The following is a 55,594-nucleotide window of genomic DNA, read 5'->3' as shown; positions in this document are numbered from 1 at the left end:
GCTGGTCCCAAGGGTACGGCTGTTCGCCGTTTAAAGAGGTACGTGAGCTGGGTTTAGAACGTCGTGAGACAGTTCGGTCCCTATCTGCCGTGGGTGTAGGAGACTTGAGAGGAGTTGCCCCTAGTACGAGAGGACCGGGGTGAACGATCCACTGGTGGACCTGTTGTCGTGCCAACGGCAGTGCAGGGTAGCTATGATCGGACAGGATAACCGCTGAAGGCATCTAAGCGGGAAGCCCCCCTCAAAACAAGGTCTCCCTGAGGGCCGTGGAAGACCACCACGTCAATAGGCCGGAGATGTAAGCGCAGCAATGCGTTCAGTTGACCGGTACTAATCGCCCGATAGGCTTGATTTGATCCAGTAACAGAAAGACAAATCAAACCAAAAGCATACACCGACCTTGACAATGGATAGCGTCGCAGCACCAAGCCGCGATATTGATTGATTATACAACCGAGTGGCAACACGCCTTTTGCAAGCAAAAGACGCTGTCTGCCACCCGTCGCTTTCTTGCTCGCAAGAAAGTCGACCTGGGGATTTTCCTCGGTTTGGTGGTCATAGCGCAAGCAAAACACCCGGTCCCATCCCGAACCCGGAAGTTAAGTGCTGCAGCGCCAATGGTACTTGGGCTCAAGCCCCGGGAGAGTAGGTCACCGCCAAACCTAGAAAAATCCCCAAACTCTCTAAACGATCAAAAAATCAAAAAACGGCCTCAAAAAATCTCTGCAGGCCAAACGCCAAAAAAATGGCGCGGGGTGGAGCAGCCAGGTAGCTCGTCAGGCTCATAACCTGAAGGTCAGAGGTTCAAATCCTCTCCCCGCAACCAAATTCCTTACGAAATATCAAATGCTTAACCCCGCATCACGCAGGGCTTTCGGCGTTCCGCAAACTCCCGTGGAAGCACTGTGGAAGCAGCAGGAGCGGTAAATGGGTGTGTGGCAATTCTGTGACATGGAGCCCGTAGGGACTTTCTTGGGGCTCTCCTGAACAAAACGTGGTTTCAGCAAGAAAAGCGCCGAATAGTTTTCGTTGATCAGGTCAAGTCGTTGGCAAGAGCCTTACGTGGACATGGACTGCCACGCTTTGATTCGGAAAATTCTTTGACATATATCATTTTGATATTTCTGCCAACGTGCAGAATTCTTTGCGTTTGCGCAAAACGGGGGAAGATTAGTGAATTTTTTTAGAAAAATGGTTTTGGCAAGTTTGGCTGTTCCGATATCGCAAACAGCATGGGCTCAATCCGAGTGTAGCGTGGATACGCTGCCACCACTTCCCGATGTGAAATATCTAACGGTGCAGCAACTGCCGGAACCGGTCGCTCATTGCAAGGTTGCAGGGGTGATCGGGACCGAGACCAATTTCGAGCTTTTGTTGCCGGACATGTGGAATGGAAAATTTGTCATGGGAGGTGGTGGTGGTTTCGTCGGTTCGGTCGTCAACGTGGCTTTGGCCTATGGTGCGTTGCAGAAAGGTTATGCCACGGTGGGTACCGACACTGGCCATCAAGGTCACCCAATCGACGCAAGCTGGGCCCTGAACAACCTTGAGCGAGTCGTAAGCTTTGGCCACCAAGCCGTGCATCGAACGGCAGTCACGGCCAAAGCGCTGACAGCGGAATATTACGGTAAGCCCAGTGCCCGCGACCTTTTCATTGGATGTTCGCGCGGCGGCGGGCAGGGAATGATGGAGTCACAGCGCTATCCGGACGATTTCGACGGTATCGTTGCAGGCGCGCCGGCCTATAACTGGACCCACGCGCTGGGTGCCGGTGCGGTGCAGATCAGCCAAGCCATGTTTCCTGACCCCAACGATCTCGGGCGCGCCGTGATTGGGCCTGAGGATCAGCAACTGATTGGGGAGGCCGTTCTGACCCAATGCGATGCGTTGGATGGCATTGAGGATGGCATCCTCATGGACCCGCGCCAATGCGACTTCGATGCATCCACATTGGCTTGTGCCGAGGGTCAGAACAGCGGTTGTCTGTCTGAAGAGCAGATCGGCGCTGCCAATGCCATTTACGATGGTCCGAAAGACCCGCAAGGTCAGCTCTTTCCGGGGTTCCCTGTGGGCGGTGAGCTTAGCCCGTCAGGCTGGGGGAACTGGATGACTGGCGGTCTGGACGTGGGCATGGACCTGAGCCATTTCCAGGAGGGTGTAGAAACGGCGGGCGGATTTGAATTGCCGCCAATGCCAAACGCTTTGTTCGGGTTCGGCAATGGGGTTTTGCAATACCTTGTCTATCACGACCCTGACTGGAGTTATGCCGAACAGGACTGGGATACTTTCCGCGAAGATGTGAAGACGGCCGCGCAGACGTTGAATGCAACTGACCCCGACCTTGCGGCATTTCGAGACCAAGGCGGCAAGTTGTTGCTTTTCAACTCGTGGAACGACATGGCAGCAACTGCCTATGGCACGATCCAGTATTATGAAGAGGTATTGGCAAATGACCCCAGTGCCTTGGATGACGTGCGGTTGTTCATCATGCCGGGTGTGGATCACTGTTCCGGCGGTATAGGCCCGGATTGGGTCGATTATCTCGACGTGATCGATGAGTGGGTGGAAACCGGAGTTGCGCCCAACAGCGTGTTGGCGGTCTGGCGCGAGACATTGGGTCACGGTACCGGCGCGCGTCCCGTATGTGCCTATCCAAAAGTGGCGCAGTATGACGGTGCGGGCGATCCTCGCGATCCGGCAAGCTTTACCTGCGCAGAGCCTTGAACCCGGTGATTTTGGTGAGAACGCGAACATGAAGAAAGGTCCTATCGTTCGTATTTGGGTCTTCGTGTTGCTGGCTGTGCTATCGATTTGGCCGGATTGCGCGGCGGCACAAGACTTACATGTTCTGGCCTCTCTGCTGGCTGAGAACCGCTTCCAAGGTGTCGTTGAGGCCCACGACGAACTAACAATCAAACCAGACCACCACGAAGTGGGCACGCCAGAAAACCCGTTTTTGTCGGAAAAACGGACTTTGGATGTCGAACGTCAGGAGAATTAGTTGAGTGGCGCCCACGGGAGGACTCGAACCCCCAACAGCCCGATTAGAAGTCGGATATTCTATCCAGTTGAATTACGTGGGCGCAGGTGAGCTTTTATTGACAATGTCAGTAGACAAGTCAACTTGGTAATTTTCTGGTGATGTTACCAGTTTTTAGCCATTTAATATCAATCAGGTACGTGAATTGGGCGCTATTGCAGCTCTATCCAGTTGAGCTAAGGAGCCGGTGAGTCTTTCAGGGCCAGGTTTCAAGGGGCAATCGCAGGAAGAATGAGCCGGACCCCGTAAGCGCAGCGGACCATCCCGCATTAGGTGTAAGAGCCTTGCTTTCAGCGACGCATTTCCAGCAAAAAATGCCGACTGTCAGAGTTCGGAGTAGCGTAGATCTCGAAAGACAGGCATACCTGCGCGCGTACATCATCACCAAGATTGGTCAACGCATTTGCAGTGAGAAACTAAAATTATGCAAGTGGAGCGTGTGGTGATCGACCGCGCGTCGGTCCGTCGACGAAAGCGGGCATGCTCCACTTCGCTGTCATATCCTGCTGGATGAAGCACACCCATTGATATGCGCGGTCCGTGTGAAGACCGGTTTTGCAGAGTGCTGGAGCTGGAAACAGCCCAAACTCCGGCGGGCCAAGATTTTCGTCGGCGAAAGATTCCGCGCCCTTTGAATATCCTTCGGGGTGCCCCTGTCATTGACCGGCACGTCGCTTCAGGCACTTGGCTTTCCTGTTCAGACGAACCGTTTTGCTCAAGGGCCCGCCCATCGGCTCGCGGCCAACCTTGATGCTTCGTGGAAGCGGGATATGCTGCTATAACGCCCAAAAATAAAACCAACAGGGACAGAACCACATGAACAACCGTTTGAGCAAAATCACCATCGTTGGTGGCGGCACGGCAGGCTGGATGACCGCGCTTATCCTTGAGATGGTGTTCTCACGCACATCGGCGCCAAAGGACCGGCCGCGTATCTGCTTGATCGAAAGCCCCAATATCGCAACCGTAGGCGTTGGCGAGGCTACCGTGCCGCGGATGCCGGTCACGCTGCGTCAGGCCGGCATTTCCGAGCGGGATTTCTTCCGCGAGACCAATGCGTCCTTCAAGCTGGGCGTCAAGTTCTGCAACTGGAACAAGGATGCCAAGGGCGATCGCATCGACTATGTGAACCCCTTTGCCCACGGCCAGATGATCGAGGGGCTGGACGCCGCCGAATATTTCCTGCGTTTCGGGAATGGTGATCGGGATTTTACCCAGTCGATCGCACCGCATGATGATCTGGGTCGCCTGTGCAAGGGCGCGCGGCCGCTGGGGCAGCCGGAGTTCGAGCAGCGGTTCGGGTATGCCTATCACCTGGATGCCGTCAAATTTGCCGGGATGCTGACCAAGGTCTGCACCAAGCGCGGCGTCGAGCACATCCAGGACGAGGTGCAGTCGGTCGAACTGGACGAGCAGGGAAATGTCAGCCACCTGATGCTCGAACGCAAGGGCCGTCATGACATCGAAATGGTCATCGACTGTACCGGGTTCCGCGGCCTGATCATCAACCAGGCGCTTGGCGAACCTTTCATGGACTATTCGGATTACCTGCCCAACGACCGCGCGATGGCGTTGCAGATCGAACACCCCGACCCGGACAAGATCGAAAGCCTGACGCGCGCCACTGCCCTTGGTGCCGGGTGGACATGGCGGGTGCCGCTGTTCAACCGCGTGGGCACCGGCTATGTGTTTTCCTCGGCGCATCGGACCGACGATCAGGCGGCGGATGAATACCTGGAATGGTTGGGGGACAGCGGCAAAGGCGCGACTCCGCGCGTGATCCCGATGCGGATCGGGCGCGTGCGCAACGCCTGGGTCAAGAACTGCGTGGCGATCGGTCTGGCGGGCGGGTTCATCGAACCGCTCGAGAGCACCGCGATCCACATGATCGATCACGCGGTGCGCTGGTTTGCCGAACATCTGCCGACCAAGGCCATCGAGCCCTCTTTGAGGACACGGTACAACCGGCAGATGAACAAGCTCTATGACGAGGTTCTGGAGTTCATCTGCCTGCATTATCGTCTGGGCAATCGCACGGATGACCAGTACTGGATCGACGCGCGCACTCAGTTGAAAGTGCCGGATCGGTTGGCCGAAAATCTCGACCTGTGGCAGAATCGTCTGCCCCTAGAGCGCGACATCGAATTCGCCACCCTGTTCGACTATCGCGTGTATCAGACGGTTCTGCTGGGCAAGCAGGTCTATGACACCGGATACGGCCCCGGCATTCGCGAACGTCTGCGGCCGCTGAAGAAGCCGATCTGGTTCCAATGGTGGAAAGGGGCCAAGATGGATCTTGCAAAGATCCTCAAGACGATGCCCGACCACAAGACCTTGCTGCTGGATATCCGTGGAGAGCTGGATCGCCCGGCCTTCGGCAAGGCAGTCACGGCGAAACCGACCGTGGCGATGCCTGGAACAGTTCCGGCGCCGGTGGTCGTTCAGAACATGCCGAACCTCGCCGAGATCCGCAGCGGAGCAAAGGATCTTCAGCTGTTCTAGGGCGCAAGGGTACGTGCCTGGCTGACGGGCGGCGGCTGGCAAGTCGCCGTCGGTCGCGTTCTCAGGCCGCTTGGCGTAGGCCACACCACACCGGTTCCGAACGCGCCGGTCACGTCAGAACGGGCGTCGACCTTGGTAACCGCGTCCAAAAGCCCAAATGGGCTCATCGACGGTCGGATAGCGGGTTTTGCGGAAAAATTTGGTGGAGCCTAGGGCCACCATACCCTCTTTGAAATCACTACGCTTTCTGCCAGTCGGGACATCTCGCCCCCACATAGAACCCCACATAGTGCTGACTTCGAGTGATATCAACTGCTGTCTTAGGTAGGTCTGATAGCATGAATAGGTATCACGTTTTACTTTGTAGGCTACGACCCAGCCACTCCCGCACACCGAACCTTTCAAGGTTCCGTTGACGGGCAGAATGTCCGCACGGCTATGGAGCAAACTGCTCGATTTAACTTTTGGACACCCGGATGAGCTGACGTGTCCCGTGAGCAGACCCCCTTGAAGGTGCCAATTGTCCAAAAATCTGGCCCCTCGGAAGGAAGCGCTCCGAATAAAAGGGAGCCTATATGGAACGCCCGCTGCCACAGGGCGTTCTCACTGAGTTACGCAAATCCTTCACCTTTGAGGAAAGGCCAATCTGAAAATCTCCGGCCCCTTGAGGGAAAGGTATTGAGGCCCTGCAATGCGCGGGCCTTCCGCATTTTGAAACAACCAAACCAAGGAGAAGGAGAAATGACCAATTTCGAAACACCATTCGAATACGCACAGGCAGCAGTCCTGTGGGATGATCGCCGCTACGAGATCGTGCCTGTACTAGTTGATCGTTACGGCCTGACCGAGGCGCAAGCAGACGAAACCGTGACCGCCGCGCAGCAGGGATACCTGATGCAAGTGGAGGCGGCGAACCCGGAGGCATGGAAGCAGCTGAACCTTTCACCTCTTCTTTGACAGCGTGTCAGCGCCTCACACAACTCCGGTAAACAGCGGTCACCCAACAGAGCAAACCAAGCTGGCGCTGAAAGTGGATGTTGCGCTCGCCGGTCCCCTTTCGAAGTTGCAACACGGCATGACCATTCCAATCGAAGGAGAAGAAAATGAACACTATCATTGCCGCCCTAATGGCGGCATTTGCTTTTTCGGTGATATTGCGATGAGTTGGAGTTAGCGAAAACCTTGGCCGCTCGACAGAGACCCGAGAGCAATCCCCGACGGCATCCGCCCCGGCATGATTGTTCAGTCGAATTTGATATCACGCCCTCACATGGCCAACTGGATCGAAGACTATGGCACGGCCCGACCCAAATGGACTGATAGAGTTCGATGGAATGATTTTTGTCGCTTCACCGCTCTCAAAGCGCGAGCAGACAAACGGCAATCCTTCAAAAGCTCACCTGCACAAACACCGCCGTGAAAGAGCCTCGGCTATTCAATTGAGATTAGACCTCGACGGCAGGCGTTGTGTGGTCTGCGGCGAACCAATACCGGCAGATCGTCAAGCCAACGCAATGTTCTGTTCCCGCAGAGGTTCTTGTGCCCGAAAGATCGACAACAACCGTCGAAGGGCCATTGAGAGGGTGAGCCGTCCAACACTAGAAATCAACCAACTTTACGAGCGACTTTCCAATGGAGAGCTGCGTGGTATTGCCAAGATAAACGCCATACAGACCGTTTCGCTGTGGCTCCAAGTCAACGGTCCTAACGTTAGAGCAGTTTCCCGATAGTGTGACGATCTCTCACTACGGTGAAAAACGAACGAACCAATTCGGTTAGCAACAAGTCGGCCATTGTTGCGTCGATGAACTGTATTTCTAGGTCGTCGAGTTGACCGTCTGTGCGAGCGATCTTGTGAGGAAACGCCGTCGTAGCGCCGCCGCCTGCCTGCTGCTCATTCCATTTGTTGTCGCCATAGAAACAGCGCTTCAGGACATAGCGACCACATTGTACCGAATTCACTGCTCGTTGGCGGGTTGGAAGGTGGGCTCGAAATCTTGAAATGGTGCGTTGGTATGGTGCTGGCATTAGGCGCTACGACACTTTTCCCACCACTTATGTTTGGCGTAGCACTTGTACTCTGTTTCGCTCCGCCAAAGCATCAGTGATGCGCCAGAGCGCGCCTGGTAAGGCGATACCCAGTGGTTCCAAACATCCCAGATCAGGATAACGCGGGTAACATTTAATCCAAGCTGCGGTTCGTGCCGTATTATTTATTCTCCCTGTTGGTCCCCGTGTTCGCGCCTCCCAGCGCAAATGCAATTTTTTTTAGAAAAAAAATCCCGGCTTCGCGATACCCCCTCCCCAAGGCACCGCGAAGCTGGGGCCTCTCCGGAACTGAGATGTCCGCCGGAGATGGCAGCACGAAATGGGAGGCGTGCGTTTTCTCAGAAAACACGAAGCGAATAAAGCAGCTAGCTACCGATTTTCATTAAAGATTATCCAAAAGGTTTATTACTATTTATGCCCCGGTTCGGCCCAGCCATAAAAATGTTGGAGCGAGGAATGTCAGAACGTCGTAGAGTGGTAAGCCCCACCGGCTTTGCTGGCTAGCTGCCGGGGAACAGCAACATAGCTGAAACTCCGGTGGGGCAAAGTGCTGGTCGTGCAGCACCTGCTAGTTAGTTAGGTCCAACTAGTGAGAAGGCAAAAACCACTGCTGGCCATGCTGTTGCTTCTGGCGTTGGGCGACGCGCCAGCGGCCTGGGCTCTGGACCCGTAAAACGGCCAAAAGCAGCCGTTCGATGCCAGGTGCTTCAACGACCGGCTTGCGGACTTAGCAGCCTGATGCAGATGCGGCGAACTTCGCGATCGAACTCGCATCCCGTCTCGGAGAACACCTCGACGCCGTCGCCGGGGAGCTCAACGAGCGGCCGAGAATAACCTTGAATTACTTCTCGCTAGTGGAGAAGTTCGAGGAGTGTGTTGCGGCCATCGGTTGAACCGGCAGCGCAAACCGGACATTCACGACCAAGCATTGCAAACTCCGAAATATACAACAAAACTGCCAGTTGCAGAGATTGCATCGATGTTGGCAACCCACCAATTAATGCCGTCGGCTAATTTATTAACGTCGCACTACAACTTCTCCAAACTGATCCAACGAGTACCTCATCTTCCAAGCTTTCTTTTGGCTCAAGGGAGCAGAGAACGGGTCACTGAATTTGCCGATATTCGGTCGGTGTGACACCAGTCCATCTCTTGAACGCTCTGGAAAAACTTGTTGCACCGGAGAAACCAAGCAACTCGGCGATCTCCTCGTTCGGTGCGGATCTATCGCTGTCGAGGATTTCTAGGGCCCTTTCTCTACGCACCTTGTCGCGGATCTCCTGGAACGAGGTGCCCAATCCAGCGATCGTGCGCTGTAGGCTCTTTGGGTGGACGCCAAGGTGACGCGCGAGTTCCTGGAGGCCGAAGGTTCGCTCGCCAATCCTTTGGAGGCAGACTTTTTCGACCCATGTCAGGATTGCATCGCGCGGGGAAGTATCACGGAACTCTCCACGCGAGGTGGGTGGGATTTTCCAGTTCAGGGCTAGTGGCCGTTGCAGCCACTCAGAGGGAAACCCGATCTGAACACCGTTGCACTTTCGTTTCAAGAAAGAAGACTTCGGAAGCAGATCCGGCGGAATACCCGCGTTTTCCTGCGCCGTAACTGTTATACGAGACGGATTGAAATCGTCTTCGGTCACTAACCGCAGGAGGGTCAACCACAGGCTCGCAGTGGCGGCATCTGCCTGAACGACGGGTGCTGCCGGTAAGAAAGTCCTCTCAGCTCGGATCACGGTGACATTTGCATTGATTTGGAGGGAGTATCGAACGTTGTTGATCTGCCGGTCGAGTTCGAGAATAGCCAGCGGTAGGAACTCTGCGAGGGTGTGGGATATCGCATAGCTCTCCCGGACAAAGACGGGGCCCGCCTCGACGAACGCCTCAGCTGCGCGCGCCGAGAAATACGGATCGTCGAGTGCATCGGCCATTTCCTCGACGGCCTTGTAGAGTGCATTGCCGGTGATCAGCGTAGCCGGGTCGGTGAGATCGATCTGGTCGAGGCCGGCCGCTGCTAGCACAGGGCCAATCTGGCCGCCGCGCTTCTCGAACAGATCGAGGAAGGGCAGAAGCTGTAGCGCGCGGTTGAACACGATCCCCTCAGAGACCATTCGGCAATCCCCGGTTTGAGTTCTGCGCATAGCTGTACACGCCATACTGCACCAATACTCGCAGGATGCGCTTTCTAGGACAAGATTCGACACCTCCTGTCCTGTGGGGGTAAGCCGTCTGGCTCTGATGTGCGTCTAGTATCTCTCTGAAAAGGTCACGATTCCAGAAGGTGGCCGAAGGTAAAGGGAGATCGCCTGTGCAACCAGAAAGAAACTTGCGCGCAATCGGCAGCCTGATGGTCTTGCTCGCAACCGCGACGACGGCGCTTGCCAACGACATAGTGATCCTGAACGGGCGGGTAATCGACCCGGAGACGGGCCTCGACGCGATCCGCAACGTCGGTGTGGAAGACGGCCGCATCTCCGCGATCAGCGAGTTCCCGCTTGAAGGCGACACGGTGATCGATGCCACGGGCCACGTCGTCTCTCCGGGGTTCATCGATTTGCATGCGCACGGTCAGAGCATCGGCGACTACCGGATGCAAGCGATGCAGGGGGTGACGACCGCACTTGAGCTCGAGTCCGGCGTCCTTCCCATCGGCGACTGGTACGAGGGTCAGGCAGCGAAGAACCTGCCGATCAACTACGGGGCGGCCGCGGGCTGGACGTATGGCCGGATCGCCACCTTCGACAACACCGATCCTTTGGCGACGGTCGAGTATTTCCAGGAGGCCCAGGCCGAGAACGACTGGAAGATGGAGATCGCCGATGCGGACGAAGCCGCACGCATCCTCGCCCTTGTGGAACAGGGGCTCAAGGAAGGCGGCCTCGGTATCGGCATCAATGCGGGCTATGCGCCGGGATACGGTCAGAAGGAGTATTTCGCGCTGGCGGAGCTCGCCAACGAATACGGCGTGGCCACCTATACCCATGTCCGATACGCCAGCGTGATCGAGCCGCAAAGCTCCTTCGAGGCGCTCAAGGAACTGATCGCGAATGCGGCGATCACCGGCGCACACATGCACATCTGCCATATCAACAGCACCTCGATGGCGGATATCGAGGCTACGCTCGCCCTCGTCGAAGAGGCGATGGCGAAGGGCATCAACATCACTGTTGAGGCCTATCCCTACGGCGCCGCGAGCACGGTCGTCGGTGCTGCGATGTTCACCGGACCGGACTGGCGGGAGCGGATGCAATCGACCTCGGAGAACTTCCAGCTCGGCGCCGACCGCATGACCGAGGACGAGCTGGCGGACTATCAGGCGAACAAGCCGGGCACGTTCATCACCTGGCACTTTCTCGATGAGAGCCAGCCGGACGACCTCGCGTTGCTGGACATGTCTGTCACGCATCCCGCGACGTTGATCGCGTCGGATGCGACGTTCTGGTCGTATTTCGACGAGGACGGCAGCATTCAGACCTACACGGGCGACGAATGGCCTCTTCCGGACAACGTGTTCGCCCATCCTCGATCGGCCGGAACCTACGCAAAGATCCTGCGCTCCTATGTCCGGGAACGCGGCGTCCTTTCGATGAGCGAGGCTATCCGGAAGATGTCGCTGATGCCGGCGCAGACGCTGGAAGGCTTCGTGCCGCAGATGCGCCGCAAGGGCCGGCTGCAGGTCGGTATGGACGCCGATATCGTCGTGTTCGACCTCGAGACGATCGCCGACCGGGCCACCTACGACAATGCCAACCAGCCCGCCGTCGGGGTGCAGACCGTCCTCGTCAACGGTGGATTCGTCGTTCGGGACGGTGCCCTTGTTTTGGACGCCCCTCACGGCCAGCCGATCCGACGGGAGCAAATGCAATGAGCAACAGAACACTCAGACCTTTCGCGCTTGCCGCATGCGTCGTCATAGCGTCCATGACAGCCCCTACGGTTCAGGCGCAAGACGCCGATCCGAAGGTGATTTTGTTCACGAACGTCAACGTGTTCGACGGCGTCAACGAGGCATTGATCGAAAACGCGAATGTGGTCGTGACCGATAACCTGATCACCGCCGTCTCGACAGAGCCGTTGATGGTGGCCGGCGGCCGGGTCATTGATGGTGGCGGGCGCACGATGATTCCCGGGCTCATCGACGCGCACTGGCATTCCACCTATTGCTGCGTTCCGCAGAGCGTGTTGTTCACGGGTGATATGTCCGAAGTGGCTATCAGGGGCGCGCTTGGAGCCGAAGCGACATTGCTGCGTGGCTTCACCACCGTGCGTGACATGGGCGGTAACCCGTTCTCGATCAAGAAGATGATCGATGCCGATGAACTCATGGGTCCGCGTATCGTGCCGTCAGGCGCACCGATGAGCCAGACATCGGGGCATTTCGACTACCGTGCGCTCCAGGCTGTCCCGTCGAATCCGGCCGATCCGCTTGATTATTGGAACCGGAACGGGCTGCTCATGCTGTCCGACGGAGTTCCGGACGTGACGAAGCGCACGCGCGAAATCCTTCGCATGGGCGCCTCGCAGATCAAGATTGCGGGCGGCGGGGGCGTGTCCTCCGTCTTCGACCCGCTGGACGTGCAGGAGTACACGTTCGAGGAGATGAAGGCGGTCGTCGATATTGCCGACACATGGAACACCTATGTGGCGGCGCACATATTCACCGATAGAGCGACCAGAACGGCACTCGAGGCGGGTGTGAAGTCGATAGAGCACGGCAACCTTTTGAGCCGGGAAACGATCGAACTGATGGCCGAGAAAGGTGCCTGGCTGTCGGTGCAACCGCTGATCAACGACGAGGACGCCTTCACCTTCAATGATCCAGTTAGCGCCGCGAAATGGATCGAGGCGACCGACGGAACAGACAGAGTCATCCCGTTGGCCAAGGAGATCGGCGTAAAGATGGCATTTGGGACCGACATGCTTTTCGACCCGGCGACCGCCGCCAAACAGGGTAAGTTCCTCGCCAAGATGACACGCTGGTTCACCCCTTATGAGGCTCTGAAGATGGCGACGTCCGACAATGCGGAACTGCTGATGCTGGCAGGCCCGCGCCACCCGTACCAGGAAGGTGCATTGGGCGTGATCGCGGAAGGGGCCTATGCCGACCTGATCCTGGTCGATGGCAACCCCTTGGAAGATCTAGGTCTTGTCGCCGACCCGAACGCGAATTTCGACGTCATCATGAAGAATGGCGTAATTTACAAGAATACTCTGGATTGAGCTGATGCCAAAACGTCTACCCAGTCGAAACTGAAATGGATAACTTGTCATGCACCGACAGGCTACGTTTGCAACATTGCTCGTCACGGCGACGGTTTTTCTCGCTTCTGGCGCCAGTGCCCAAGACTATGATCTTGTGATCTCCAACGGTCGAGTGATGGATCCGGAAACGCTTTACGATGCTGTTGCCAACGTGGGCATCACCGATGGCCGCATCGTCGTTATTTCAAGCGCGAAGCAGAAGGACATCTGATGAATATCACCCGAACGGCAACGCTTGCAGCCTGCGTCGTCACGATGGCTGCGGCCGCTTTCGCGCAGGATGGGTCCACCTCCGGAACGTCAACCTCGGAAAAAAAATCCAACTCGGCAGATGATCTGGCCAAGGAGTTGTCCAATCCGAATACTCCCCTGTCGAGCCTCGTGTTCAAGCAGACCTATACATCTTTCGATGGCACTCTGCCGGGCGCCGGCGATCAATCCAGCGTCTCGACACTGTTCCAGCCGGTTTTTCCCTTTCCGCTTCAGGAAGGCGGCACCACCAACCTGTTCGTGCGCCCTGCCATCGCATATGTAACCCGGCAACCTGTGTTCAACACGGTCACCGGCCAGTTCGAGAACAAGAGCGGTTGGGCAGATATCGGTTTTGACGTCGCCATCGGCAAGACATACGAGTCCGGATTGGTCACCATCGCAGGTATCCAAGGCACCATTCCGACCAACAGCGATGTTTCCGGGGGACAATGGCGCCTCGGTCCAGAAGCTTTGATCGCGCGTATCTACAAGAAGGGATATTGGGCGATCTTTCCATCACACCAATGGGATGTTGGCGGTCGCAACTACGACTACTCGACCACGCAGCTGGAAATTTTCGGGGGGTTCTATCTGCCCAATGCCTGGACAATATATACCGACTCCAAGTTGAGCTATGACTGGGTCAACGATCAGGCCACCATTCCGATCAATCTTTCGGTCAGCAAGGTCACCAAGATCGGCAACCTGCCTGTCAAGTTTAGCGCGGGCGTCGATTATTATGCCAAGTCGAATGACGCCTTTGGCCAGGACTGGTCCATCAACTTTTCGATGTCACCGGTTGTGAAGAATTTCATCTACGACTGGATCAAGGGGTAATCTCGTTGGCCAAGGAAGTCGGCGTCAAGGTGACGCCAGCAACTCTGCACAATCGAACCTTGAAAGGACAACCTGTTATGCAACGACATACGACGTTTGCAACATTGGTGGTCACGGCGACGTTTTTTCTCGCCTCTGGCGCCATTGCCCAAGACTATGATCTGGTCATTTCAAACGGTCGCGTGATGGACCCCGAAACGCTGTATGACAGCGTCGCCAATGTTGGCATCAAGGACGGTCGCATTGTCGAGATTTCCAAGGACGCGTTGACCGGGGCCGAGGAAATCGACGCCACGGGTCACATCGTAGCACCAGGATTCATCGACACGCATTTCCACTGGCAACAACCGATGGGCTATGCGCTTGGCCTGCGTGACGGACTGACGTCGAGCATGGACCTCGAGGAGGGCTGCGCAGGAACATTCATCGCGCGGTGGTACGAAGAACGCGAAGGCAAGAACCAGGCGAATTTCGGGTGCGCTTCCAGCCACGAACAAGCCCGCGCCATCGTGCTCGACGGTTTCGACGATGAGGAAACCCTTCTGCTGGGGCCGGCGGCGGCGCTGACCTCCCGCAAGGGATCGGGTTGGAGCCTGGACAAGGCGGATTACGACACCGGCAACAAGATTCTGCAAATCATCGATGAAGGCCTTCAGGCTGGCGCGCTGGGTGTGGGCTCTACGCTGGGCTACATGCGTGATGGCGTTACTACGCGCGAGTTGTTCGAGGTGCAGAAGGTTGGAGCGCGTTATGGCCGTCAGACCGCCGTACACACCCGGTTCACCCCGGACGGTGACACCCTCGAGAACGTCGGCGCCCAAGAGGCCATCGCCAATGCGCTTGCCCTCGACGCTCCTGTGCTGATCCAGCATTTCAACAATCCCGGCTGGCGTCTCACGCACGAACTGATCTCACGGCTTCAGGAACTGGGCCACAACATCTGGGGCGAGGTCTATCCCTATTCCGCTGGATCGACCACGGTGAATGCGGTTTTCCTCCAGCCGGACAACTGGGTCGAGAGACAGGGTCATCGCTACGAAGACACGATGCAGGACCCGATTACGGGTGATTTCTATACTCAGGAAAAATACGATCAGGTGATCAAGGACAACCCGACCCAGGAAATCCTTCTTTATAAGACGCCGCCGGAGGATTCCGTGAAATGGTTGACGCTCAAGGGCGTGACGATGGCCAGCGACGCGATGTTTGCCGAGCCTCTGACGGCACCCTGGAATACCCCGTTCGAGGAGCTGGGCAATACCCATCCGCGCCTCGCCGGTGCCCGCGCACTAACGCTCCGGCTGGGACGCGAGAACGACATTCCGATGATGCAACTCCTGTCGATCCTCAGCTACAACGCAGCCCATCATCTCGGACGCATGGGGCTGAAGGCCATGCAAGAGCGTGGCCGGATGCAGGAAGGCATGATCGCCGACATTGTCGTTTTCGATCCCGAGACCGTCACTGACAACGCGACCTACAATCAGGGCGCAGTCCCTTCAACCGGCTTCAAAGCGGTCATCGTGCATGGCGAGGTCACGGTGCGCGACGACGAACTGCTCGAAGTCTTCGCAGGCCGGCCGATCCGCTTCGAACCCGAGGATCGGCCGCTTTTCGAGGCAGTGTCGGAAGAAGCGTGGAACCGGGAGTTCTCGACCGGCATGCCGGATGTGGCGCCTGGCATTCCTCCGCAGGGAGGGAATTGAGCCATGACGACATGGGCAGCCAAGCTACGGACACGAATGGGTGTTGGACTCGTCGCGGTACTGCTTGCCGCCGCGACTGTGCAGGCGGAACCAACCCGGATCGGTTTCCCCGACTTGCCAGACCCTGCCGCGCAGGATTTCGACGACCCTTTTCGCGATATGGGTTTCGAGATGCTCGGGGAGTTGCGAACATTCGTCCGTCTCGAGCAGCGGCTTGCGAGCGGGGAGGTTCCGGAAGACGCACGATCACGGCTCGAGGCGCGGCTCGAGGCGGCGCGCGACGCGCTGACGCTTGCCGGCCATGACATCGAAGAGTTGCTGGCCCAGCGGTGGATCGTGGCCGAAGCGCGGAAGCGTGCACTCCTTTCAACCAATCCGGAGCTCCACCGGACCACGGTCACCATTACCGGTTTCCTCATTCCCGCGGGCATCGACGAAGACGGTCTCACCGTCGGATATCTTGTGCCGGAAGTGGGTATGTGTAGCCATACGCCCCCGCCGCCACCCAACCAGCTGATCCGCGTGACGGTCGATGCGGGGTCTCCGGCTCGGTCGCTCTACACCCCGGTGACAGTGACGGGGCTGCTTGCGCCTCAGGAGAGCAACGAAACCATCTTCGTCCTCGACGGTGAAGCGCGGATGGCGAGTATGTGGAACCTCGAAGCAACCCAAGTCACGCTGGCGGTGAATACGCCTCGAACCCCTTTGCGCACCGCGTCGCAAATCAGGAACGTCTCCCACTCCACACCCACCGGGGAAGATCAACAAACCGGCAATAATTGAGGCTTCGAATTGATGATTTGGCTCTCAACCCCAATCAGGATGCTTGGTCATTACAAGTGCGCGCAGGACGCATCACATAGCCTCAAAGAAACAGACGAGCGCACGCCACATCGGTTTGTACTTAGCATTTGTTTCGTGGTGTCAATTTTCCTCCTGGCTGCTGCTGGTTCGACCCATGCGCAAGATCGACCGACCACAGTCATCACATGGAACGACCTGGGTATGAGCCTCGAGGCCCAGAAAGACGATAAAGCGGATGATGGAACGTATGCGGGTCAGTCATCCTTGAGCGGCCCGCAAACGGTTCTGCCGCCGGACGACCTCTTCGATCCGCTTTCGTCTGACGGCATCGCGGTCCAAGACTGGGACGAAACGGCGTTTGAGGTCGCATCGGGCTTGCTGGAATCTCAGTTATCCATTGACGGGTATGTCTTGCCGCTGCGCCGGGAAAACGGGCGCGTCGTTGAGTTTCTTCTGGTGCCGTGGATAGGAGCATGCATACACGCCCCTGCGCCTCCACCGAACCAGATCATTCATGTCGATTATCCCGAGGGGGTCGATTCCATTGGTATGTTCACGCCGGTACGGCTTGCGGGGCGCCTGACGCATTGGCCGGCAAGTCACACTCTGTTCCTTGTAGACGGTTCGCGCAGCATTCCGACGTCGTACGCGATGGAGCAGGCTGTAATCGGCGGGACGCCCGGCGAGATCGTTGCCGCTACCTCCGCAGGCGAGGATTTTTCCTGGTTGGTACGCGCGCAGGCCAGGATCACCGACATCTTCACCACAGCGATGACGGACATGGAGCAAGGCCGGTCTGCCGGCGGAGTCGGGCTCGCGCTGCTGATCGCGTTCGCCTACGGTACGCTGCACACGCTTGGCCCGGGACACGGCAAGGCCGTCGTCGTCTCCTACTTCATCGGAACCGGTGGCAGTCTCAGACGTGGCGTCGTCATGGGCGGCCGGATCGCCGTTATGCACGTGCTGTCGGCGGTAGTCGTCGTCTTCCTGCTCGACTTCGCCGTACGACAAGCGACGGGAGCGGCGCCCTCGGATTACAGGTTGATCCGGCTCGGAAGCTACGCGCTGATCATGGCAATAGGTGCGGTGATGTTATGGCATGCCATCGCGAACATACGAGCAGCTCATGACGATCACCACGGCGGCCACGCCCACGCCGGATGTGCGGCCTGCTCCGCTGCAAACACCGAATCGCAAGGCGGCGGCTGGATCGCAGCCGCGGTAGGTGTGGTGCCTTGCACCGGCGCGCTTATCGTCATGCTGTTTGGCCTCGCGAACGACCTTGTGGTTCCCGCGGTCATGATGGTGATCGCGATTTCGGCGGGTATGGCGCTCGCCATGTCGGCCCTCGGCATAGCGGCGATCCTGGGTCGCAACTGGGCCGAGGCGCGCCTCGGGAGCACCCCCCAGAGACGCCTGAGATTTGAAGCCCGTTCACGGCTCGCAGGCGCGGCCTGCGTGCTTGCTATCGGGAGCACTTTATTCGCCATGACCTTGGCTCAGCCGCCAGGCGCGGATCGACCGCAGCAAACATCGGTCCTCGGGACGAGCTAAGCGAGCTCATAACATATAGTTGGCCTGCGAGGCGTTTGTCCCCTCAATTACCTGCAATTGGAGTTGATAAACTATGTCACAGGCACCTAATGAGCAGAGCATGCAAGGCGCATTTGACCCTCATTGCGTCTGTGTCGCGATGCGGCGTTATGTTTGGTGCCGATGGTTGCGATATACCCTGACGGTCGTCTGCGCGCTACTCGCCACCATATTTCCCGCGGAAGTCCGACCTGAAGGCCTAAGCCGTGATGGGTTTTCATCTCCAAAAAGCGTTCTCGGAACGCTGGCAGCCACGTCCGATCAGCAGGATCTGGGGGGGGTGCAGGCGTACCGGGACTGGAAAAATGGGTTTGAGAACCGCGTGGGGCTGACATTCGGTCTCGAGGAGATGGCCCAGTATCTCGGTACCGACTCAGACCTGACGCCGTCCGATGCGGCAAGCAACGTGTTTCGGTTCTTCGGCACTTGGACAGCGTCCGGACGCGGCACTCCCTACGCTGGCGCTTTGGTCTTCAAGATCGAGAATCGGAGCGCCTTCGGAAGCCATCTCTCGCCCCAGGCGCTCGGGCCATCCCTTGGATATGCAGGGCTTTTTTCGTCGACCTTTAGCGATGCGGGGTGGTTGTTGACCAACCTCTACTGGCGTCAAGCGTTTGCCGATGGTCGGGGCAGCTTCGTCATCGGTCAGGTTGATGTCACCGACTACATTGACATCAACAGCCTCGCCAACCCATGGACCGCCTTCACAAACCTCGCCTTTGAGCAACTACCAACTGTTCCAGCGCCCTCTCAGGGATTGGGAGCCGCGCTGCAGTGGAGACTAAGCGACAGTTGGGCGATCCTCGCTGGCTTTGCAGATGCCAACGCAGACCCGGCAGACCCGGTCGGTAGCGCCAGAACGCTTTTCGACACCGGCGAGACCTTCAAACACTTCGGCATAGGTTGGGCGCCTGATTGGGACAATCGATACGACCAGTCAGTTCAGCTGACTTTCTGGCAGATTGATCAGAGAATGCAGGCTGGTGTGCCCGGCGGTTACGGCGTTTCTTTTCTGGCGAGCGGTCGCCAGGACGCGTGGAGGCCGTTCTTCCGTGCAGGCTATGCCAAAGATGGCGGAACGCTTCTCGACCGATCGATCAGCGTTGGAACGGGGTACGACGCCCGCGACGGCAAGGATCTTGCTGGAGTCGGGGTGAACTGGGGACGGGCACCTGGTAACTCACGGAACCAGTTCACAATGGAGGCATTCTACCGGTGGGACGTGACGGATTTCTTCCAGATCACACCAAGTGTGCAGCTTGTTACCAACCCTGCGAACGACCCCACGACCGAAAACATGGTGGTTCTCGGGTTGCGCGTGCGTGCCCACTTCTGATTCGCAAAACGAGACAGGGATGCCGCGCCCAAAACGGAAGGAGCCGGATATATGGCTGTATCGATGACACTTGATGCAGCCGCAGAAGCGATGCGGGACGTGACCCGCAAGACGGTGAGGCGCAGTTCGAGGCTGTTCTTAGTACAGGGCATTTTGCTCGTTCTCGCCTGCGTTCTCGTTCTCATTTACCCTCTGACGACCAATGTCGCTCTTGCGGTGTTTCTCGGGTGGATGCTGCTCTTCAGCGGCATCGTTCAAGCCGTTACACTGATAGGCTGAAGCATGACTCCGGATTTCCGGCTGCAACTGATTTCGGCCGCGATGTCGGCGATCGTGGGCTTTGTCCTCCTGTGCAATCCTGCTTGCCGCGATTGTCGGAAACGCAATGTCAGGACAACGCTGGAAGCCTCCTCCAATCATAGGGCCATAACTGAAGTTTGGTCCAAATTCGGGTGATGTGAGCACAAGGACGAATGGCAGTTTCGTCCGCGATCTATTGGTTCGAGTGACAAATTTCGTCGCGCTCTGATCGAATGGCTGGTTTTCTTGCCGCGTTGCGACAACCAAAGCTCAGCAACCGCAGAATAATCCGCGCTGCGTGCGCACGCAGCAGGATTTGGACACTTCTCCTATGGGCTCGGCACCGACCAACGCCGCATAAGGGACAAACACCCGGTTTGAAATGGCGAACGGCACGACCGTTCGCCAAGTTCGCTCAGATATCAATGCGCTCAGCGATGCTCAGGGCATCTTCAAGTTCGACGCCAAGGTAGCGCACTGTACTGTCGACCTTTGTGTGACCAAGCAGCAGTTGGACCGCGCGGAGGTTGCCTGTCTTGCGGTAAATCTCCGCAGCCTTTGTACGGCGAAGCGAATGAGTGCCGTAGCCACTTGGTTCAAGGCCGATTGCCGTCACCCAATCGCGGACAAGCCGACCATACTGGCGCGTGGAGATGTGCGGCCGATCATGGAACCGACTCGGAAACATAAACCGGCAGGCAAACATCTCGGGCGATTTGACCCACGCCAGAACGGCATCGCGTGTGTTTTCAGTCAATTCAAACTGCACCGGCCGCTTGGTCTTGCTCTGGATCACGGAAACGCGCTCTCGGACGCGATCATCTTTTACAGGGTCAGATACGGCCAGTCTGACAAGATCACAGCCGCGCAACTTGCTATCGATAGCGACGTTGAACAAAGCAAGATCACGCAGATAACCCGCCAGTTCGAGCCTTGCCCGGATCGCCCAGACTTGTTTGGGCAGTAGAGGCCGTTTTTGACCGATGATCCGCCCTTTGTTCCAGGCTCTGCGTTTTGGGGTGGTTGCGGGAAGTTGGACTCTTGGCATAATTTGCCCTCCGATCCTCCCTCCAAGCCCAGTCACCAGCACCGTGCTGGTGGCAGGTTTATAACATCCTCGCCAACTGCAGCTTTCAGAAGCCAACGGATAGAGCCGTTGCTGCAAGTGCAATCGGCTGCTTCGAGCCCATTCTGTAAATTCGATTTCGCTGCTGCGCGCGCACGCAGCACGAAAATCGCTGCGCTTGCTCAGTTGATAGTGTTGCGCGCTGTCGAAAAAGTCGGTCATTCATACGCTTCACAGTGACGACTGCGGTGCCAATTTACTTGTCACAAGAGAACCTGTGGCGCGACCTGCTTCAATGATGGTCTGCTGCATTGAAATTTGCAGGCGCAGGTCGGGCGTTGGACCCTGATAGAACACTTTTTCCGCTGCCATTTTGTTGAAGCTGACAGAGCGTTCGTAACGACGACAAAACGCGGACGTTGCCTCAAACGAGCGTGGTAAGCCAGACTCCGAAGCGCCTCAGGCCTACGGTGCGCCCCGCTCAACATTTGGGGATATGCCCCAGTGTTTGCGGTAAAGTTTTGAAAAGTGGCTGGCCGATGTGAACCCGCAAGCCATCGCGACATCAATGACGCGCAGATTTGTTTGCTGCAGCAGGTGCCGCGCGCGCTCGAGCCGCAAAGTCGTGATGTAGACCTTGGGGCTTGAGCCCACATAGCGCAGGAACAGCCGTTCCAATTGTCTGGTTGACAGTCCGACGATTGCCGCAACCTGCGAGGGGGACAGATCGGACCCAAAGTTCTCCTCCATGTGAAGGATCGCCTTTCCGAGGCGTTCGTGCCGTGTCCCCAAGCGACACAGATCGCTTCTTGTCTGGCGGTCGGTGCCGGATCTTACCGTGCTGCACAAAAGCTGGTCGGCGACCCGGGCCGCGGTCTGTGTTCCAAGCCTTTCTGCGATCAGGGCGAGAAACAAATCCAATGTCGCCGCACCTCCTGCCGATGTCGTGGCATTGCCACCCTGCTCAAACACAGAGCACCGGACATCCAGATCAAGAAAGGCTTCCGCCACGGCACTCTGAATGCTCCAATGCGCACTCACCGGATGACCTGAAGTCAGTTTTGCCTGCGCCAAGATAATTGCGCCGCCGCCCACGCCGCAAAGCTCCGCGCCGAACCGCTTGGCCTCGCGAAGCCAAGCGATCAATCGTTTTGAGGGCGGCTCTGTTGTGGTTGTAGGCCCGAAGATCACCACGCAGTCTCCTTTGCGCGTTGGCGGTAGCGTTCGCTCAACGGCAACGGTTAAACCCGATGACGCTCGAACCTGATCACCGGCTTCGCTGGCGATCTCCCATTCAAACACCGTTTTCGACAACACATCGTTAGCCGCTTCGAGAGAGTCGAGACCAGCCCCCAGGTCCAGCGAAGAGAATCCGGGGCAAAGCACGAAGACAAAGCGTTGGACTTCTTCGGTGCCTGTAGGTGCGGCGCAGATGTTGATCTCTGGGTATCCCATAGATCAGCACCGCATGTTTGCGCCGTTCGGATCATAGATTGGCCCGCCGAGCACCTCAGCCTCATACATTTCGCCCAGGATTTCGACCTGCAACGTCGTTCCGGGCGCTGCGTGTTCGGCTGCGACATAGCCCATGGCCATCGACAGCGCGGCGCGGTGGCCATAACCGCCCGAAGAGACATAGCCGACCGCTTTGCCATCCTTCAGGATCGCCTCGTCATTGCTGACGTCAATCCCGTCCACATCAATGGTCATGGTCACAAGCTTCTGCTTGGGGCCTGCATCACGGATGGCTTGCGTGGCTGCCTTGCCCACGAAGTCCTTCTTCCAGTTGATGAAGGCATCCATGCCGCTTTCGACCGCGTCGAAATCGGGGCGGAATTCCAGCGTCCAGACGCCCCAGCCCTTTTCCAGCCGCATCGACATCAGCGCGCGCGCCCCATACCAGCGATAGCCGAGATCGGCGCCTGCCGCCTCGATCGCCTCGGCCAGACGCAGCAGGTATTGCGGCTTGCAGTATATCTCATAGCCCAGCTCGCCCGAGAAGCTGATCCGGTTGAGGATCACCGGCACGCCGCCCACGAAGGTTTGCCGCAAGTCGCGGAACTTGAAGTCTTCGGCGCTCACATCATCGCGGGTGATCCGCGCCAGCAATTCGCGCGATTTCGGACCCGACAGGGCGATGCCGTGCCAGTCATCAGACACATTGGTATAGCTGACATCGGCAGGCAGATCCTTTTCGAACCATCGGCGATGAGCCTCTTGCATGGCCCCAGAGCCAAAGAGCATGAAGTGATCCTCGGCCAGGCACGCCACGGTCAGATCGCCGTAGAGGCGGCCCTTTTCGGTCAGCATCGGCGTCAGGGTCAGACGGCCCGGTTTGGGCACATAGCCCGCCAGCGTCTTGTTCAGATAATCCCGCGCGCCCGCGCCTTTGAATTCGTGCTTGGCGAAGTTGGCGATCTCGATACCGCCCACGGCCTGTTGCACGGCCTCAACCTCGCGTTTGACATAGTCAAAGGATCGGTTGCGTTCAAAGGTAGGCTCCTCATGGGCATCCTCGGGACTATCGGCGAACCAAAGCGCATTCTCAAGGCCAAAGCCCTGATCCATCACTGCGCCTTTGGCAACCAGCCGGTCATAAAGCGCGGTGGTTTTCTGCAAGCGACCCTTGGGCAGGGTTTCGTTCGGGAAGGTCATAACAAACCGGCGTTCGTAGTTCTCGGCGGATTTCACCGTGCCCCAATCTGGGGTGGCAAATTCGCCAAAGCGCGCCACATCCATGGCCCAGACGTCAATCGAGGGCTCTCCGTCGATCATCCACTCGGCCATGGTCAGGCCCACGCCGCCGCCCTGACAGAACCCGGCCATGACGCCCACTGCGACCCAGTAGTTCTTCATCCCCGGCACCGGGCCGATCATAGGGTTGCCATCGGGGCCGAAGGTGAAGGGGCCGTTGATCATGTCCTTGATGCCCGCCTCACCAATGGTGGGGATGCGTTCGAAGGACATCTCAAGCCGGTCCGCGATCCGGTCCAAATCCGGTTGCAACAGCTCATGGCCAAAGTCCCAAGGCGTTCCCTCGACCTTCCACGGCGTCGATTTGGGCTCATAGGTGCCCAGTAGCATACCCTGACGTTCCTGACGGAAATAGATATTGGCCTCATAGTCGATGCCCGCAGGCAAACGGCCCGCTTCGCCCATGCTCTCCATACGCTCCGCGATCATCGGGATTTTCTCGGTAATCAGGTAGTGGTGCTCCATTGGCTGCACCGGCAGGTGGATGCCGGACATATGAGCGACCTCGCGCGCCCAGAGGCCGCCGCAGTTCACCACATGCTCGGCGTTGATCTGCCCTTTCGGTGTGGTCAGATCCCAGGATCCATCGGGGCGCTGAGACATGGCAGTGACACCACAATGGGTGAAGTATTGCGCGCCGTGCACGCGGGCGGATTTGGCGAACGCATAGGTGGCGCCTGAGGGGTCAAGGTCCCCATCCTGATCGTCCCAGAGCGCTGCGTGATAATGCTTGGGATCAATCAGCGGGTGCCGCTCGGCCAGTTCCTTGGGCGAGATGAATTCCTGGTTCAGCCCCATATAGCGCGCCTTGGAACGTTCCCGCTTCAGGTAATCGTACCATTCCTTGGTCGAAGCCGCATAGAACCCGCCAGTAATATGCAGCCCTACGGAATGGCCGGAGGTTTCCTCGATTTCTTTGTAGAGATCGATGGTATAGCTCTGCAAACGGCTGATATTGGGATCGCTGCTGATCGTGTGGATCTGCCCTGCCGCGTGCCAGCTTGAACCGGAGGTCAGCTCGTCGCGTTCCAGCAAGACCACGTCTTTCCAGCCGAATTTGGCCAGGTGAAACAGGATCGAGCAACCAACAACCCCGCCGCCAATCACAACGACCTTGGCGTGCGAGGGAAGCGATTTTCCGGTGGCGGTTTCGTCTTTTTGAATCTCGGGCATTGGATTTCTCCTTAGTTGAGCGGCAAGCGGCGGAACCGCCCCGGCATTGCAGGGTCATGGAAATGGTCGAGAGGTCCGTTCTCGACGAGATGGCTGTGCCAATGGGCCAGCGCATCGCGATCCAGCGTTACGCCAAGGCCGGGGCCTTCGGGCACGGAAACGACATTGTTTTTCTGGCGGAATGGGCCGCCTTCGATCACGTCGCCAATCTGCCAGCGGAACAATGACTGAGAGGGTTCGGATATCCACGGCATCGCTGCAGACATGTGCAGATACCCTGCCGTGGCAATCCCTGCATCCCCAGAATAGCACCAGAAGCCTACTCCCATCGCCTCGCAAGCGCCAATGAAACGCACCGCGCGCGCAATCCCACCCAGAACGGCAAAGTTCGTCACGATATAGTCGGGTGCCCCAAGCGCCACAGAGCGGCGGATATCCGGCACGTGGGACGAGATCGGAATGGTGAAGTGGCGACGCAGTTCGGCCATTTCTTCAAAGGTTGCGACCGGGTCTTCGTAGTTGCGGATGTTATAGGGCTCGATCTCGCGGAAGACGCGCATGGCTGTGGGCAGGCTCCATTGCATGTTGCTGTCCAGACGGATCATCGCCTCGCGCCCAAGCCCATCGCGTAGGGCCTTGACCGTGTCTATCTCAAGCTCGGGATCGCCCAGGATCAGCTTGCCTTCGAACATGGTACTGCCATGTTCTTCACGCATTCGGATGCAGTATTCGGCGACCGCTTCGGGGCTCATCTCGCCACCCTCGCGATATCCGAAGTATTCGGTGAATGGGATGTCTTTACGCACCGCACCACCCAGCAAGCGGTACAGAGGTTCATTTGCGACCTTGCCGCGCAGGTCCCATAGGGCGATCTCAATGGCCCCAAAGGCTTTGACCACCGAACTGTCATCAGTGTTCTGCACGATCTGCCAGGGCGGAACGCAGAGTGCTTCACATCCTGCGACATCGAGAGGATCCGCACCGATCAAGCGCTCGCCCATGGCGCGGATACTGTCCAGCACGTCGATAGACGGCGCTTCGCCGAGGCCAACAAGGCCTTGATCCGTTTCGACCTCGATGATGGTCTTGGAGGTGCCGGGATAGTGCCCGCCCGTCCACCACATGGGCTTTTCCAGCGGAATGTTGATTGGCGTCACACGCAACCCTGTGATCTTAATACCAGGCATCGGGCAGCTCCTCTTTGCGCTTGGCCACAAACTCTTCCAACGCTTCGCGGGTGCTGTCTTCGATGGGCGGCGCCTGATACTCGGCCAACATCTGTTTCACGCGGGCGTTGGCGCGAGCGCGCATGTCTTGCGACCCCGCGTCTTCCCAGCTTTCGACGTTTTCGCTGTCGCTGAGCTTTGGTTCGTAGAAGGCGGTCTGGTAGTTGCGCATCGTGTGCGCGCAGCCCAGGAAATGCCCGCCCGGCGCCACTTCGCCATAGGCGTCGCGGGCGAGGGCATCGTCAGAGACATCCAAACCTTGGGACAGTACCTTCTGATAGCTGCCCAGCCGATCGGCATCCATGATCAGCTTTTCAAAGCCGGTGCACAGCCCGCCCTCGAGCCAACCAGCCGCATGTAGTACGAAATTGGCGCCCGCCAGCATGGTCGAATGCATCGAATCCGCGCTTTCATAGGCGGCCTGCGCATCCTCAATCTTGGAGGCGGTCAGCGAGCCGCCACAGCGCAAAGGCAGCCCAGCACGCCGGGCCAGTTGCCCGATCGCATAGTTGGAAATGACAGGCTCCGGCATCCCGAAGGTGGGCGCACCGGATTTGAGCGACATGGAAGACAGGAAGTTGCCTAGCACAAAGGGCGCGCCGGGGCGCAGAAGCTGCACATAGGCGCAGACCATCATCGCTTCGGCCATCGCCTGGGCCACCGATGCGGCGGTCGACACAGGCCCCATCGCGCCCGACAGGATGAACGGCACCACGACCAACCCCTGACCGCGGGTAGAATAGACGCGAGCGGCTTCTGTAACCACCTTGTCGACCAGGAGCGGCGAGTTGGTGTTCACGTTACCCATGATCACGCAGTTCTGCTCCATCACCTCCTCGCCAAAGACAATCTCGGCCATGTCGACACTATCTTGGGCGCGGCTCATCTCGGTGATGGCTCCCAGATGCGGTTTGTCTGACAGGGTCATATGCGCATAGAGCATGTCGAGATGCCGTTTGCTGACCGGCACGTCGCAGGGCTCGCAGGTGACAAACCCGCCGTGATGCAAGTTCGGGTGAAGATAGGTCAGGCGTACCAGATCGCGAAAAGCATCCATATCGCCATAGCGCCGACCCCCTTCGAGATCGCGCACAAAAGGTGCGCCATAGATCGGGGCAAAGACCTGGTTTGTGCCGCCGATGGTGACGGAGCGGTCGGGGTTGCGGGCATGTTGCGTGAACACAGACGGAGCCTTGGCGCAGAGCGACCGGATCCAATCAGCGGGCGCGCGCACAATATCGCCGTCGATGTTTGCGCCTTTGCGCCGCCAGAGCTCTAGCGCTTCGGGGTCATCCCGAAAAGCTATTCCTACATCCTGAATGATCCAATCAACCTGGCCCTCCAGCTTTTCGATTTGGGCCTCGTCCAGAACCTCGAAGAACGGAAGAGTTCTACCGATATGTGGAGATGCAGGTACGCCCGCATGTGTGGTGTCCCTGTTGCGCGATGCGCGTGCCCGTCGTGCCATGGCTCGTCCCCTCCATGAAATGAGTAAGCTGCAGACTAAACCATCGCGTAGGCGCTGTGACGGTTGAAAAATCCAATGGTTTGGATAGTTTCAGATTATGCAAAATCTCTGGTCATACCTCGCCTCTCCCCGCCACCTTGCCGTTTTCGAAGCGGCTGCGCGGCGGCAATCCTTTACGCTCGCGGCACAGGAGTTGAACGTTCAGCAACCATCGGTGAGCGTGTCTATCAAGCAGTTGGAGAACACGCTTGGCGTTGCTCTGTTCCTGCGTCAGCATCGCCGCATAAGCCTGACACATGCGGGTGAACGGCTTTTTGCAGATGTCAGCCGGGCCTTTGATCTGCTGGAACACTCCGCCACGGCCATTCGGCAATCCGTCAGCAATGATCACGTCACGCTAAGCGCGTCATCTGCGTTCAACAATTATTGGATTCTGCCAAGGCTGGGGACGTTTCAGGAAAAATACCCCGAAATTGACCTGCGCCTGCAGTCAAGCGACCGCGAGCCGGACCTGACCGCCGAGCCCATTAGCCTTGCGATCAGATTGGGCGATGGGAACTGGCCGGGGTGCCACTCTGCGGGCCTTGCAGACGAGATCATTTACCCCGTCGCAGCACCCCGCGTCATGGCGTCGGCGGTGCATCTGCGCAACATCACGGGGCTGCTGCACCAACGGTTGATCCATCTGGAGGAACCGATCCGGGAACGCCCGTCCTGGGCGCAGTGGTTTCGCGCGTTCGGGATACCAGAACAGCCGCCGAAAAGCGGTTTGCGCCTGAACGACTATGCGCTTGTCTTGCAAGCCACCATGGCGGGCGAAGGCTTTGCCTTTGGCTGGCATCATCTCGTCGCACCGCTGGTGCAAAAGCAGCTCCTTGCCGCCCGATCCGATTGGGCGTGGACGACCGGGAAAGGCTTCTACCTAGTCTGGTCAAAAGAGACCCCGCTCACACCAAACGCAAGCATCGTTAGGGATTGGATTCTGTCAAACGTCTGATTTCCATCAGTTGAAGGGCTGCGCGTAACGCACCTTAGGAGATTTCGTTTTCCCGCAAGCCAAGTTCATGCGCGGTTAAGCATCAACAGTTTCCGGTTTATTTAACACGTTGGACCTAGGCCGACGCTGGTTTTATCCAAAAGTGGTTTGCTGCATACTAAAATATCGTTGCTGTATCATGTTGAAGGTCTTCCGGTGAGTGCGATTTCCATTCGTTCAAGCAGTCCGCCCCACCAATGATTGGGCTGGTGAACGTTGGTAACAACGAACCCAATCGTACACCGCAGATGCAGTCAGCATGCTGCACCAGCAATAGCCGCAAGTGCACAAGTCCGGTGTGTCCGCGTCTGAGTTGTCGGGTCAGACTGCGGCGAAAGTTCAGTTTCGGTTCGTGCCAAATCGACGCCGTGGAATGACTGCTTCGGTGACTTGCGCTGCACCGCAACAACAAACGTTCTGCACGGGCCAGCAAATGCTGCGCTAGCAATAGCTGCGTGGGCAAAAGGCGGGTTTGTCCGCGACCCGGTCATTGCACGGATTTTCACTGACGTCCGGTGTTGGTCGAAGCAGTCGTTCAAGGCAGGGACGTCGAATTTTGCCGGCTCGAATGGCTGTTCAAACCAGCCATCGGACATTCGAAGAAATTGGCTCAATGACCGAGTCGCGGACAATGCGGTCATTGGGAAAGGGTCCGAGCCGAAGCTATCTTTACGGCGATTTTGCTAGCTTCTTTGAGTTGAATTGGCTTTCAATTGAGCGCGAAACACGCGCGGTGACACGCCGGTTTTGACTTTGAAGGCGCGGGAAAAGTTCGACAGATGCTGGTAGCCCAACGCGCTTGCTGTATGTGAAATCGGCGTGTCCGTTTCGCTCAGCATGTACTCGGCCCAGTAATGACGTCTTGCATCCACGATCTGGGAAAACCTGCGCCCGCTTTGGCGCAACCTTCGTTTCACGGTGCTGCCACTGACACCCAGTTCGCGTGCAACGCAGTCCAGCCGTGCCTGCCCGGACCAGATTAACCGATCAACGATAAAGTCGATGTCGTCGATTGATACCGGCGTGTCCGCATTCCGCGCATGATACTGGTTCAGTTTGGCAAGACCGGCATCCAAAGGCGTGTTCAGCAGATCCGCATCCAGAACGATATCGGTCCACGTATTGCCCCATCGGATGTCGATACCATCCCAGTCTGCCGGCACCGGCAACGGCCGGTCGTTGGAGGCCAGCCTTATCTGCAAAGGCCGTGCGTCCGGGCCCGCGCAGAGCGCAATAATCTGCATCAAGACGGTAACCATGTATTGTTCGGTCTGCCACCTGCCTACGCAATCTGGGAACATCACATTTCGGCGGAACACAATAGTGTTGCCTTCCGGGAGTAGCGCGTATTGCGCGCCGTTGTTCTCAAACGTGACATCTTCGACGAAAAACCGCAGCAACCTGCCCAGCGTGGATGCCATGCGCACCCGCATGCCGCCCAAATCGCCCGTTGAATGAACCGGGTGCTCCTGCGCGGTCACATGGCCTAGGTGGTCCAGGTCCAGTGCCTGCGCCGCAAAACCAATAAAGCGCCAGGCCGAACGTTCGCCGATCAGACCCTGCCCCTCAAGCACTGCGTCCAGAGGCATGCCAGCGCGCTCTGCAAAACCCGCAATATCGCCGCCCCGCCGGGAAATCGTGTCGACAAATGGCATAACCTGCGCGGCCTTGATCAGGACCAGTTCGGCCTGTCTGGGACGGTTCTGCGACACGGCGATCTCCATTCAAATGACCCACAATGATAAGTCATACTCTGTTAAGCTGGGCCCGGGAATACTCGGTTGATGTTGCAACCAGCACGATCTCATGCCCTCCGCTGGGCAGTTTATTGAAAGGAAATTGTACAGGATGAAGTCGACGCTTTCCGCCATATTTTTTGCCTTTGGCATGACGGCCGCTTTCGCCAGCGAAGAAAGCAAGACCTGGCCCGCTTCGGAAGAAGCCAAGCAATTTGTTCAGGACACCATAGTGATTGGCATGCTGGCTAGCCCCTATGGCACCGGCTGGACGGATTACGAACAGCTGCACACTTATTTCCAGCGCGCGCGCGATAATGGCATCACCGGGCATGAAATGACACTGGCTGCTGCCGACATGTCGTTCGAGACCCTGCTAGAACAGCATTACCATTTCCGCGCGGCCATGGCGCAGTTCCCCGAAAACTACCTGATCGTGAACCAGACCCGAGATATCGAAGCTGCGCATATCCAAGGCAAGACGGCGGTGATCTGGAACAGCCAGACTGCAACGATCCTGAATGGCGATCTGAAAAAGATGGCCCTGCTCAAGGACATGGGCATCAAATCGATGATCCTGGCCTATAACGATATCTTCCGTACTGGCTCGGGCCAGCTGGCCGCCTACAATGGACGCGATATCGGACTAACGCCATGGGGCGAATCTGTGATCGATGAAATGGTTCGCTTCGGCATCCTGCTGGACCTCAGCCATACCGGGTCGAAAACAGCCAATGATGCGATGGATTACATGGATGCGAACTATCCCGGCGTGCCTTACGTCTATACCCATTCGGTGCCTGCGGGTTTGTATTTGGATGAACCCAACCGGACAGCGCGAGGATGCTATCGCGCCATTCACGATGACGAGGCGGTCCGCGCAGCAAACTCCGGTGGCTATGTCGCGCCTACCTTCACCGAATGGATGATGGACGGCATCTGGCCAGAAGATATTTCGCCCAAACAAGCCGCTGATATGATCGATTACTATGTGCAATTGGTTGGGGTGGATCACGTCGGCATTGCCACCGATGACATGTTCTCAACCGAACTGGTGGTCGATTTCGCTACCGCCAACGCAACAATGTATGACGACGGCGGCTACATGATCGACGCGTTTAATCGCGGCGCTACTGGCAATGGCGAACTGGCTAAAATCCTTGCGGCAATTACCGATGACCTTTGGGCACGCGGATACTCCAACGAAGACCTCGCCAAGATCTATGGCGGTAACAAGATGCGCGTCTATGCGCAGGTCTGGGAAGGCAAACCGCCCAAGGTGTTCCTGCAGGAATATCCCGAACGCCTGCGGATACGGCGCGAAATGGAGCAGATGTTTTTCTCTCGCTAGCAGCGTTTTCGGGATTGCAGGGTTAGGCCTATCTTTGGAACAAAGCGGACCATCCGCTTTGGGCTCTCCTGAGACATCTGAGTGTTTCGGTCAGATGACTGCTTGAACCCGAATAGCCGTCACTCAGCGCTGTCTACATTCGGAGCAACGTCTGCTTTGCGACCTCGATGACTGGTTTCGAGAGTAGCGGCCCTTGGTCCGGCACTGTCTTGTGGCTGAGTTGCGGACCTTTCTGCCGTTCGCCAGATCCGAAACAACGACTGCGGCCAGCCCAGAGCGGACATGTTGAGAAACTGGGAGGCTGGTCAGACCGGACCTTCGCGCCGAGTCAGTCGAGTGCCAGATGGGCGGACGAAGCCGACGCCAGAGGGGTGGCGGGTTACAACTCCGTTTCCGACATTTGGCTGATCGGCAGATACTACCATTCCCAAATAGCTAGGTTTAAGCTCTTTAGCGGTGTACAAGAGCAAACAAGTCAGGATCGCTCTCCTTTAATGGTACTTGATCTCGATCAGGGCTAGGCAAATCATAATCGCGTATTTCTCCAACGATCCCAACCAGACGATCCAGAAGTATCTGCGCTCGCTGGCACCCCGCGGGCTATTTGATCAATTGGGGAGAATGACTTTGTCGAAGTTTAGTTGTGGATTTGCCGGCATGGCCATTGATTGGTGCCGCCTTGTTTGCGGGCCTCGCGGCCGCGCCCGCTGTCGCCGAAACGGCCAGCAAGGGGGCCGCTCTGGTCCCGGAAATCAACCGGATCGTCGAAGCAGATACCACGCGCTTGCAGGACATTTTCAAGGATATTCACCAGCATGCCGAGCTTGGCTTCATGGAAATCAGGACTGCTGGGATCGTCGCGCGAGAACTGGAGGCGCTCGGTTACGAGGTAAAGACAGGCATCGGCATCACCGGCGTCGTCGGGATCATGGAGAACGGCGAGGGCCCCACTTTCATGTTTCGGGCGGACATGGATGCCAACGCAGTCCGCGAGGAGACGGGCTTGCCCTACGCCAGCACGCAGACTGTCAAGAACGCCATCGGCTACGAGGTGCCGGTCGCCCACATGTGCGGCCACGACGCCCACACCACCTGGCTCATCGGCCTTGCCAAGACCATGGCAGAGTTAAAAGACCAATGGTCCGGGACGCTTGTTCTCGTCGCGCAGCCGGCGGAAGAGCCCGTGGAGGGCGCCAAGGCAATGCGAGATGACGGGCTTTACGAGACCCATGGCGTGCCTGAGCCAGACTACTTCCTGGCGCTTCACACCGGGCCGTTTCCGCTCGGCACCGTCGCCTTAACCAAGGGCCGGATCAGCACGGGAACGGATCATATCGACGTCACCTTCCGGGGATCCGGCGGCCATGGCTCGTCGCCACATCACGCCACCGATCCGGTTCTCATGGCCGCAATGTCCATCCTGCAGTACCAGACGATCATTTCGCGCATGACCGATCCGACCGAAACGGCTGTGCTAACGGTTGGCAGCGTGCAGGCCGGTATCGACAACAACGTCATCCCGACAGAGGCCGAGTTGAAGCTCAAGCTGCATTACTCGACACCAGAGCTGCGCGAGGTTATGGTGTCCGGCATCGAGCGGATCGCCAACAACAACGCCCGGACCTACGGCATCACGGACGAGAACATGATGCCGACCATTGTGGAAAAGGGATATGCACCGATCATCGTCAATGACGGGGAGTGGATGGATCGCATCGGGGAGGTCCTGTCCGAAGCCAAGGCCGTGGACGCGATGATCAGCGACCAGCCGGTCATTGAGGGAAATGCAGTTGCTGGCGTTCAGGTTCCGGGGTCGGACGATGCGTTTCTTCTGATCGATGGTATCGAGGGTGCAAGCGGCGCTTACATCTTTGTCGGCACGGCCAATCCGGAGGTCTACGCCAGGGCGCGTGCCGAGGGCCTGGAGTTCCCGTTTGCCCCCCACGAGCCGAACTACGTGGTCGACCTAGACGCGATCCCGTGGGGTGTGAGGCTGGCGTCGGTGTTGGCGCTGGACGTGCTGGGAAACTAAGGGCCATTGGAGAAACCTCGAGCGATGAAGTCTCCTCCGCGCTGATCGTCGACCGACGCTGGAGGCCACTCCCCTCTCGACTGGTACGATGACCTCACTCGAGCCGAAAGGAACGACCATGCTGTCAAGACGAGACCTTCTCAGGTCGGCAAGCGCAAGCCTCGTTTGCGCGACCGCCGGCAAGCGGGCCGCAGCGCAGGTTTCAGACATCCGGCAACTCCTCTTGACCACGGACGGACTCGGTCTCGCCTCCCTCGTCAAATCAAGAGAAGTGGAGCCTTCGGAGCTTTGCGAAGCCGCTGTCGATGCCGCCCTCGCGCTCGATGGGCGTCTCAACGCGATCACGACCCCGATGTACGAAGCAGCACGAAACAAGGCTGCAGACATGCGCCCCCAGGGCCCGTTCGCCGGGGTTCCGTTTGTGGTGAAGGACAACCTCGATATTGCAGGGCAATACACGACAAACGGCTCGCGCGTGTATCGCGACAATTATCAGCAAAGGTCTGCGCCGCTGGCGCTGGCCCAGGAGGCCACCGGGCTGAACCTGATCGGCAAGAGCAATATGCCAGAAGTCGGAGCACTTCCCGTCACGAACGGTCAACTGCTCGGACCGTGCCGCAACCCGTGGAACCTCGACCATTCCTCCGGAGGCTCCAGCGGAGGGTCCGCGGCTGCGGTCGCGGCAGGTATCGTGCCGCTTGCGCATGCCAGCGACGGCGGCGGGTCCATCCGGATCCCTGCATCCTGTTGCGGTGTCTTCGGATTGAAGCCGAGCCGTCGCCGCATGCTGTGGGGATCGAGTGATCAGACCACCTATGCCGCGGACAATTGCGTTAGCCGCTCCGTGCGAGACAGCGCGATGCTGTTCGCCTTGGGGCAGGACCGGTCACCGACCGCGCCGCACAGGCCGATCCCGTTCGTCTCGGGCCCGTCCACCGAGCGGCTGAGGATCGGGTTTGACCTGCGCAATTATTACGGCGACCTGCCAGATCCGGAGGTGCAGCGCGTCATCGAAGAAATGGCGCAACTCTGCGAAGACCTTGGCCATAGCGTGATTGAAACGCAAAGCCCCGTGGACGACGAGTTCGAATTACGTTTCAACCAGATCTTCGGGTTCCGCATGGTGGGCCTCGCCGACGCTGCGACGGCAAAGGCGGGCCGACCTCCGGAAGAAACCGGACTGCTCGACGCGTTTGTTCGCGACTGGGCCGCGTTCGCGCGCAACTTCACTCCGGAAGACCAGGAAGCTGCAAACGCGTACATGCTGAATCTGGGCGTCAGACATGACGCATGGTTGTCCGAGTTCGATGTGTTTCTGTCACCGGTTACCCCAAGCACAGCACCCGCAATTGGCACGCTTTTCGATGAGAGCGTCCCATTCGAGGAGATGTTCGCGCGCGTTGCGAGGTTCACGTCCTACACCCCGATTCAGAACGCGCTTGGATTGCCAGGGATGTCCGTGCCCGCAGGGCTGACCCGCGAAGGCCTGCCCGTTGGCAGCCATTTCGTTGCACCAGCCGGTCGAGAGGACACGCTTTTCGCCCTGGCCTATGAAATCGAACAGGCGAAGCCATGGTGGGAACCCTGGGCGCCGGTGTCTGCGGCCAAGCTCTAGCGCAGCTTCGGATTGCCGATCACTAAGGGGGCGGAAGTGAGCAATAGCGCGTCCGCCCGGGCTTTGCCCGGCTTTGACCGCGCGCAATACGAATGGCCGCTGTCGGAGAACGGGCCTGACTTTGCAAAGGTAGCTGCCTGCGCGTTGCTGTCATTGGGCCACCACGCAGCATCGGTCAAAGTGGGCTCAGAGCCGCCGTTCGCCGTTAATTGCCTCAACGTCCGCTTTGCCGACATCAGCCGTGCCGTGGGGGGTAAATGTTCAGCTAGGACCCCAGTTTTGAATTCTGGCGTTGTAGCAATGCGAACCAACGATTTGCTCTAGCTGGGCAAGGAGTGCCGCTCTGCTCGCGATTTTTTTGTCTCTCGTCATTTTTGCTTAACCCTCACTCTAAAATTCGATCTTGGCTATGACAGGCCGCCAGACAAGGCTTTTTGCAGTAGCGATTGGCGGAGGTCATCGAGGTCTTGGGGCGTGTAGTACTTGCCCCCATTGCGCTCCGTGTTACCCATCTGGCGGATGCGGGTCTCGTAGAGCTGTGACAATTCGTGCTTGTCGGCCTGGGTTGAAGTGAAGCCCGCCGATGATCTCAAGCATGTCGCGCAAGATGTAGCCTGCCTTCCTTGGCACGGAGAGATCGTTCGATGTAGTTAAAGGCGTTCTCGTACATCTGCTCTGACCCGTTGTTTTTTACTTCTCTCAGAGCAGCCAGCGGGAAGCAAGCGGCAAAGAGTTGAAACCTCAGCTTGGCGCACGGGTCCAGCCCATTGGCTGGAAATGCCTCACATCAATCATGAATGGTTTCTGTGCCATGGTCGGTATTATCCTTTGTTTACTGGGCTTTAGGCAAGGGTTTGTTGAATGTCAGTGATTGTCAACTCGCGGGCGCGGTATAAAAAGATCGATATACTCTTTTTTAAAATATTAGCCCGCACAGGCGAGGTGACAATCGTTGACAATCGGCCCTCATTTGTCGTTCGTCCTTTATTTTATGGCCTTTTGACGCCCTGTTTTGGGTCGTTTGTCAGTGATTGTCGTTGCGCCCCCCATTGACAATCATTGACAATATCCTTTCGACCACCCGAGGTGCCATGCCTTACGCAGTTCTTTCACCTCCGCCCTTCGCCTCGATCAAGGCCTGCCGCCCTGCCTCCTGCGCCAGCTGTTTCAGTTCCTCCATCATTTTCCCCTCCTCATCTTATCCTTCACCATGCGCTCCAGCTCGACGGCCTTGGTGAGGTGGTCGCGGTACTTATCTGCGAGGCCGTGGGTGATTGCCCACTTGGCTGCGGGCTGTCGCCCCGGCTTCTTCTCCAGAACGATGGGGGTCAGCCAGCCTGCGCCGACGAGTGGAGAGACTGCGGTTTCGATCTCGTGCACTGGCATCTTTGCCAATTGGTGCACGCTTCTTGCGAAGTCTCGTGTGGAGATTTCCTTTTGCCCTTTGTCGCTGTGTCGGAGGACGCTTTCCGCCAGTCTCTGGATCAGTGAGTTCTGCCCGCTGCTCATCAGTTCGAAGGCGATTTCGGCTGAGGGCATTGCGAATTCCTCTAGGAATTTGGCTGCGAGTTTTGCCGTTTGTTCGCCGACGGTTTTGCCCCGTGGGTTTTCGATGATGTGGAAGATCAGGGCGATTTTTGCCCAGTGTGTTTCGATCTTTCCGTACCAGCTGGCGATTGCCTCGGATCGCTCCTGCATTGGGTGGTATTTCCTGCGCAGGTCATTCAGCACCCTGAGGGCTGGCTTTCCGAGGACGTAGCTCGCCCGTTCGTTGATCATGCCCTTGAACCTGTCACGCATTCTTCTTCGGTTTGCGAATGGCGTGTGGTTTTCGAGGTCGATTTCCCTGAATGCTGGCCGCGTCAGCTGCGCGAAGAGGAAGCGCTCCATAAACCCGTCGTCCACCTCCTTGGCGTAGAGCCGGGACAATTTCTCCTGCTGGATGCCGCCAAGTACAGAGGTCGCGGTGCATGCGATGTAGTGGCTGCTGCCCTTTGAGACCCGGTCCTTGTAGTCATCGCCGCCCGTGTGCGCGGTGAGATAAAACTGCCGGTCGCCGCCCTTGCCCCCTCGGTACTGATCCATTGACTGGAGCCAGCCTGCGAGTTCGTCTTTGACGATACCGATCCCGCCGTTGTCATTCTCCGGTGCGGCCAGCATTTCCGCGAGCTTTTCCCCTGTCACATCCCCGGTGTAGAGCCTGCGCATTGGCGGGTGATCTCGGACGATTTGCTCTGCCTCATCAGGCTCCATTCCGCGTGTCAGCTGCTCGATCTCGAGGCCCCTGATCCTGCGGATTTCCTCCTGCATTTTGCGCAGTGGATCGAGGGCCTGATCCATGGTCGGGCTTTTCCCGGTGGCTGGCTTGCCGATGATCATTGCCCAGATGTTTGGCCTGACCTTGAACCCCGGCTTGATTTCGAGCGTGCACCCTGCGTGGATTGCGATGGATGCCGATGCGAGGAAGCACGTCGCGAGAGCGCCGCGATCAAATCCCGTGTCGTCATGCGCCTCCTGAACCCACGTCTCAATCGGCTGAGGCAGGCAGCCCTCGGGCAGGTGCACGCCCGCTGGCTCGCTGAGGATATCGATGGTGTCGTGCGCCGTCTGCACCTTGCCCTGCGCCATCTGGTTCATGACGCGATCTGTCTGCGTCTTATTGAAGTCTCCGACCTCGCCCTTCCTGAAGTTGTAGACCTCCGCCGTTTCGCCATTGATCACGGTGATGAGTGGGGGCTTTTTCTCGACGCGATACTCAGCCCCGATCTCTTGACCGAGGACGAATTTCACTGCGACATGGCGCAATTCTCCCGCGTCTTCGATTTCGTCGAATGCGGTCTTGGATTTCGTGGTCACTTCAGTCTCTCCATCCAAGTGATTGCATCTTCGAGCAGGTCGTCGGGCAGCCTCCGCGCTGCAATCATGAAGCTTTTCATGACGTGGTCGCGCGTCACCTCCCTCGCCTTCTCCGCTGCCCTGTTCTGTGCGAACTGCCGCTCATTCTCCTCCACCCGGCGCATGTCCTCTGACCCATCGATCATGCTTGTCGCCCACTCCATATGCTTCATTGACATTGCGGCCTGCAGCGGTATCCGCTGTGTCGCAGGGTTCATTTGATTGCGGAGGTTTTCGTACCTCTCGACGTGCTGAGGGTTGGCCTTCATTCCCTCTGCGATCAGTGCTCGAAGCAGTTCCTCGCAGAAGTGTTCGCTGGCGTTGAACTCAAACATCAGGTTGCGGAGGAGTTCCGTCGCGGCTGGAGTGATGCTTGCACCCGTGAGCAGGTCAACTGCGCACTGCGCCGCCTTGCCTGCGCTTCGTGTCTCAAACACTCCGACGTCGGCGCTACCGCCACCGACAGTGAACCTTTTGACCTCGATGCCGACGCGATTGCACGCCGCCTCGTAGCCTGCCTTAGCATCCTCGAAGGACAAGATCGGGAATTCCGTGATGGGTATTTCCCATGGCTGGTCGCCCTCGAACTTGATGTACTTGCCGGATGGGTGGCGACCGTGAACCATGGCCTGCTGACCGTTGGCATTTGCATCCAGTTCGATTGCCCCGTCGGGGCCGCCATTACTTGCGACGATCTTGGGCATGTCTGGCTCGCAGCGATAGAACAACATCACGCGCCCGCTGCCCTCCCTGTACCTGACGAATGCTGGCTCCATCCCTGCAGCCTGCTCGAATGCGACGCGCGCTGACCGCACGAGCCCTGGATCGTCAAGGTCGAAATCGACAGCGAAAATACCAGTGGTTTTGACCCCCGTCGCGAAGTGCGGAGCCTTGGTCGGATCGCCTTGGTTGTTTTTAGTGCGCGGCACCATGGGTTCGGGATCGTCAGGATCGTACTGATAGTTCGGCCAGTCAGCGAAGACGGGTTTCTTGCCGCTCTCATCGAGGGGCACGACGTCGAGGCCGCAGGCGTGCAGCCCAGCGCGAATGCCCCTGACGATTTCTTCCTCTCTGCTGCTGACCTTCCAGCGCTGTCTGGTCATTTCATCTCCCGTATGACCCCTAGATATTGGGGCAAACTTGTACGGGTCATCGAGCTGTGGTATTGTTTACTCGACAACCACCGTATTGCATTCTTCTTCCCAATACTGGTTACACTGCGGCCTGCCTCGTCATCCCGAGGCGGGCCGCATTTTGTTTCAGTCGAGACCGATTTCCGGCGCGCGTTCGATGTTGCGTTCGTCACGCATCTCATTCGGCCATTCCGTTACAGTTGTCCTCAGATCGGGCATGTCGATCTTTACCAACTGCCAGCTGATATCGGCTGCGATGGCGCGAACATGTTCACAGCGCCAGAAGTGCTGCCGACCGATCTTGGTTGGCTCGGGTGCATCGCCGCTATCAACCATCCGCAGCCACGTGCTGGGCGATCCGGGGAACATGCCCAACTGACCGCTGTGGGTGGATAGCTGTTTCAGTGTCACCAGACCTGTCTTCGGGAAGCTGTCGGGTGAGATGGGCATACGGGCGACACTCATGCGGACACCTCAGCCTGAGGCTCATCGCCGTTGGCTTTTTCTATTGCAGCCCGTGACCGCTGGAAAAACCCTTTCTCCATCATTTCCCGGCCCAGCTTCTCAGCCTTCTTGGCGTCTAGGGCATCGTAACTGCGGATGATGTCGCGGGGATCGTGATCGCCACCGGCTTCGATCCAAGCAGTAATATCGCTGCCGAGGTACCGGATTTGCCCGGTTGGAAGGTTCATGAACTTTGGGCCGAGATTGAACTCGCGCCAGTGATCCAGCAGATAGAACTCGTCATCGCTGAGACCGAGCAGCGCAGCCACGTACCGCTCATCATAGAGACGGTGTGGAACGAGCGCTTCGATGTGATCTGACATTGCCAGCCTCCTAAAAAAGATACTGGCAACTCAGGTAAAGTAGGCAGGGGGGTAAAAACAAACGGTCTAATTTACCCCCCCTTTGATCAGGTGGGTGAGAACACCTCCAGAATGACCTCTTCAACTGTCATCTGGTTGTGTTTTTGGCGCGCAAGTTCAGCGAGGTTCCTGATCATTTCTTGCGCGGCAAAGTTCAGGTTTAGCCTGTAATTCTGATCGCTAATATCCGGGGATTTCAAGGTTGCTTTGTGCCACGTGACCACATCTTCACGATCAATCTGCATTGCTTCTGCTATCAGAGTGCGCGCATCTTCTTTGCTGTAGCCCTGATCGATCAAATACATGACGCCGCCCGCAACGCCGCCGTGAAGACCGATTTCCCTCGGGTCTTTTGCGGCATTACCAGCATTTGCCTTGTGCATTGCGGTCTCGCGGTCTGTTAGGTGTTTGTTCAGCGCTGGTGACACGATGCCTTCCTGTTCGCGCAGAACATCCAGAATGTCGTGCAGGTCGAGAACGTAGGACCATTCACCAGATTTCGTGCGCTCGTTCAAACGACCACGCAACCAGTCAAAATCTTTGATAACCGTGTCTCTCATACCTTGGTCCCCGCAATCATCGGCACCACGTTAGCACGGCCCTCCTGAAGCTTAACCAGAAACTGCGAATAGGCCTCCATCATCGCGCGGCGCTGGGCGAGGAAGTTGGTGCGGTCATATGCGCGGCCATGCTGTTCCTTCGACGCGTGGCTCAACTGTGCCTCTGCCAGCTTTTCCTCGAACCCGAGATGCTCGGTCACCAGCGTGCGCAGCGTTGCCCGCAGGCCGTGGGCGTCAGTCTCACCGGCAAATCCGATCCTGCGGATCATGTTCATTGTGGCGGGTTCAGACACTGGTCCGTTCTCCGATGCAAAAACGAACTCGCGGTGGCCGTTCAACTTGTACATCGCATTCAGGATATCGATCACTGGGTCCGTAAGGGGTATGGCAATTGTGATACCTGTCTTGGTCACCACGTTGTTCCAGACCCGCTCGCCCATTTTGATGTCGCTCCACTTCATTCGGCGCACTTCACCAGCACGCTGGCCCGTATGCGCAATGATCTGCACCAGAGGCTTACCCAGCGTCTGATGCGGCCACGCATCCAGCGCCTGCAGGAACAGCGCTAACCGCTCCGGCTCAACGATTGCAGGGTGGTGCTTCTTGGGCTGGGGCTTGAAGCGGTCGATCACGTTCGCACCCGGCACGACAGAGATCAGGCCCTCGGCTTCCGCGAAACCCAGAACCTGCCGCAGGATGCGAATGACGCGGCGCGCAGTCTCATGGCTCCCACGATCCGCGATCTTGAGCGCAACGGCCTTGATATCGACTGCGGTTATGTCCGCGACCTCCACGGTTCCCAGGAGAGGGATGGCATCCTTTTCGATCCGGTTACGGGCGCGGACATAAGTCTTCTCTGCCCAGTGCGGACGCTCCTCTGCCAGCCATGCACGCGCAACCCCGCTGAAGGTGGTGTCCGTCAGACCTGACCGAGCCTGTACCTCTGCGCGCATCTCTGCCACGTCAGGGGTAATGTTGTCTTCAAGCAGGTTTCTCTGCGCCTCGACGCGCTGGCGCGCGGCTTTTAGTCCGGTAGCGGGATATTTGCCCAAAGTCATCTCACGCTGCTTGCCGTCGGCCCTGTAGCGCCAGACCCATGTCTTGCTGCCCTTTGGGTGAACGATCAGCGTCAGGCCACCGCCATCTGCCAGCTTGATCTTCTTGTCGCCGGGCTTCGCAGCCTTGATCTGTTTGTCTGTCAGTTTGGTCATCTTGCATACTTTCTCATTGGAGAACCCCACACAGACCCCCACAATGGGAATTCAGGCGAAGCCCAAGTTTCCTTGGGGTTGAGAAAGACTGGCACGTCAAAGGCCTTATTTACAAAGCCCTGTGACAGCGAGTGAATTCGAACTGAGGAAAAAAATGGTGGAGCCTAGGGGAGTCGAACCCCTGACCTCTTGCATGCCATGCAAGCGCTCTCCCAACTGAGCTAAGGCCCCATTCCGGTACCGCCGTGGCGGTGGACGGACGTTTATGAAACGGCGTCGGTGAGTGCAAGAGCAAAAATCGAAAATCTGTCAAAAAAGTCGATGTTCGATCCGATGCGCCGATCCGGGCGGGGCGGCACCGGGTGCCGCCCACGCCAATTCAGGAATCTTCATCTTCCGACGCGACGTCGGTGATGTCGTCCAACGAGACGTTGTCATCGTCATCGTCTTCCAGGATGTCGTCATCCAGATCGACATCGACGGCGTCGTCATCGTCCAGTACCAGGTCGTCATCCGACGCGGCCTCGCGGGCCTTGACGGATGCGGCATCTTCGGCATCCGCCGCGATCATCCGGCTCTTGCCGGTTTCCAATTCAACGATCTCGCCGGTGTAGGGGCTGATGATCGGGTCCTTGTTCAGGTCGTAAAACCGCTTTCCGGTGGTCGGGCAAACGCGCTTTACGCCCCATTCTTCCTTGGGCATGTCAATTCCCCTTGATATCAGGTGAGTCGTATCAACGATTCAGGTCACCTGCCACATGCGGCGGGCACTGTCAAAGCCTTTGCGCCAAGGAGAATGCACCATGGGGCGACATTCACTGCCCGGCCACCCGCCTGTCGCCCTGACGCTTCGGAAATCGGCGCGCGCGCGCCGCATCAGCCTGCGAATCTCGCAATTGGATGGCCGGGTTACGCTGACCTACCCGCAGAGCGTTCCCGAATCCGAGGCGATCGGCTTTGCTCGCACGAAAGAAGACTGGATCCGCCAGCATCTTCGCGCCCGTCCCGAGCCGGCGGTCATTCAATTCGGCCAGACACTGCCGGTCGAGGGGGTGCCCCGGCGAATCGTGCCTGCGGAGAGGCGGCGCGTCGTCCTGAAGGCGGACCGGATTGCCGTGCCCGAGGGGGCCGAGGCCCGGCGGCTGGCCCGGTTCCTGAAAGAGCTGGCGCGGGATCGCCTGACCGGGGCCTGCGATGACTATGCCGCGATGCTGGGCCGGGCTTATTCCAGCCTCACCCTGCGCGATACGCGGTCGCGTTGGGGGTCGTGCAGTTCGGCGGGTGGTTTGATGTTTTCCTGGCGGCTGATTCTGGCCCCGCCCGAGGTTCTGCACTATGTCGCCGCGCACGAGGTGGCCCATCTGGCCGAGATGAACCATTCGCCGGCGTTCTGGACGCAGGTCGAGCGTCTGTTCGGCCCATATCAAGCACCGCGGCGCTGGCTGCGCGACAATGGGGCCGAACTGCACCGGTACCGGTTCGAGGCAGGCTCCGGTTGACCCCGTCGGGATTTGTGATCACATGGAGCCATGCAGACCGCCCGAAACCCCGACTCGCAATCCGCCACCCATGACCAGGTCTATCGCGCCTTGCGGTCGCGCATCATGCACGGCGAAATCGCGCCGGGGCAGGCCCTGACCCTGCGCGGCATCGGCAAGGAATTCGATGTTTCGATGACCCCCGCGCGCGAGGCGGTGCGCCGGCTGGTGGCCGAGGGAGCGTTGTTTCTGTCCAGTTCGGGGCGGGTGTCGACGCCCGAGCTCAGCAACGACCGGATCGAGGAGCTGGCCGCCCTGCGGGCGCTGCTCGAGGTCGAACTGGCCAGTCGCGCCCTGCCGCGGGCCCACATGGCCCTGATCGACCGGCTGCAGAGCATCAACATGTCGGTCGCGGAAATGGTGACCAAGCGTGATGCGGTGGGCTATATCCGCGCCAATCTCGAATTCCACCGCACGCTGTACTTGCGCGCACAAGCGCCGGCGATGCTGGCCATGGCGGAAACCGTCTGGCTGCAGCTGGGGCCGACCATGCGGGCGCTTTATGGCCGCTTGCGCCGAACCGAACCGCCGCATTATCACAAGCTGATCATCGCCGCGCTCAAGGCCGGGGACGAGCCTGGCCTGCGGCTGGCGGTACGCTCGGACGTCACTCAGGGGCTGCGTCTGCTGGTCAGCTGAGCAAAGACCTGCGCAGAGGCGCAAATCTGGCTCGCCGCGTGGCGCCAAGCTGGCGTCGGAAGGGCGGTTGCGCTAGGCTGGCGGCAACAACGAACAAGAGCAGATGCCAGCCATGATCGATCGACGGATGTTTGCACTGGGGCTGGGCTTCGGCCTGCTGACGGCCTGCGCGGGCGGGACGACGCAGACCCACGCCACGGTCACGCGGATGCAGCCGGTGCCCAACGCCGGCTGGGACGCCTGGGTTGCCGGTTTCAAGGCCCGCGCGGCCGGTCAGGGGATCTCGCAGGCGACCATCGACCGGGCATTCCGAGGCGCGGGGTATCTGCCCGACGTGATCGAGCGCGACCGCAATCAGGTCGAGTTCAAGCGCTCGCTCGAGGACTATCTGGCCATCGCCGCTTCGGACGAGCGAATCAGCAAGGGCCGCCAGATGCTGCAGCGTCACAATGGGACGCTGACCCAGATCGAATCGCGCTATGGCGTGGACAAGGAAATCGTCGTGGCCATCTGGGGGCTGGAAAGCCGGTATGGCGAGCGGCGCGGTGACGTGCCGGTGGTCTCGGCCCTGTCGACGCTAGCCTATGATGGCCGGCGGGGTGCGTTCTTTGAAAAGCAGCTGATCGCGGCGCTGAAGATCCTGCAGAACGGTGACACGACGCCCGACACGATGACCGGCAGCTGGGCGGGCGCCATGGGGCATACGCAGTTCATCCCAACCTCGTACCTGGCCTATGCGGTCGATTTCACAGGTGACGGGCGGCGAGACATCTGGTCCGAGGACCCGACGGATTCGCTGGCCTCGACGGCGGCCTACCTGTCGCGCGCGGGCTGGGTGCGAGGCCAGCCTTGGGGTGGCGAGGTCGGATCACCGGCCGCCAGTTCTGGTACGCCTGTCGCTATCCTGCAGCCGCAGAAACCGGGGCCGCGCATCGCCGTGTTCCGCAATTTTCAGGTGATCAAGCGTTACAACAATTCCGACAGCTATGCGATCGGGGTGGGGCATCTGGCCGACCGGATCGCGGGCGGCCCGCCGTTCCGGGCATCGTTCGGGCCGGATCAAAATGGTCTGACGCTCGAGGACCGCAAGACGCTGCAGCGCCGTTTGACGGCCGCGGGCTATGATACGCAGGGCGCGGACGGGGTGATCGGGAACAACACCAAGGCCGCCATCAGCGCCTATCAGCGCGCCAGCGGCCTGCCGGTGACGGGTGAACCCTCGGTCAGCCTGTTGCAGTCCTTGGGCGGCTGACGGCTCAGGCTGCCAGCCCCTTGGAGCCCAGATCCAGGAATTTCTGACGCCGGTCCTTGATCAGCACGGCGGCATCCTTGCCGTCCAGCTCTTTCAGCATGTCGGCAATTGCCTTGCCCACCGCCTTGATCGTGGCCGGACGATCGCGATGTGCGCCGCCCTTGGGTTCGGGGATGATCCGGTCGCAGACGCCCAGCTTGTGCAGGTCCTGCGCGGTCAGGCGCAGCGCCTCGGCGGCTTCACGCATCTTCTCGGCGTCTTTCCACAGGATCGACGCGCAGCCCTCGGGCGAGATCACTGAATAGATCGAGTGTTCCAGCATCGCGACCCGGTTGGCCGTGGCAAAGGCCACCGCACCGCCCGAGCCCCCTTCGCCGATGATCACCGACACCAGCGGTACGCCGATCTTCAGGCACATCTCGGTTGACCGGGCAATCGCCTCGGACTGGCCGCGCTCTTCTGCGCCCTTGCCGGGATAGGCGCCGGCCGTATCCACCAGCGTGATCACCGGCAGGCCGAACCGGTTGGCCAGGTCCATCAGGCGCACCGCCTTGCGATAGCCTTCGGGGCGGGCCATGCCGAAATTGCGCTCGATCCGCGATTTGGTGTCCGAGCCCTTCTCGTGTCCGATCACCATCACCGGCCGGTCGTTGAACCGCGCCAGCCCGCCGATCACCGCCAGGTCGTCGGCAAAGTTGCGGTCGCCGGCCAAGGGCGTGAACTCGGTGAACAGGGCCTCGACATAGTCCTTGCAATGGGGGCGTTCGGGGTGACGGGCCACCTGGCATTTCCGCCAGGGGGTCAGGTCCCGGTACAGCTCGTCCAGCAGCTTGGCCGCCTTGGCGTCCAGCGCAGCGGCTTCCTCGGTCACGTCCATCTCTTCGTTGGCGCGGGCCAGGGCGCGCAGCTCTTCGGCCTTGCCTTCGATCTCGGCCAGCGGTTTTTCGAAATCCAGATACTGGGTCATGACGCCTCTCAACGCGAAAGTTCCACGCTATATGACCCGAGGTCGCCCCGGATGCAACTCGGCTTGTCCCGCGCGGGCGGCAAATTCACGCAACCATCGCCAGGTGGATGGGCGCAGCGCCTTGCAGCAAAGTCCGGCCCGCCGTAGTCTGGGCGCAACGCAGATCGCCGCAATCAAGCTGGGCCTGGTTCAAGCGGCGCAGATCAGGGAGATGACGATGAACGTTTTTTGCAAGGGGGTGGCTGCCGCGGTCGTTGCACTTGTGGCAGGCGCGTCCTACGCCGCGCCGCTGAAGCTGCAGCCCGCCAATCCGCAACCTTCGGGACTGAAGTCCGGGTTGAACGTGAAATATGCGTGGGAGGGCAATCCGCCGCGCAAGATTCAAACAGTCACCAAGGCCAAGCAGATGATGAAGAAGGCCCAGCCGGGCGCGCCGCTGCGGGGACTTGATTATCGCGATACCGAGGAGGGCGACCCGGTTCTGACCTACAATCAAGCCTACAACGTGGCGGCAGAGATCACGGGCTACATCCGCTTTGACTCGCCGGGCATCTATGAATTGGAAACCTGGTCGAATGACGGGATCGATGCCTATGTCGGCGGCCAGCAGATCGGCTACTTCAACGGGCGCCAAGGGTGCGAGGCCAACCAGCGCACCGAGGTCGAGGTACCGCGAGCCGGGTGGTATCCGCTCAAGATCAATTATTTCCAGAAATACGGGACCTCTTGCCTGATGATGAAATGGGGCAAGCAGGGCGAGCGGTTCACTTGGACGCCAAACGACGTTTTTGGCCGCTGAGGGTCTTTGAACTTTGCAAAAAAGGCACCCGATCGGGTGCCTTTTTTCGTTTGGGCGCGATGGGTCGGTCAACCGTTCGCGGCGATCAGCTCGGCCTGCGCCACGATCACCTCGGCCTGCTTGATCGAGGCGATATCGACCAACCGCCCCTTGTAGACGGTGGCGCCTTCGCCATTGGCCTTGGCTTGCTCCATCGCGGCCAGGATTTCGCGCGCTTCGGCCACCGCCTCGTCCGACGGGGTGAAGACCTGATTGGCCAGCGCGATCTGCTTGGGGTGGATCGCCCATTTGCCGACCATGCCCAGCGTCGCCGAACGGCGCGCCTGCGCGATATAGCCTTCGTCGTCCGAGAAGTCGCCGAACGGCCCGTCGACCGGCAGCACCCCATGGGTGCGGCAGGCGGCCACAATGGAAGCCTGTGCCCAATGCCACGGGTCCGACCAGTATTTCTGGCCCTCGCGCAGCATGTAGTAGTTTTCCTGCGTGCCGCCGATTCCCGTGGTCTGCATCCCCATCGAGGCAGCGAAATCGGCCGCGCCCAGGCTCATCGCCTGAAGGCGCGGGGAGGAGGCCGCGATTTCCTCGACATGGGCGATACCGGCGGCGGATTCGATGATGACTTCAAAGCTGATCGGCTTGGTGCGGCCCTTTGCGCGTTCAATCGCAGTGACCAAGGCGTCAACCGCATAGACATCCTCGGCGCAGCCGACTTTGGGGATCATGATCTGATCCAGCCGGTCGCTGGCCTGTTCCAGCAGGTCCACCACGTCGCGGTACCAATAGGGCGTGTCCAGCCCGTTGATGCGCACCGACATGTACTTGTTGCCCCAATCCACGGTGTTCAGCGCCTCGATCACGTTGGCGCGGGCGGTGTCCTTGTCGGACGGGGCCACCGAATCTTCTAGGTCGAGGTTGATCACGTCCGCAGCCGAGGCGGCCATCTTGGGGAACAGCTTGGTGTTGGATCCGGGGCCGAACAGCTGACAGCGGTTTGGTCGCGCCGGGGCGGCGGGTTGGATACGAAAGCTCATCGGCACCTCGCTGGGTAATGAAATTACGATTTCAGTTGGCAATTGGGTATTAAATTGCGCGACCCTGCGCAAGCCTGATTGTGCAGTTGCGGCAATGCTGTTGCAGAAAGCGGTGCGCAACCACCGGAACGCGGCGGTCAAAGTTTCATCATTTCGAAAATTTCGAAGCTTTTTGCGCTGTTTGGGGGAATCTTGCAAAATTCTCCGTTCGATGTGCGGCAGGTCGGAGGAAAATGAGAAACGCTCGTTGACGGCCTTCAATAGGTTGGGGCGGAAGAAAAGGAGAGCGCGCGATGATCGAGACACCGTACCTGCTGTTTTTGGGCGATGCCCCCGACCAATTGGCCGCCAAGGTCGCGATCGGCATTCGGGACTGGCGCCCGGAAAACGCCGTGGGTCAGCTGCGGATGGAGGGCTGCAAGGCCGATCTGGGCCTGACCGACATGACCCTGGCCGAAGGTAAGGCCGCCGGCGCCAAGACGTTGGTGATCGGTGTCGCGAACCGCGGTGGCGTCATCAGTCAGGCCTGGAAAGAGGTCCTGATCGCCGCGCTGGAAATGGGCTATGATCTGGCATCGGGCCTGCACAACCTGCTGCGCGACGAAGGCGATCTGGTGGCCGCGGCCCAGACTCATGGCTGCACGCTGCATGACGTTCGCGTCCCTACCGTGGGCTATCCGATTGCCAACGGGCGCAAACGCAACGGCAAGCGCTGTCTGGCGGTGGGCACTGATTGTTCGGTGGGCAAGATGTACACGGCCATGTCGATGGATGCCGAGATGCGCAAGCGCGGCATGAAATCGACCTTCCGCGCCACCGGTCAGACCGGTATTCTGATCACCGGCCAGGGCGTTCCGCTTGACGCCGTGGTGGCCGATTTCATGGCCGGTTCCGTCGAATACCTGACACCCGAGAACGATCCCGATCACTGGGATCACATCGAGGGGCAGGGGTCGCTGTTCCATGTCTCGTATTCCGGCGTGACCATGGCGCTGATCCATGGCGGTCAGCCGGATGCTCTGGTCCTGTGCCACGAGCCGACCCGCACCCACATGCGCGGTCTGCCGGAATATTCCCTGCCGACGCTGGAACAGCTGCGCGACACGGCCCTGCCTTTGGCGCGCGTCGCCAACCCTGCCTGCCAGGTCGCGGGTGTGTCGATCAACACACAGCACCTAAGCGAGGAGGACGCGAAAGCCTACATCGCCAAGGTCGAGGCCGAGATGGGCCTGCCGGCTACGGATCCGTACCGGTTCGGCGCGGGCAAGCTGGTGGACGCGCTGGCCGCGATGTGATCCAACCGGGGCACCGATGGCAGGGATACCTGCCTCCGGCGCTGGAAACTGCAAAGACAAGGGAGTGGGCGCGTGCAGATCGACGTCTCTCGTGATGTGTTCCGGCTGGCGCAGGTGTTCACCATCTCGCGCGGGTCGCGGACCGAGGCAAAGGTATTGACGGTGCGCCTGACGGATGGGGCGCATCAAGGCTGGGGCGAATGTGTGCCTTATGCCCGGTATGACGAAACGCTGGAGTCGGTCCAGGCCGAGATCCGCGGTTTGCCCGACACGTTCACGCGCCAGTCGCTGATGGACCTGCTGCCCGCCGGTGCCGCGCGCAATGCGGTCGATTGCGCTCTGTGGGACCTTGATGCCAAGCGGGCGGGCAAGCGCGCTTGGGAACTGGCCGGCCTGCCCGCGCCCAAGCCCGAGATCACCGCCTATACTCTTTCGCTGGACACGCCCGACGCGATGCGGGCGCAGGCGGCGAAGAATGCGCATCGTCCGCTGTTGAAGATCAAGCTGGGCACGCCCGACGACATGCCGCGGCTCGAGGCCGTGCGAGCCGGGACGCCTGATGCCCGGATCATCGTGGATGCCAACGAGGGCTGGTCGGCCGAGGTCTATGCCGATCTGGCGCCGCATCTGGTGCGTTTGGGCGTCGCGCTGGTCGAACAGCCGCTGCCCGCCGGAGATGACGAGGCGCTGATCGGGCTAGAGCGCCCGGTTCCGGTCTGCGCCGACGAGAGCTGCCACGATCGCGCCAGCCTGCCCGGCTTGAAGGGCAAATATGACGTGATCAACATCAAGCTGGACAAGACCGGCGGTCTGACCGAGGCGCTGGAACTGCGCCGCGCGGCGCAGGCCGAGGGTTATGGCATCATGGTGGGCTGCATGGTCGGCAGCTCTCTGGCGATGGCGCCTGCGACACTGGTGGCGCAGGGGGCGCTGGTGACGGACCTTGACGGCCCGCTTCTGTTGGCCGAAGACCGCGATACACCGCTGGTTTTCGACGAGGCCGGCGTACACCCGCCGCAGGCGGCGCTCTGGGGGTGACGCGCTGTGGCGAGGAATGGGCGCAGCCCAAGGACGAGAAGGATATGACATGACCCGCACCGTTTACGTGAACGGCGAATACCTGCCCGAGACCGAAGCCAAGGTCTCGATTTTCGACCGAGGCTTTCTGATGGCGGATGCCGTCTATGAGGTGACCAGCGTGCTGGATGGCAAGCTGATCGATTTCGAGGGTCACGCGGTGCGCCTGAAGCGGTCGCTGGACGAATTGCAGATGGCCGAACCCTGCAGCAAGGACGAACTGCTCGAAATCCATCGCAAGCTGGTCGAGCTGAACGGCATCAACGAGGGGCTGGTCTATCTGCAGGTCACCCGCGGCAGCGACGGCGACCGCGATTTCGTCTTTCCCTCGGCCGACACCAAGCCGACGCTGGTGCTGTTCACTCAGAACAAGCCCGGTCTGGCTGACAACCCCGCGGCCAGGAAAGGGGCTAAGATCATCTCGATCGAGGATATCCGCTGGGGCCGCCGCGACATTAAAACGGTGCAACTGTTGTACCCGTCTATGGGCAAGATGATGGCCAAGGCCGCTGGGTGTGACGATGCCTGGATGATCGAAGACGGGTATGTCACCGAAGGCACCAGCAACAACGCCTATATCGTCAAGAACGGCAAGATCGTCACCCGCCCGCTGTCGAACGACATCCTGCACGGGATCACCCGCAAGGCCGTACTGCGCATGGCGGCCGAGGCGCAGATGGAAGTCGAGGAGCGCCTGTTCACCATCGACGAAGCAAAAGAGGCCGACGAGGCTTTTACCACTTCGGCCAGCGCTTTCGTAATGCCTGTGGTCGAGATCGACGGCGTTGCGCTGGGCGACGGTACACCCGGCCCGATCGCCACGCGGCTGCGCGAGATTTATCTGGACGAAAGCCGCAAAGCAGCGATCTGAACACCAAGGCCCGCCGATCTGGCGGGCCTTTTTTGTTTTGGCGTCAGTCTTTTTTGCCGACGTTTTCCTCGAACGCGACCTTGAAGGCGGCCTGTTTTTCGGGGCTGGCCTCGGTCTGGTATTTGGATTTCCACTCATCCATGGTCATGCCATAGAAAATCTTGCGGGCTTCGTCCTTGCCCATTTCGATGCCTTTTTCATTGGCGGCCTCCTGATACCACCGCGCCAGGCAGTTTCGGCAAAACCCGGCCAGGTTCATCATGTCGATGTTCTGAACGTCGGTGCGGTCCTGCATCAGGTGTTTTTGCAGGCGGCGGAAAGCGGCGGCCTGCAGTTCGATCTCGGTCTTGGGGTCCATGGTCGGGCTCCGGTTTGAGGGATTTGATCCAGACCTAGCAAGCCCGTGACCATTGCACAACGCGCGCCGGTTCAGACCAGCTTGAGGGCAATCCAGGGCATCAGGCAGAAGATCAGGGTCAGGATCTTGTAGTTCGCAAGATACTTGAAATAGGCCTTTCTGACCTCGGCCTTGTCCATCTGGAACATGCGGCTGTGAATGGCGGCAATGCGGTCCTGTAGGGCCACCACCATCAGGGTCGACAGCAGCAGGACCGCAAAGTTCAGAACGGTCATCCAGCCGAAAAAGGCTGTCAGGGTTTCAGGTGTCATGACGGCCTCCTTTCACCCCAAAAAATGGGGATTGCCCGCGCGCCGCGCAAGAGAGCGGGCGTCGTTTGGTCGCGGATTTTTCCAGCGTTAAAGCCCGCTTGCGGCCAGCGCGTCCTGCAGGATCGGGGCCAGCCGCTCGGCCCAGGCGCGTTGCCCGGCATGATCGGCGATCAGGTCGTTGCGCAGCTCGATCAGTGCGTTGGGGCGGCCAAAGGCGGTGGCGTGCCGGTCGATCGCATCCCCCGGCAGCACGCCGCTATAGGGTTCGTTGACGCCGACGCACAGATCCCCCTCGGCCCGCAGCCGGTCGATCAGCGGGGCCGAGAACCGCTCGTCCGCGGTGTGCAGGATGCCGACATGCCACGGGCGCGGCGGGCGGCCCCGCAACTGGCGCGTAAAGGAATGCATCGAGACGATCACGGCGTGGGGCAGGGCGGCCATCTTGGCCAGCGCCTCGTGATAAGGACGATAGCACAGGTTCAGGCGCCGTTCGCGCTCGGCGGCGTCGGCATGACGGTTGGCCGGAATGATCGACCCGTCATACAGCTTCATCAACAGGGTCGGGTCGTCCTCGCCCCGGTTCGGGTCGATCACCAGCCGCGAGAAATTGGCCGCGATCACCGGCGCGTTCAGGATTTCGCCCAGATGTTTCGACACCTCGTAGGCGCCCACGTCATAGGCGATGTGGCGCTCCATGTCCTCACGCGGAAGGCCGAGGTCGCCGCCGTTGATCTGCGGTGGTACGGTGTTGGTGGCGTGGTCGCACGTGATCAGCCAGCGGGACGGGCGATCCGCCCCGTGCACGTAAAACGGAGTGTATGTCATGAGCCTGTCATCTTGTTTGTCGCAGGTGTAGGGCAGTTGCCTCGGAAAGGGAATTGCGCAATAAGCGACCCGAACACTGTTTGCGGTAACATTTGGCCATCAAGGAGAGCAAGCGCGATGCGACGCCTGAGAAATGTGAAAATCGTGGCGACGCTGGGCCCGGCGTCCAACGACTATGATACGATCCGCGCGCTGCACGAGGCCGGCGCCGACGTGTTCCGCCTGAACATGAGCCATGGCAGCCATGACGAGATTCGCGAACGCCACCGGATCATCCGGCAGGTGGAAAAGGACGTGGACCGCCCGATCGCCATTCTGGCCGACCTGCAGGGACCCAAGCTTCGCGTGGGCGTCTTTGCCAATGGCGCCGAGGAATTGGTCGAAGGTGCGCCGTTCCGCCTTGATCTGGATGATGCGCCAGGGGACGCCACCCGCGTCTGCCTACCGCATCCCGAGATCTTCCAGGCGCTCGAGCCCGGCGCGCATCTGCTGGTCAATGACGGCAAGATCCGCCTGATCGTCGAGAAGTGCGGCGCCGATTTTGCCGACTGCAAGGTCGAGATCGGCGGCACGATCTCGAACCGCAAAGGCGTGAACGTGCCCGACGTGGTGCTGCCGCTGGCGGCCCTGTCGGAAAAGGACCGGGATGATCTGGAATTCGTCTGCCAACTTGGCGTCGACTGGCTGGCGCTCAGCTTCGTGCAGCGTGCCAAGGACGTGTTCGAGGCTCGCACCCTTGCCGATGGACGCGCCGCCATCCTGTCCAAGATCGAAAAGCCCGCCGCGGTCGAGGCCTTTGAGGAAATCCTGGATGCCTCGGACGGGATTATGGTGGCGCGCGGCGATCTGGGGGTCGAACTGCCGGTCTCGGCCGTGCCGCCGATCCAGAAGCGCCTAGTGCGCCGCTGCCGTGCGGCGGCCAAGCCGGTGATCGTGGCGACGCAGATGCTGGAGAGCATGATCGAAAGCCCGATGCCCACGCGCGCCGAAGTCTCCGACGTGGCGACCGCGATCTATGAAGGCGCCGACGCCATCATGCTCAGCGCCGAATCCGCCGCGGGCGCCTATCCGATCGAGGCGGTCAAGACCATGAACCAAGTCGCCATCGAGGTCGAAGCCGACCCGACCTATGCCGAGATCATCGCCGCCTCGCGCGCCACCAAGGGCACGACCGTGGCCGATGGCATCGTCGCCGCAGCGCGTGAGATCGCCGAGAAGACCGACATCAAGGCGATCTGCTGCTTTACCCAAAGCGGCACCACCGCCCTGCTGACCGCCCGCGAACGACCGCATGTGCCGATCATCGCCATGACCTCGCTGCGGGGCACGGCGCGGCGGCTGTGCCTGTCCTGGGGGTGTCACTGCGTGATGACGCCGGAACTGGAACGCTTCAAGGGGGCGGTGGTCAATGCCGCCCGCGCGGCGCGCGCCAGCGGTTTTGCCAGCCAGTCCGACCAGATCGTCGTGACCGCCGGCGTGCCGTTCAACGTACCCGGCTCGACCAACATCCTGCGCGTCGCGCCCTGTGACGAACGCCTGATCTACGCCACCGACCCGGAATGATGCGCCTTTAGGCGGTACGTGTCTTTGACCCGACGGGTTCCTTCACGGTCTCCATGACCGTGAAGGAACTTGTCTGGTGAATTCCCGGCAACTTGTTGATCTTGTCGCCCAGCACCATGCGGAAATGGGCGATGTCGCGTGTACGCACCGTCAGAAGATAGTCGAATGAGCCCGCCACCATCAGGCAGGTCTCGATCTCGGGAACCCGGCGTACCGCGTCGTTGAACCGGTCCAGAGAGTGATCGGCCGTGGCGGCCAGTGACACCTGAACCACAGTCAGGTGCGCCAGCCCCAGCCTTTCTTTGTCGATCACCGCGCTGTAGCCAGTGATATAGCCGTTTTTCTCGAGCCGTTTCACCCGTTCAGAACAGGGCGTGTTGGTCAGGTTTACACGCGCTGCCAGTTCGACTATGGGCAGGCGGCCATTGGCCTCCAGCTCGGCCAATATGCGTTGGTCGATCTTGTCCAAATCCCTATCCATCAGTCAAATTCCCTGCAATTTTTAGGTGGAGCGGCATTTTTTCCTGAGATTAGACCAAAATCATCCCCTTTCCCTAGTGATTATTCCTGATACTTGACCACAGGGCAGTCTCGACGACGAGTTCCAGGTTCCGGCTGCCCTGCCGGGGGCACGGGCCTCGGCCAAATCAACAAAAAACGGAGGAACGAGATGACAACGAAAATTGTCATAGGACTGGACGGGACAGAGACCGGCGAACGTGCTCTCGAATTTGCCAAGACCCTGGCAAAGCGGATCGGCGAGTGCGAGTTGATTGTCGCCTATGTCATCGAATGGTCGCCCTACACATTCCAGACGCCCGAGGAAAACGCCCTGCGGCACAAGCGGCGCGAGGAAGAGATCGCCCTTGCCAACAGCCGCGTGGTCGAACCCGCAGTGGCAGCGCTGAAGGCCGAAGGCTTCAACGCACACGGCGTCGTCCGGCATGGTGACGTGGCCGAAACGCTGAACGCGATCACCGTCAAGAACGGCGCATCGCAGATCGTTGTCGGCCGGTCATCCGCCGACGGGTTCAAGAAACGCATCTTCGGCAGCTCGACCCAGAATCTGGTCATGCATGCCGACGTCCCGGTCACGGTCGTAAACTGAGGGGAGGAGCAGACATGAAATCGATCAAAACTCTGGGCCTGTCCGGTGCGGCCGCGGCCCTGCTGGCCAACCCCGCACTTGCGCAGGAGGCCCCCGGTCTGGACGAAAAGATCAACCAGACCTTCTCAAATCTGACGGGCCCCTTCGTCAGCTTCATCTT

The 55,594-nt window shown here is 59.2% G+C and carries 48 protein-coding genes, 3 tRNA genes and 2 rRNA genes (1 of these 53 running past the window's edge); 30 read left to right on the top strand and 23 right to left on the bottom strand.

The features are described 5' to 3' along the window. From AC2FM3_RS04910 to AC2FM3_RS04890, 5 genes are all read left to right on the top strand, one after another. A 23S ribosomal RNA gene (locus AC2FM3_RS04910) occupies positions 1–355 on the top strand; the annotation flags it as partial. Between the two features lie 192 nt (positions 356–547). Then, positions 548–662 (top strand): 5S ribosomal RNA (gene rrf, locus AC2FM3_RS04905). Positions 663–749: 87 nt separating this feature from the next. Continuing rightward, positions 750–826, top strand: a tRNA-Met gene (locus AC2FM3_RS04900). A gap of 428 nt (positions 827–1,254) precedes the next feature. Continuing rightward, entirely contained in the window at positions 1,255–2,724 is a 1,470-nt protein-coding gene (locus AC2FM3_RS04895) for a tannase/feruloyl esterase family alpha/beta hydrolase (RefSeq protein ID WP_496679523.1), read from the top strand. Next, a complete protein-coding gene (locus tag AC2FM3_RS04890) occupies positions 2,669–3,001 on the top strand; it encodes a hypothetical protein (protein WP_496679520.1) in 333 nt (110 codons plus the stop codon). Before AC2FM3_RS04895 ends, AC2FM3_RS04890 begins: the two co-directional genes overlap by 56 nt. Positions 3,002–3,006: 5 nt before the next feature. Here the strand turns inward: AC2FM3_RS04890 and AC2FM3_RS04885 are convergent. After that, positions 3,007–3,083 (bottom strand) — tRNA-Arg (locus AC2FM3_RS04885). A 773-nt stretch (positions 3,084–3,856) separates the two neighbouring features. Here AC2FM3_RS04885 and AC2FM3_RS04880 point away from each other — a divergent pair. Further along, on the top strand, positions 3,857–5,542 hold the full coding sequence (locus AC2FM3_RS04880) for a tryptophan halogenase family protein (protein WP_496679518.1): 1,686 nt from the start codon (positions 3,857–3,859) through the stop codon (positions 5,540–5,542). Between the two features lie 741 nt (positions 5,543–6,283). Continuing rightward, a complete protein-coding gene (locus tag AC2FM3_RS04875; protein WP_496679516.1) occupies positions 6,284–6,499 on the top strand; it encodes a hypothetical protein in 216 nt (71 codons plus the stop codon). A 2,198-nt stretch (positions 6,500–8,697) separates the two neighbouring features. On the opposite strand, the gene AC2FM3_RS04870 is transcribed toward AC2FM3_RS04875, so the two are convergent. Then, positions 8,698–9,681 carry an AraC family transcriptional regulator gene (locus AC2FM3_RS04870; protein ID WP_496679515.1) on the bottom strand — a complete coding sequence of 328 codons (984 nt, stop codon included), beginning with the start codon at positions 9,679–9,681 and terminating at the stop codon, positions 8,698–8,700. Between the two features lie 215 nt (positions 9,682–9,896). Between AC2FM3_RS04870 and AC2FM3_RS04865 the strand changes: the two genes are divergently transcribed. The 9 genes from AC2FM3_RS04865 to AC2FM3_RS04825 all read left to right on the top strand — a co-directional run bounded on the left by AC2FM3_RS04865 (position 9,897) and on the right by AC2FM3_RS04825 (position 19,657). Further along, positions 9,897–11,456, top strand: coding sequence for an amidohydrolase family protein (locus AC2FM3_RS04865; protein ID WP_496679513.1), 1,560 nt, complete (start codon positions 9,897–9,899; stop codon positions 11,454–11,456). After that, on the top strand, positions 11,453–12,808 hold the full coding sequence (locus AC2FM3_RS04860; protein WP_496679512.1) for a metal-dependent hydrolase family protein: 1,356 nt from the start codon (positions 11,453–11,455) through the stop codon (positions 12,806–12,808). The genes AC2FM3_RS04865 and AC2FM3_RS04860 overlap by 4 nt, the downstream gene beginning before the upstream one ends. Positions 12,809–12,857: 49 nt before the next feature. After that, positions 12,858–13,061, top strand: coding sequence for a hypothetical protein (locus AC2FM3_RS04855; protein WP_496679510.1), 204 nt, complete (start codon positions 12,858–12,860; stop codon positions 13,059–13,061). After that, complete coding sequence (locus AC2FM3_RS04850; RefSeq protein WP_496679508.1) at positions 13,061–13,939, top strand: hypothetical protein; 879 nt, start codon at positions 13,061–13,063, stop codon at positions 13,937–13,939. Before AC2FM3_RS04855 ends, AC2FM3_RS04850 begins: the two co-directional genes overlap by 1 nt. 5 nt (positions 13,940–13,944) lie before the next feature. Then, positions 13,945–15,645 carry an amidohydrolase family protein gene (locus AC2FM3_RS04845; protein ID WP_496679505.1) on the top strand — a complete coding sequence of 567 codons (1,701 nt, stop codon included), beginning with the start codon at positions 13,945–13,947 and terminating at the stop codon, positions 15,643–15,645. A gap of 3 nt (positions 15,646–15,648) precedes the next feature. Continuing rightward, positions 15,649–16,428, top strand: coding sequence for a DUF3299 domain-containing protein (locus tag AC2FM3_RS04840; protein WP_496679502.1), 780 nt, complete (start codon positions 15,649–15,651; stop codon positions 16,426–16,428). A 12-nt stretch (positions 16,429–16,440) separates the two neighbouring features. Then, complete coding sequence (locus tag AC2FM3_RS04835) at positions 16,441–18,003, top strand: HoxN/HupN/NixA family nickel/cobalt transporter (protein WP_496679500.1); 1,563 nt, start codon at positions 16,441–16,443, stop codon at positions 18,001–18,003. A 166-nt stretch (positions 18,004–18,169) separates the two neighbouring features. After that, positions 18,170–19,378, top strand: coding sequence for a carbohydrate porin (locus AC2FM3_RS04830; protein ID WP_496679498.1), 1,209 nt, complete (start codon positions 18,170–18,172; stop codon positions 19,376–19,378). A gap of 51 nt (positions 19,379–19,429) precedes the next feature. After that, positions 19,430–19,657, top strand: a complete 228-nt coding sequence (locus AC2FM3_RS04825) for a DUF308 domain-containing protein (protein WP_496679496.1) — start codon at positions 19,430–19,432, stop codon at positions 19,655–19,657. Positions 19,658–20,093: 436 nt separating this feature from the next. Here AC2FM3_RS04825 and AC2FM3_RS04820 read toward each other — a convergent pair whose 3' ends face one another. From AC2FM3_RS04820 to AC2FM3_RS04795, 6 genes are all read right to left on the bottom strand, one after another. Continuing rightward, the gene (locus tag AC2FM3_RS04820) at positions 20,094–20,726 is read right to left on the bottom strand and encodes a tyrosine-type recombinase/integrase (protein ID WP_496679528.1); all 633 of its coding nucleotides are present in this window, start codon (positions 20,724–20,726) and stop codon (positions 20,094–20,096) included. Positions 20,727–20,975: 249 nt separating this feature from the next. Further along, positions 20,976–21,116 carry a hypothetical protein gene (locus AC2FM3_RS04815; protein ID WP_496679493.1) on the bottom strand — a complete coding sequence of 47 codons (141 nt, stop codon included), beginning with the start codon at positions 21,114–21,116 and terminating at the stop codon, positions 20,976–20,978. A 93-nt stretch (positions 21,117–21,209) separates the two neighbouring features. After that, a complete protein-coding gene (locus AC2FM3_RS04810) occupies positions 21,210–22,199 on the bottom strand; it encodes a GlxA family transcriptional regulator (protein ID WP_496679491.1) in 990 nt (329 codons plus the stop codon). 3 nt (positions 22,200–22,202) lie between these two features. Beyond that, positions 22,203–24,671, bottom strand: a complete 2,469-nt coding sequence (locus AC2FM3_RS04805; RefSeq protein WP_496679489.1) for a GcvT family protein — start codon at positions 24,669–24,671, stop codon at positions 22,203–22,205. Positions 24,672–24,682: 11 nt separating this feature from the next. Beyond that, entirely contained in the window at positions 24,683–25,858 is a 1,176-nt protein-coding gene (locus tag AC2FM3_RS04800) for a mandelate racemase/muconate lactonizing enzyme family protein (RefSeq protein ID WP_496679487.1), read from the bottom strand. After that, positions 25,845–27,365 (bottom strand): trimethylamine methyltransferase family protein, encoded by a 1,521-nt coding sequence (locus tag AC2FM3_RS04795; protein WP_496679486.1) that lies wholly within the window; start codon positions 27,363–27,365, stop codon positions 25,845–25,847. Before AC2FM3_RS04795 ends, AC2FM3_RS04800 begins: the two co-directional genes overlap by 14 nt. A 97-nt stretch (positions 27,366–27,462) precedes the next feature. Here AC2FM3_RS04795 and AC2FM3_RS04790 point away from each other — a divergent pair, with 97 nt between their 5' ends. Further along, positions 27,463–28,362: a LysR substrate-binding domain-containing protein gene (locus AC2FM3_RS04790; RefSeq protein WP_496679484.1), complete on the top strand. Its 900-nt coding sequence runs from the start codon at positions 27,463–27,465 to the stop codon at positions 28,360–28,362. Positions 28,363–29,084: 722 nt separating this feature from the next. Here AC2FM3_RS04790 and AC2FM3_RS04785 read toward each other — a convergent pair. Further along, complete coding sequence (locus tag AC2FM3_RS04785; protein ID WP_496679482.1) at positions 29,085–30,125, bottom strand: helix-turn-helix transcriptional regulator; 1,041 nt, start codon at positions 30,123–30,125, stop codon at positions 29,085–29,087. 82 nt (positions 30,126–30,207) lie between these two features. Between AC2FM3_RS04785 and AC2FM3_RS04780 the strand changes: the two genes are divergently transcribed. The 3 genes from AC2FM3_RS04780 to AC2FM3_RS04770 all read left to right on the top strand — a co-directional run bounded on the left by AC2FM3_RS04780 (position 30,208) and on the right by AC2FM3_RS04770 (position 35,135). Further along, complete coding sequence (locus AC2FM3_RS04780) at positions 30,208–31,488, top strand: membrane dipeptidase (protein WP_496679479.1); 1,281 nt, start codon at positions 30,208–30,210, stop codon at positions 31,486–31,488. Positions 31,489–32,131: 643 nt separating this feature from the next. Beyond that, positions 32,132–33,520, top strand: coding sequence for an amidohydrolase (locus AC2FM3_RS04775; RefSeq protein WP_496679477.1), 1,389 nt, complete (start codon positions 32,132–32,134; stop codon positions 33,518–33,520). An 88-nt stretch (positions 33,521–33,608) separates the two neighbouring features. Then, positions 33,609–35,135: an amidase family protein gene (locus AC2FM3_RS04770; protein ID WP_496679476.1), complete on the top strand. Its 1,527-nt coding sequence runs from the start codon at positions 33,609–33,611 to the stop codon at positions 35,133–35,135. Between the two features lie 1,179 nt (positions 35,136–36,314). On the opposite strand, the gene AC2FM3_RS04765 is transcribed toward AC2FM3_RS04770, so the two are convergent. The 8 genes from AC2FM3_RS04765 to AC2FM3_RS04730 all read right to left on the bottom strand — a co-directional run bounded on the left by AC2FM3_RS04765 (position 36,315) and on the right by AC2FM3_RS04730 (position 42,503). Beyond that, on the bottom strand, positions 36,315–37,991 hold the full coding sequence (locus AC2FM3_RS04765; protein ID WP_496679474.1) for a DUF3987 domain-containing protein: 1,677 nt from the start codon (positions 37,989–37,991) through the stop codon (positions 36,315–36,317). Further along, positions 37,988–39,133, bottom strand: a complete 1,146-nt coding sequence (locus AC2FM3_RS04760) for a bifunctional DNA primase/polymerase (RefSeq protein WP_496679471.1) — start codon at positions 39,131–39,133, stop codon at positions 37,988–37,990. The genes AC2FM3_RS04765 and AC2FM3_RS04760 overlap by 4 nt, the downstream gene beginning before the upstream one ends. 156 nt (positions 39,134–39,289) lie before the next feature. Then, positions 39,290–39,628, bottom strand: coding sequence for a hypothetical protein (locus tag AC2FM3_RS04755; protein WP_496679469.1), 339 nt, complete (start codon positions 39,626–39,628; stop codon positions 39,290–39,292). Then, complete coding sequence (locus AC2FM3_RS04750; protein ID WP_496679468.1) at positions 39,625–39,990, bottom strand: helix-turn-helix transcriptional regulator; 366 nt, start codon at positions 39,988–39,990, stop codon at positions 39,625–39,627. Before AC2FM3_RS04750 ends, AC2FM3_RS04755 begins: the two co-directional genes overlap by 4 nt. 86 nt (positions 39,991–40,076) lie before the next feature. Next, positions 40,077–40,589, bottom strand: coding sequence for a hypothetical protein (locus tag AC2FM3_RS04745; RefSeq protein ID WP_496679465.1), 513 nt, complete (start codon positions 40,587–40,589; stop codon positions 40,077–40,079). After that, positions 40,586–41,800: a tyrosine-type recombinase/integrase gene (locus tag AC2FM3_RS04740; RefSeq protein ID WP_496679463.1), complete on the bottom strand. Its 1,215-nt coding sequence runs from the start codon at positions 41,798–41,800 to the stop codon at positions 40,586–40,588. The genes AC2FM3_RS04745 and AC2FM3_RS04740 overlap by 4 nt, the downstream gene beginning before the upstream one ends. A gap of 155 nt (positions 41,801–41,955) precedes the next feature. After that, a tRNA-Ala gene (locus AC2FM3_RS04735) sits at positions 41,956–42,031 on the bottom strand. A 148-nt stretch (positions 42,032–42,179) separates the two neighbouring features. After that, entirely contained in the window at positions 42,180–42,503 is a 324-nt protein-coding gene (locus AC2FM3_RS04730) for a TIGR02300 family protein (RefSeq protein WP_496679461.1), read from the bottom strand. A gap of 100 nt (positions 42,504–42,603) precedes the next feature. Here AC2FM3_RS04730 and AC2FM3_RS04725 point away from each other — a divergent pair, with 100 nt between their 5' ends. The 3 genes from AC2FM3_RS04725 to AC2FM3_RS04715 all read left to right on the top strand — a co-directional run bounded on the left by AC2FM3_RS04725 (position 42,604) and on the right by AC2FM3_RS04715 (position 45,229). Continuing rightward, a complete protein-coding gene (locus AC2FM3_RS04725) occupies positions 42,604–43,299 on the top strand; it encodes a M48 family metallopeptidase (RefSeq protein WP_496679458.1) in 696 nt (231 codons plus the stop codon). Between the two features lie 30 nt (positions 43,300–43,329). Next, positions 43,330–43,977 carry an FCD domain-containing protein gene (locus tag AC2FM3_RS04720; RefSeq protein WP_490361228.1) on the top strand — a complete coding sequence of 216 codons (648 nt, stop codon included), beginning with the start codon at positions 43,330–43,332 and terminating at the stop codon, positions 43,975–43,977. Positions 43,978–44,089: 112 nt separating this feature from the next. Further along, entirely contained in the window at positions 44,090–45,229 is a 1,140-nt protein-coding gene (locus tag AC2FM3_RS04715) for a lytic murein transglycosylase (protein ID WP_496679456.1), read from the top strand. 4 nt (positions 45,230–45,233) lie between these two features. Here AC2FM3_RS04715 and AC2FM3_RS04710 read toward each other — a convergent pair whose 3' ends face one another. Further along, the gene (locus AC2FM3_RS04710) at positions 45,234–46,196 is read right to left on the bottom strand and encodes an acetyl-CoA carboxylase carboxyltransferase subunit alpha (protein ID WP_496679454.1); all 963 of its coding nucleotides are present in this window, start codon (positions 46,194–46,196) and stop codon (positions 45,234–45,236) included. A gap of 217 nt (positions 46,197–46,413) precedes the next feature. Between AC2FM3_RS04710 and AC2FM3_RS04705 the strand changes: the two genes are divergently transcribed. After that, on the top strand, positions 46,414–46,995 hold the full coding sequence (locus AC2FM3_RS04705; protein WP_496679453.1) for a PA14 domain-containing protein: 582 nt from the start codon (positions 46,414–46,416) through the stop codon (positions 46,993–46,995). A 68-nt stretch (positions 46,996–47,063) separates the two neighbouring features. Here the strand turns inward: AC2FM3_RS04705 and AC2FM3_RS04700 are convergent, their stop codons facing one another. Continuing rightward, the gene (locus tag AC2FM3_RS04700; protein ID WP_496679452.1) at positions 47,064–48,026 is read right to left on the bottom strand and encodes an L-malyl-CoA/beta-methylmalyl-CoA lyase; all 963 of its coding nucleotides are present in this window, start codon (positions 48,024–48,026) and stop codon (positions 47,064–47,066) included. Between the two features lie 293 nt (positions 48,027–48,319). Between AC2FM3_RS04700 and dgcN the strand changes: the two genes are divergently transcribed. The 3 genes from dgcN to AC2FM3_RS04685 all read left to right on the top strand — a co-directional run bounded on the left by dgcN (position 48,320) and on the right by AC2FM3_RS04685 (position 51,269). Further along, positions 48,320–49,321, top strand: coding sequence for an N-acetyltransferase DgcN (dgcN, locus tag AC2FM3_RS04695; RefSeq protein ID WP_496679450.1), 1,002 nt, complete (start codon positions 48,320–48,322; stop codon positions 49,319–49,321). Between the two features lie 72 nt (positions 49,322–49,393). After that, the gene (gene dgcA, locus AC2FM3_RS04690) at positions 49,394–50,359 is read left to right on the top strand and encodes an N-acetyl-D-Glu racemase DgcA (RefSeq protein WP_496679449.1); all 966 of its coding nucleotides are present in this window, start codon (positions 49,394–49,396) and stop codon (positions 50,357–50,359) included. A 49-nt stretch (positions 50,360–50,408) separates the two neighbouring features. Further along, positions 50,409–51,269 (top strand): D-amino-acid transaminase, encoded by an 861-nt coding sequence (locus AC2FM3_RS04685; protein WP_496679448.1) that lies wholly within the window; start codon positions 50,409–50,411, stop codon positions 51,267–51,269. Positions 51,270–51,312: 43 nt separating this feature from the next. Here AC2FM3_RS04685 and AC2FM3_RS04680 read toward each other — a convergent pair whose 3' ends face one another. From AC2FM3_RS04680 to AC2FM3_RS04670, 3 genes are all read right to left on the bottom strand, one after another. Beyond that, complete coding sequence (locus tag AC2FM3_RS04680) at positions 51,313–51,627, bottom strand: DUF1244 domain-containing protein (protein ID WP_496679446.1); 315 nt, start codon at positions 51,625–51,627, stop codon at positions 51,313–51,315. Between the two features lie 71 nt (positions 51,628–51,698). Beyond that, positions 51,699–51,938 (bottom strand): DUF6868 family protein, encoded by a 240-nt coding sequence (locus tag AC2FM3_RS04675; RefSeq protein WP_496679444.1) that lies wholly within the window; start codon positions 51,936–51,938, stop codon positions 51,699–51,701. An 87-nt stretch (positions 51,939–52,025) separates the two neighbouring features. Beyond that, complete coding sequence (locus AC2FM3_RS04670; RefSeq protein ID WP_496679441.1) at positions 52,026–52,763, bottom strand: N-formylglutamate amidohydrolase; 738 nt, start codon at positions 52,761–52,763, stop codon at positions 52,026–52,028. 117 nt (positions 52,764–52,880) lie between these two features. On the opposite strand from AC2FM3_RS04670, the gene pyk reads away from it, so the two are divergent. Further along, positions 52,881–54,326, top strand: coding sequence for a pyruvate kinase (gene pyk / locus AC2FM3_RS04665; RefSeq protein WP_496679439.1), 1,446 nt, complete (start codon positions 52,881–52,883; stop codon positions 54,324–54,326). Between the two features lie 7 nt (positions 54,327–54,333). Here pyk and AC2FM3_RS04660 read toward each other — a convergent pair whose 3' ends face one another. Beyond that, the gene (locus AC2FM3_RS04660; protein ID WP_496679437.1) at positions 54,334–54,807 is read right to left on the bottom strand and encodes an Lrp/AsnC family transcriptional regulator; all 474 of its coding nucleotides are present in this window, start codon (positions 54,805–54,807) and stop codon (positions 54,334–54,336) included. A 189-nt stretch (positions 54,808–54,996) separates the two neighbouring features. Between AC2FM3_RS04660 and AC2FM3_RS04655 the strand changes: the two genes are divergently transcribed. Next, a complete protein-coding gene (locus tag AC2FM3_RS04655; protein WP_496679434.1) occupies positions 54,997–55,434 on the top strand; it encodes a universal stress protein in 438 nt (145 codons plus the stop codon). Between the two features lie 14 nt (positions 55,435–55,448). Further along, on the top strand, positions 55,449–55,594 hold the 5' portion of the coding sequence (locus AC2FM3_RS04650; RefSeq protein ID WP_496679432.1) for an alanine/glycine:cation symporter family protein. The gene runs 1,408 nt beyond the window's last position; only the first 146 of its 1,554 coding nucleotides appear in the window; it begins with the start codon at positions 55,449–55,451; its stop codon lies beyond the right edge, outside the window.

The sequence above is a fragment of the Ruegeria sp. BHSB172 genome (genome assembly GCF_059613165.1).
The sequence above is the reverse complement of the archived record's forward strand: the minus strand, read 5'-3'. Positions and strand labels throughout refer to the sequence as shown.

What these genes read in the sequence shown, in the direction of transcription:
- AC2FM3_RS04890 (WP_496679520.1), top strand. Translation starts at nt 2,669, where the DNA reads ATGACGGTGCGGGCGATCCTCGCGATCCGGCAAGCTTTACCTGCGCAG.
- AC2FM3_RS04880 (WP_496679518.1), top strand. Translation starts at nt 3,857, where the DNA reads ATGAACAACCGTTTGAGCAAAATCACCATCGTTGGTGGCGGCACGGCA.
- AC2FM3_RS04875 (WP_496679516.1), top strand. Translation starts at nt 6,284, where the DNA reads ATGACCAATTTCGAAACACCATTCGAATACGCACAGGCAGCAGTCCTG.
- AC2FM3_RS04860 (WP_496679512.1), top strand. Translation starts at nt 11,453, where the DNA reads ATGAGCAACAGAACACTCAGACCTTTCGCGCTTGCCGCATGCGTCGTC.
- AC2FM3_RS04855 (WP_496679510.1), top strand. Translation starts at nt 12,858, where the DNA reads ATGCACCGACAGGCTACGTTTGCAACATTGCTCGTCACGGCGACGGTT.
- AC2FM3_RS04850 (WP_496679508.1), top strand. Translation starts at nt 13,061, where the DNA reads ATGAATATCACCCGAACGGCAACGCTTGCAGCCTGCGTCGTCACGATG.
- AC2FM3_RS04840 (WP_496679502.1), top strand. Translation starts at nt 15,649, where the DNA reads ATGACGACATGGGCAGCCAAGCTACGGACACGAATGGGTGTTGGACTC.
- AC2FM3_RS04835 (WP_496679500.1), top strand. Translation starts at nt 16,441, where the DNA reads ATGATTTGGCTCTCAACCCCAATCAGGATGCTTGGTCATTACAAGTGC.
- AC2FM3_RS04825 (WP_496679496.1), top strand. Translation starts at nt 19,430, where the DNA reads ATGGCTGTATCGATGACACTTGATGCAGCCGCAGAAGCGATGCGGGAC.
- AC2FM3_RS04820 (WP_496679528.1), bottom strand. Translation starts at nt 20,726, where the DNA reads ATGCCAAGAGTCCAACTTCCCGCAACCACCCCAAAACGCAGAGCCTGG.
- AC2FM3_RS04815 (WP_496679493.1), bottom strand. Translation starts at nt 21,116, where the DNA reads ATGGCAGCGGAAAAAGTGTTCTATCAGGGTCCAACGCCCGACCTGCGC.
- AC2FM3_RS04810 (WP_496679491.1), bottom strand. Translation starts at nt 22,199, where the DNA reads ATGGGATACCCAGAGATCAACATCTGCGCCGCACCTACAGGCACCGAA.
- AC2FM3_RS04805 (WP_496679489.1), bottom strand. Translation starts at nt 24,671, where the DNA reads ATGCCCGAGATTCAAAAAGACGAAACCGCCACCGGAAAATCGCTTCCC.
- AC2FM3_RS04800 (WP_496679487.1), bottom strand. Translation starts at nt 25,858, where the DNA reads ATGCCTGGTATTAAGATCACAGGGTTGCGTGTGACGCCAATCAACATT.
- AC2FM3_RS04795 (WP_496679486.1), bottom strand. Translation starts at nt 27,365, where the DNA reads ATGGCACGACGGGCACGCGCATCGCGCAACAGGGACACCACACATGCG.
- AC2FM3_RS04790 (WP_496679484.1), top strand. Translation starts at nt 27,463, where the DNA reads ATGCAAAATCTCTGGTCATACCTCGCCTCTCCCCGCCACCTTGCCGTT.
- AC2FM3_RS04785 (WP_496679482.1), bottom strand. Translation starts at nt 30,125, where the DNA reads ATGGAGATCGCCGTGTCGCAGAACCGTCCCAGACAGGCCGAACTGGTC.
- AC2FM3_RS04780 (WP_496679479.1), top strand. Translation starts at nt 30,208, where the DNA reads ATGCCCTCCGCTGGGCAGTTTATTGAAAGGAAATTGTACAGGATGAAG.
- AC2FM3_RS04770 (WP_496679476.1), top strand. Translation starts at nt 33,609, where the DNA reads ATGACCTCACTCGAGCCGAAAGGAACGACCATGCTGTCAAGACGAGAC.
- AC2FM3_RS04760 (WP_496679471.1), bottom strand. Translation starts at nt 39,133, where the DNA reads ATGACCAGACAGCGCTGGAAGGTCAGCAGCAGAGAGGAAGAAATCGTC.
- AC2FM3_RS04755 (WP_496679469.1), bottom strand. Translation starts at nt 39,628, where the DNA reads ATGAGTGTCGCCCGTATGCCCATCTCACCCGACAGCTTCCCGAAGACA.
- AC2FM3_RS04750 (WP_496679468.1), bottom strand. Translation starts at nt 39,990, where the DNA reads ATGTCAGATCACATCGAAGCGCTCGTTCCACACCGTCTCTATGATGAG.
- AC2FM3_RS04745 (WP_496679465.1), bottom strand. Translation starts at nt 40,589, where the DNA reads ATGAGAGACACGGTTATCAAAGATTTTGACTGGTTGCGTGGTCGTTTG.
- AC2FM3_RS04740 (WP_496679463.1), bottom strand. Translation starts at nt 41,800, where the DNA reads ATGACCAAACTGACAGACAAACAGATCAAGGCTGCGAAGCCCGGCGAC.
- AC2FM3_RS04730 (WP_496679461.1), bottom strand. Translation starts at nt 42,503, where the DNA reads ATGCCCAAGGAAGAATGGGGCGTAAAGCGCGTTTGCCCGACCACCGGA.
- AC2FM3_RS04725 (WP_496679458.1), top strand. Translation starts at nt 42,604, where the DNA reads ATGGGGCGACATTCACTGCCCGGCCACCCGCCTGTCGCCCTGACGCTT.
- AC2FM3_RS04720 (WP_490361228.1), top strand. Translation starts at nt 43,330, where the DNA reads ATGCAGACCGCCCGAAACCCCGACTCGCAATCCGCCACCCATGACCAG.
- AC2FM3_RS04715 (WP_496679456.1), top strand. Translation starts at nt 44,090, where the DNA reads ATGATCGATCGACGGATGTTTGCACTGGGGCTGGGCTTCGGCCTGCTG.
- AC2FM3_RS04710 (WP_496679454.1), bottom strand. Translation starts at nt 46,196, where the DNA reads ATGACCCAGTATCTGGATTTCGAAAAACCGCTGGCCGAGATCGAAGGC.
- AC2FM3_RS04705 (WP_496679453.1), top strand. Translation starts at nt 46,414, where the DNA reads ATGAACGTTTTTTGCAAGGGGGTGGCTGCCGCGGTCGTTGCACTTGTG.
- AC2FM3_RS04700 (WP_496679452.1), bottom strand. Translation starts at nt 48,026, where the DNA reads ATGAGCTTTCGTATCCAACCCGCCGCCCCGGCGCGACCAAACCGCTGT.
- dgcN (WP_496679450.1), top strand. Translation starts at nt 48,320, where the DNA reads ATGATCGAGACACCGTACCTGCTGTTTTTGGGCGATGCCCCCGACCAA.
- AC2FM3_RS04685 (WP_496679448.1), top strand. Translation starts at nt 50,409, where the DNA reads ATGACCCGCACCGTTTACGTGAACGGCGAATACCTGCCCGAGACCGAA.
- AC2FM3_RS04680 (WP_496679446.1), bottom strand. Translation starts at nt 51,627, where the DNA reads ATGGACCCCAAGACCGAGATCGAACTGCAGGCCGCCGCTTTCCGCCGC.
- AC2FM3_RS04675 (WP_496679444.1), bottom strand. Translation starts at nt 51,938, where the DNA reads ATGACACCTGAAACCCTGACAGCCTTTTTCGGCTGGATGACCGTTCTG.
- AC2FM3_RS04670 (WP_496679441.1), bottom strand. Translation starts at nt 52,763, where the DNA reads ATGACATACACTCCGTTTTACGTGCACGGGGCGGATCGCCCGTCCCGC.
- pyk (WP_496679439.1), top strand. Translation starts at nt 52,881, where the DNA reads ATGCGACGCCTGAGAAATGTGAAAATCGTGGCGACGCTGGGCCCGGCG.
- AC2FM3_RS04660 (WP_496679437.1), bottom strand. Translation starts at nt 54,807, where the DNA reads ATGGATAGGGATTTGGACAAGATCGACCAACGCATATTGGCCGAGCTG.
- AC2FM3_RS04655 (WP_496679434.1), top strand. Translation starts at nt 54,997, where the DNA reads ATGACAACGAAAATTGTCATAGGACTGGACGGGACAGAGACCGGCGAA.